The 57671-nt window shown below is 73.8% G+C and carries 52 protein-coding genes and 1 other RNA gene (2 of these 53 running past the window's edge); 15 read left to right on the forward strand and 38 right to left on the reverse strand.

Annotated features, from left to right (window positions below):
• The 8 genes from ssrA to pruA all read right to left on the reverse strand — a co-directional run.
• Positions 1 to 28, reverse strand: a transfer-messenger RNA (tmRNA) gene (gene ssrA, locus GA0070606_RS10920) (it extends 348 nt beyond the left edge of the window).
• Positions 29 to 134: 106 nt separating this feature from the next.
• Positions 135 to 614 carry an SsrA-binding protein SmpB gene (gene smpB, locus GA0070606_RS10925; RefSeq protein ID WP_091107577.1) on the reverse strand — a complete coding sequence of 160 codons (480 nt, stop codon included), beginning with the start codon at positions 612 to 614 and terminating at the stop codon, positions 135 to 137.
• A gap of 137 nt (positions 615 to 751) precedes the next feature.
• Positions 752 to 1627: a permease-like cell division protein FtsX gene (gene ftsX / locus GA0070606_RS10930; RefSeq protein WP_091097360.1), complete on the reverse strand. Its 876-nt coding sequence runs from the start codon at positions 1625 to 1627 to the stop codon at positions 752 to 754.
• 66 nt (positions 1628 to 1693) lie between these two features.
• Positions 1694 to 2374: a cell division ATP-binding protein FtsE gene (gene ftsE / locus GA0070606_RS10935; RefSeq protein ID WP_091097362.1), complete on the reverse strand. Its 681-nt coding sequence runs from the start codon at positions 2372 to 2374 to the stop codon at positions 1694 to 1696.
• Positions 2375 to 2492: 118 nt separating this feature from the next.
• Positions 2493 to 3614: a peptide chain release factor 2 gene (prfB, locus tag GA0070606_RS10940; RefSeq protein ID WP_091097364.1), complete on the reverse strand. Its 1122-nt coding sequence runs from the start codon at positions 3612 to 3614 to the stop codon at positions 2493 to 2495.
• 274 nt (positions 3615 to 3888) lie between these two features.
• On the reverse strand, positions 3889 to 4404 hold the full coding sequence (locus GA0070606_RS10945; protein ID WP_091097366.1) for a PadR family transcriptional regulator: 516 nt from the start codon (positions 4402 to 4404) through the stop codon (positions 3889 to 3891).
• Positions 4405 to 4524: 120 nt separating this feature from the next.
• Positions 4525 to 5328 (reverse strand): tryptophan 2,3-dioxygenase, encoded by an 804-nt coding sequence (locus GA0070606_RS10950; protein WP_091097369.1) that lies wholly within the window; start codon positions 5326 to 5328, stop codon positions 4525 to 4527.
• 88 nt (positions 5329 to 5416) lie between these two features.
• Positions 5417 to 7045, reverse strand: coding sequence for an L-glutamate gamma-semialdehyde dehydrogenase (gene pruA / locus GA0070606_RS10955; protein ID WP_091097370.1), 1629 nt, complete (start codon positions 7043 to 7045; stop codon positions 5417 to 5419).
• Positions 7046 to 7324: 279 nt separating this feature from the next.
• On the opposite strand from pruA, the gene GA0070606_RS10960 reads away from it, so the two are divergent.
• Positions 7325 to 8464 (forward strand): hypothetical protein, encoded by a 1140-nt coding sequence (locus GA0070606_RS10960; RefSeq protein ID WP_091097373.1) that lies wholly within the window; start codon positions 7325 to 7327, stop codon positions 8462 to 8464.
• A 28-nt stretch (positions 8465 to 8492) separates the two neighbouring features.
• On the opposite strand, the gene GA0070606_RS10965 is transcribed toward GA0070606_RS10960, so the two are convergent.
• Positions 8493 to 9002: a DUF6912 family protein gene (locus GA0070606_RS10965; protein WP_091097374.1), complete on the reverse strand. Its 510-nt coding sequence runs from the start codon at positions 9000 to 9002 to the stop codon at positions 8493 to 8495.
• A 216-nt stretch (positions 9003 to 9218) separates the two neighbouring features.
• Here GA0070606_RS10965 and GA0070606_RS10970 point away from each other — a divergent pair, with 216 nt between their 5' ends.
• Together GA0070606_RS10970 and GA0070606_RS10975 are read left to right on the forward strand one after the other, a co-directional pair.
• On the forward strand, positions 9219 to 9446 hold the full coding sequence (locus GA0070606_RS10970) for a helix-turn-helix domain-containing protein (RefSeq protein ID WP_091097378.1): 228 nt from the start codon (positions 9219 to 9221) through the stop codon (positions 9444 to 9446).
• Between the two features lie 103 nt (positions 9447 to 9549).
• On the forward strand, positions 9550 to 10152 hold the full coding sequence (locus tag GA0070606_RS10975; protein WP_091097381.1) for an Rv3235 family protein: 603 nt from the start codon (positions 9550 to 9552) through the stop codon (positions 10150 to 10152).
• 98 nt (positions 10153 to 10250) lie between these two features.
• Here the strand turns inward: GA0070606_RS10975 and secA are convergent, their stop codons facing one another.
• Positions 10251 to 13172, reverse strand: coding sequence for a preprotein translocase subunit SecA (gene secA, locus GA0070606_RS10980; RefSeq protein ID WP_091097385.1), 2922 nt, complete (start codon positions 13170 to 13172; stop codon positions 10251 to 10253).
• A gap of 162 nt (positions 13173 to 13334) precedes the next feature.
• Here secA and GA0070606_RS10985 point away from each other — a divergent pair, with 162 nt between their 5' ends.
• Positions 13335 to 14501 (forward strand): GNAT family N-acetyltransferase, encoded by a 1167-nt coding sequence (locus tag GA0070606_RS10985; protein WP_245724647.1) that lies wholly within the window; start codon positions 13335 to 13337, stop codon positions 14499 to 14501.
• Positions 14498 to 15607, forward strand: a complete 1110-nt coding sequence (locus GA0070606_RS10990) for a GNAT family N-acetyltransferase (RefSeq protein ID WP_091097393.1) — start codon at positions 14498 to 14500, stop codon at positions 15605 to 15607. The genes GA0070606_RS10985 and GA0070606_RS10990 overlap by 4 nt, the downstream gene beginning before the upstream one ends.
• An 892-nt stretch (positions 15608 to 16499) precedes the next feature.
• On the opposite strand, the gene hpf is transcribed toward GA0070606_RS10990, so the two are convergent.
• The 5 genes from hpf to mtrA all read right to left on the reverse strand — a co-directional run bounded on the left by hpf (position 16500) and on the right by mtrA (position 22367).
• Positions 16500 to 17135: a ribosome hibernation-promoting factor, HPF/YfiA family gene (hpf, locus tag GA0070606_RS10995; RefSeq protein WP_091097398.1), complete on the reverse strand. Its 636-nt coding sequence runs from the start codon at positions 17133 to 17135 to the stop codon at positions 16500 to 16502.
• A gap of 248 nt (positions 17136 to 17383) precedes the next feature.
• A complete protein-coding gene (locus GA0070606_RS11000) occupies positions 17384 to 18088 on the reverse strand; it encodes a ComF family protein (protein WP_091097402.1) in 705 nt (234 codons plus the stop codon).
• Positions 18088 to 19881 carry an LpqB family beta-propeller domain-containing protein gene (locus GA0070606_RS11005; RefSeq protein WP_091097406.1) on the reverse strand — a complete coding sequence of 598 codons (1794 nt, stop codon included), beginning with the start codon at positions 19879 to 19881 and terminating at the stop codon, positions 18088 to 18090. The genes GA0070606_RS11000 and GA0070606_RS11005 overlap by 1 nt, the downstream gene beginning before the upstream one ends.
• Entirely contained in the window at positions 19878 to 21665 is a 1788-nt protein-coding gene (gene mtrB / locus GA0070606_RS11010) for an MtrAB system histidine kinase MtrB (protein WP_176737298.1), read from the reverse strand. Before mtrB ends, GA0070606_RS11005 begins: the two co-directional genes overlap by 4 nt.
• 12 nt (positions 21666 to 21677) lie before the next feature.
• Positions 21678 to 22367, reverse strand: a complete 690-nt coding sequence (gene mtrA / locus GA0070606_RS11015) for an MtrAB system response regulator MtrA (protein WP_089001893.1) — start codon at positions 22365 to 22367, stop codon at positions 21678 to 21680.
• Between the two features lie 198 nt (positions 22368 to 22565).
• On the opposite strand from mtrA, the gene GA0070606_RS11020 reads away from it, so the two are divergent.
• The 5 genes from GA0070606_RS11020 to GA0070606_RS11040 are packed head-to-tail and all read left to right on the forward strand — an operon-like array spanning position 22566 to position 27850.
• Entirely contained in the window at positions 22566 to 23408 is an 843-nt protein-coding gene (locus tag GA0070606_RS11020) for a hypothetical protein (protein ID WP_091097409.1), read from the forward strand.
• Positions 23405 to 23986 (forward strand): DUF4129 domain-containing protein, encoded by a 582-nt coding sequence (locus GA0070606_RS11025; RefSeq protein ID WP_091097413.1) that lies wholly within the window; start codon positions 23405 to 23407, stop codon positions 23984 to 23986. The genes GA0070606_RS11020 and GA0070606_RS11025 overlap by 4 nt, the downstream gene beginning before the upstream one ends.
• Positions 23983 to 25554: a DUF4350 domain-containing protein gene (locus tag GA0070606_RS11030; RefSeq protein ID WP_245724648.1), complete on the forward strand. Its 1572-nt coding sequence runs from the start codon at positions 23983 to 23985 to the stop codon at positions 25552 to 25554. The genes GA0070606_RS11025 and GA0070606_RS11030 overlap by 4 nt, the downstream gene beginning before the upstream one ends.
• Before the next feature lie 26 nt (positions 25555 to 25580).
• Positions 25581 to 26543: an AAA family ATPase gene (locus tag GA0070606_RS11035; protein WP_091107581.1), complete on the forward strand. Its 963-nt coding sequence runs from the start codon at positions 25581 to 25583 to the stop codon at positions 26541 to 26543.
• A complete protein-coding gene (locus tag GA0070606_RS11040; protein ID WP_091097416.1) occupies positions 26540 to 27850 on the forward strand; it encodes a DUF58 domain-containing protein in 1311 nt (436 codons plus the stop codon). The genes GA0070606_RS11035 and GA0070606_RS11040 overlap by 4 nt, the downstream gene beginning before the upstream one ends.
• Positions 27851 to 27924: 74 nt before the next feature.
• On the opposite strand, the gene GA0070606_RS11045 is transcribed toward GA0070606_RS11040, so the two are convergent.
• A complete protein-coding gene (locus GA0070606_RS11045) occupies positions 27925 to 28875 on the reverse strand; it encodes a stage II sporulation protein M (RefSeq protein ID WP_091107583.1) in 951 nt (316 codons plus the stop codon).
• A 39-nt stretch (positions 28876 to 28914) separates the two neighbouring features.
• Between GA0070606_RS11045 and GA0070606_RS11050 the strand changes: the two genes are divergently transcribed.
• From GA0070606_RS11050 to GA0070606_RS32465, 4 genes are all read left to right on the forward strand, one after another.
• Positions 28915 to 30042, forward strand: a complete 1128-nt coding sequence (locus GA0070606_RS11050; RefSeq protein ID WP_245724650.1) for an RDD family protein — start codon at positions 28915 to 28917, stop codon at positions 30040 to 30042.
• Between the two features lie 75 nt (positions 30043 to 30117).
• Entirely contained in the window at positions 30118 to 30564 is a 447-nt protein-coding gene (locus GA0070606_RS11055) for a hypothetical protein (RefSeq protein ID WP_091097419.1), read from the forward strand.
• A complete protein-coding gene (locus GA0070606_RS11060; protein ID WP_091097423.1) occupies positions 30561 to 31433 on the forward strand; it encodes a tetratricopeptide repeat protein in 873 nt (290 codons plus the stop codon). The genes GA0070606_RS11055 and GA0070606_RS11060 overlap by 4 nt, the downstream gene beginning before the upstream one ends.
• A 40-nt stretch (positions 31434 to 31473) precedes the next feature.
• Positions 31474 to 31632, forward strand: a complete 159-nt coding sequence (locus GA0070606_RS32465) for a hypothetical protein (protein ID WP_176737299.1) — start codon at positions 31474 to 31476, stop codon at positions 31630 to 31632.
• Positions 31633 to 31811: 179 nt separating this feature from the next.
• On the opposite strand, the gene ahcY is transcribed toward GA0070606_RS32465, so the two are convergent.
• The 12 genes from ahcY to GA0070606_RS11115 form a co-directional block, all read right to left on the reverse strand.
• On the reverse strand, positions 31812 to 33311 hold the full coding sequence (ahcY, locus tag GA0070606_RS11065) for an adenosylhomocysteinase (protein WP_091097425.1): 1500 nt from the start codon (positions 33309 to 33311) through the stop codon (positions 31812 to 31814).
• A gap of 292 nt (positions 33312 to 33603) precedes the next feature.
• Positions 33604 to 34767: a mannose-6-phosphate isomerase, class I gene (gene manA / locus GA0070606_RS11070; protein WP_091097428.1), complete on the reverse strand. Its 1164-nt coding sequence runs from the start codon at positions 34765 to 34767 to the stop codon at positions 33604 to 33606.
• A 3-nt stretch (positions 34768 to 34770) separates the two neighbouring features.
• The gene (locus GA0070606_RS11075; protein ID WP_091097432.1) at positions 34771 to 35772 is read right to left on the reverse strand and encodes a cation diffusion facilitator family transporter; all 1002 of its coding nucleotides are present in this window, start codon (positions 35770 to 35772) and stop codon (positions 34771 to 34773) included.
• 76 nt (positions 35773 to 35848) lie between these two features.
• Complete coding sequence (locus GA0070606_RS11080; RefSeq protein ID WP_091097436.1) at positions 35849 to 37045, reverse strand: SIS domain-containing protein; 1197 nt, start codon at positions 37043 to 37045, stop codon at positions 35849 to 35851.
• Positions 37042 to 37224, reverse strand: a complete 183-nt coding sequence (locus tag GA0070606_RS11085; protein ID WP_091097439.1) for a Trm112 family protein — start codon at positions 37222 to 37224, stop codon at positions 37042 to 37044. The genes GA0070606_RS11080 and GA0070606_RS11085 overlap by 4 nt, the downstream gene beginning before the upstream one ends.
• Before the next feature lie 62 nt (positions 37225 to 37286).
• Positions 37287 to 38672, reverse strand: coding sequence for a phosphomannomutase/phosphoglucomutase (locus tag GA0070606_RS11090; RefSeq protein ID WP_091097443.1), 1386 nt, complete (start codon positions 38670 to 38672; stop codon positions 37287 to 37289).
• Between the two features lie 69 nt (positions 38673 to 38741).
• Complete coding sequence (locus GA0070606_RS11095; protein WP_176737300.1) at positions 38742 to 39884, reverse strand: hypothetical protein; 1143 nt, start codon at positions 39882 to 39884, stop codon at positions 38742 to 38744.
• A 372-nt stretch (positions 39885 to 40256) separates the two neighbouring features.
• Positions 40257 to 40940 carry a deoxyribonuclease V gene (gene nfi / locus GA0070606_RS11100; protein ID WP_245724651.1) on the reverse strand — a complete coding sequence of 228 codons (684 nt, stop codon included), beginning with the start codon at positions 40938 to 40940 and terminating at the stop codon, positions 40257 to 40259.
• Positions 40941 to 41036: 96 nt separating this feature from the next.
• Entirely contained in the window at positions 41037 to 41327 is a 291-nt protein-coding gene (locus GA0070606_RS31900; protein WP_218106006.1) for a hypothetical protein, read from the reverse strand.
• Positions 41305 to 45261 carry a toxin glutamine deamidase domain-containing protein gene (locus tag GA0070606_RS11105; protein WP_091097451.1) on the reverse strand — a complete coding sequence of 1319 codons (3957 nt, stop codon included), beginning with the start codon at positions 45259 to 45261 and terminating at the stop codon, positions 41305 to 41307. The genes GA0070606_RS31900 and GA0070606_RS11105 overlap by 23 nt, the downstream gene beginning before the upstream one ends.
• Positions 45262 to 45279: 18 nt before the next feature.
• Positions 45280 to 45618: a hypothetical protein gene (locus GA0070606_RS11110; RefSeq protein ID WP_245724652.1), complete on the reverse strand. Its 339-nt coding sequence runs from the start codon at positions 45616 to 45618 to the stop codon at positions 45280 to 45282.
• Positions 45618 to 46037: a YbaB/EbfC family nucleoid-associated protein gene (locus GA0070606_RS11115; RefSeq protein ID WP_245724653.1), complete on the reverse strand. Its 420-nt coding sequence runs from the start codon at positions 46035 to 46037 to the stop codon at positions 45618 to 45620. Before GA0070606_RS11115 ends, GA0070606_RS11110 begins: the two co-directional genes overlap by 1 nt.
• Positions 46038 to 46111: 74 nt before the next feature.
• Here GA0070606_RS11115 and GA0070606_RS11120 point away from each other — a divergent pair, with 74 nt between their 5' ends.
• Positions 46112 to 47344: an SUKH-3 domain-containing protein gene (locus GA0070606_RS11120; protein ID WP_091097458.1), complete on the forward strand. Its 1233-nt coding sequence runs from the start codon at positions 46112 to 46114 to the stop codon at positions 47342 to 47344.
• A gap of 1 nt (position 47345) precedes the next feature.
• Here GA0070606_RS11120 and GA0070606_RS11125 read toward each other — a convergent pair whose 3' ends face one another.
• From GA0070606_RS11125 to GA0070606_RS11170, 10 genes are all read right to left on the reverse strand, one after another.
• On the reverse strand, positions 47346 to 48785 hold the full coding sequence (locus GA0070606_RS11125) for an aldehyde dehydrogenase family protein (protein WP_091107589.1): 1440 nt from the start codon (positions 48783 to 48785) through the stop codon (positions 47346 to 47348).
• 145 nt (positions 48786 to 48930) lie between these two features.
• Entirely contained in the window at positions 48931 to 49566 is a 636-nt protein-coding gene (locus GA0070606_RS11130) for a M15 family metallopeptidase (RefSeq protein WP_091097461.1), read from the reverse strand.
• Positions 49563 to 50702, reverse strand: coding sequence for a D-alanine--D-alanine ligase family protein (locus tag GA0070606_RS11135; RefSeq protein ID WP_091097465.1), 1140 nt, complete (start codon positions 50700 to 50702; stop codon positions 49563 to 49565). The genes GA0070606_RS11130 and GA0070606_RS11135 overlap by 4 nt, the downstream gene beginning before the upstream one ends.
• On the reverse strand, positions 50699 to 51721 hold the full coding sequence (locus GA0070606_RS11140; RefSeq protein WP_091097469.1) for a threonine ammonia-lyase: 1023 nt from the start codon (positions 51719 to 51721) through the stop codon (positions 50699 to 50701). Before GA0070606_RS11140 ends, GA0070606_RS11135 begins: the two co-directional genes overlap by 4 nt.
• A 165-nt stretch (positions 51722 to 51886) precedes the next feature.
• Complete coding sequence (locus GA0070606_RS11145; protein ID WP_091097472.1) at positions 51887 to 52939, reverse strand: sensor histidine kinase; 1053 nt, start codon at positions 52937 to 52939, stop codon at positions 51887 to 51889.
• A complete protein-coding gene (locus GA0070606_RS11150) occupies positions 52936 to 53601 on the reverse strand; it encodes a response regulator transcription factor (protein WP_091097476.1) in 666 nt (221 codons plus the stop codon). The genes GA0070606_RS11145 and GA0070606_RS11150 overlap by 4 nt, the downstream gene beginning before the upstream one ends.
• 298 nt (positions 53602 to 53899) lie before the next feature.
• Positions 53900 to 54913, reverse strand: a complete 1014-nt coding sequence (speB, locus tag GA0070606_RS11155) for an agmatinase (RefSeq protein ID WP_091097479.1) — start codon at positions 54911 to 54913, stop codon at positions 53900 to 53902.
• The gene (locus GA0070606_RS11160; protein WP_091097482.1) at positions 54910 to 55734 is read right to left on the reverse strand and encodes an ABC transporter permease; all 825 of its coding nucleotides are present in this window, start codon (positions 55732 to 55734) and stop codon (positions 54910 to 54912) included. Before GA0070606_RS11160 ends, speB begins: the two co-directional genes overlap by 4 nt.
• Positions 55734 to 56633 carry an ABC transporter permease gene (locus tag GA0070606_RS11165; RefSeq protein WP_091097486.1) on the reverse strand — a complete coding sequence of 300 codons (900 nt, stop codon included), beginning with the start codon at positions 56631 to 56633 and terminating at the stop codon, positions 55734 to 55736. The genes GA0070606_RS11160 and GA0070606_RS11165 overlap by 1 nt, the downstream gene beginning before the upstream one ends.
• Positions 56630 to 57671, reverse strand: the 3' portion of a protein-coding gene (locus GA0070606_RS11170) for an ABC transporter ATP-binding protein (protein ID WP_091107591.1). 122 nt of this gene lie beyond the right edge of the window; only the last 1042 of its 1164 coding nucleotides appear in the window; its start codon lies beyond the right edge, outside the window — the gene reads right to left on this strand; its stop codon occupies positions 56630 to 56632. Before GA0070606_RS11170 ends, GA0070606_RS11165 begins: the two co-directional genes overlap by 4 nt.

Genomic DNA, 57671 nt, shown 5'->3' on the forward strand with positions numbered 1-57671 from the left:
ACGTACGAAGTCGAAACCAGTCACCCCCTCGACAGGCCGCCGGTTGTGGCGGCACTGACAAGCGTAACGCCTGCCGCAACGGGTTTCATCCCGAGCCCCGGCTCGACGCGCCGACCCGGACACAGGCGGACAGATCAGTCATCCATCCCCTTGCCGCGCCGGCCGGCGATCCGGGCGATCTCCCGGTCCGCGTCCCGCTTGGCGAGGTCCTGCCGCTTGTCGTACGACTTCTTGCCCTTGGCCAGGGCGATCTCCACCTTCGCCCAGCCGTCGGAGAAGTAGACCTGCAACGGGACCATGGTCAGGCCGCCCTCGCGGGTCTTGCCGATCAGCCGGTCGATCTCCAGCCGCTTGAGCAGCAGCTTGCGGGTCCGCCGGGGCTCGTGGTTGGTCCAGGTGCCCTGCGTGTACTCCGGGATGTGCATGCCGTGCAGGTAGAGCTCGCCGTTGCGCTCCTGCGCGAACGCGTCGACCAGCGACGCGCGCCCGGCCCGCAGCGACTTGACCTCGGTGCCCGTCAGCGCCATGCCCGCCTCGTAGGTGTCGAGGATCGAGTAGTCGTGCCGGGCCTTCTTGTTGGAGGCGACGACCTTGCGTCCCTTTTCCCGTGGCATCGGCGCCACCCCCTCTTCCGTGTGATCCGCGCCCGGGCGACCGGCCGCGGAGCGGAGATCATGCTACCCGAACGACAAGGACCCTCCCGCGCCGTTTATTCCGCCGGCGTGGGAGGGTCCGTCGAGCCGTACGGAGACTAGACCCGCAGGTAGAAGCGGAGGGTGACCCAGGCGGTGACCGCGCTGACCAGGCCGCCGACGCCGGCCATCAGCGGGAACATCACCAGGATGTCGCCCCAGCCCACCGGGGACAGCAGGCCCTGCAACGCCTGGAGCGAACCGTCGAAGAGCAGATACTTCGCCGCGATCAGGGCCACCAGGCCGAGCAGCGAGCCGATCAGGCCGGCGACCACGGCCTCCAGCACGAACGGCGCCTGGATGAACCAGTTCGACGCGCCGACGAGCTTCATGACCGCGACCTCGCGCCGCTTGCTGTACGCCGCGACCTGGATCGTGTTGGCGACCAGGAGCAGCGCGGCGACGGCCATCACGATCGCGGCGGCCAGGGCGATGTTCTGGATCGAGGTGAGGATGTCGAAGATCTTGTCCAGCAGCCGGGACTGGTCGACGATCTCGTCGACGCCCTCGGCGTCCTTGTACTGGTCGTAGATGCTCTTGTACTGCTCGGGATTGTTGAGCGTGAGCCGGAACGACTCGGGCAGGCTGTCGGCCTTGACCGCGCTGAGCAGGTCCGGAGCGTCCTGGAACATCTCCTGGAAGCGCTTGTAGGCCTCGTCCTTGTTGACGTAGATGGTCTCCTTGACCAGCGGGTCGCCCTCCAGCTTGGCGGCCAGCGCGTCACGCTGCTCGGGGGTCACCTCCTGGTTCAGGAAGATCGAGACCTGGATGTTCTTGTAGTACAGGTCCTTCATGTCGTCGACCTGGCGGTACATGAGACCGCTGGCGCCGAGCATGGTCAGCGAGACCGCCATCGTGATGATCATCGCGATGGTCATGGTCACGTTGCGCCACAGTCCGACCAGTACCTCGGACAGGACGTATTTCACGCGCATCGGGATTTCCTCCGGGTCTCCGGCATGAGGTGTTCGTCGTCAGGCTGCGCAGGGGGTGGCGTCGGCTCAGCCGTAGACGCCGCGGGCCTGGTCGCGCACGATGCGGCCGCTCTCGATCTCGATGACCCGACGGCGCATCTGGTTCACGATGTTGGAGTCGTGCGTGACCATCACGACGGTCGTGCCGGTGCGGTTGATCCGGTCCAGCAGGCGCATGATCTCGATCGAGGTGTCCGGGTCCAGGTTTCCGGTCGGCTCGTCCGCGAGCAGGATCAGCGGGCGGTTCACGAACGCCCGGGCGACGGCCACCCGCTGCTGCTCACCACCGGAGAGCTCGTGCGGGTAGCGGTGCTCCTTGCCACCGAGCCCGACCAGCTCCAGCACCTCCGGCACGACCCGGCGGGCGACCGCCTTGGTCTTGCCGATCACCTCGAGGGCGAACGCCACGTTCTCGTACGCGGTGCGGTTCGGCAGCAGCCGGAAGTCCTGGAACACGCAGCCGATGGAACGCCGGAAGTGGGGTCGCTTCCACGAGCGCATCGACGTGACGTCCTTGCTGTTGACGATGACCCGGCCCTTGTTGGGCGAGACCTCGTGCAGCAGCAGCTTGATGATGGTGGACTTGCCGGAGCCGGATGGACCGATGAAGAAGACGAACTCGCCCTTCTCGATCGAGACGGACACGTTGTCGAGCGAAGGCCGGGACGCCTTCGGGTACGTCTTCGTCACTTGCTCAAGCTGAATCACGGGTGGTGAGTCTACGCGGTGTAACCGGGGAGCCAAGCCCCACGCCCCGCCGTTGCGAGTCGAGTCATCTATTTGGTGCGGATCGCGGAGATCGACGACGCGCTCCGCCCGCGATCGATCACGCTGCGTCGCCGGCGATCTGCTGCTGCTTGCGCCACCGGATACCGGCCTCGATGAAGCTGTCCAGGTCGCCGTCGAAGACCGAGGACGGGTTGCCGGTCTCCTGCTCGGTCCGCAGGTCCTTGACCATCTGGTAGGGGTGCAGGACGTACGAGCGCATCTGGTCGCCCCACGAGCCGGCGGCGTCGGTCTTCAGGCCCTGGAGCTTGGCCTGCTCCTCCTGGCGCTTGCGCTCCAGCAGCCGGGCCTGGAGCACCCGCAGCGCGGACGCCTTGTTCTGCAGCTGGGACTTCTCGTTCTGGCAGGTGACCACGATGCCGGTCGGGATGTGCGTGATCCGCACGGCGGAGTCGGTGGTGTTGACGCTCTGCCCGCCCGGGCCGGACGAGCGGTAGACGTCGATCCGCATCTCGTTCTCGGGGATGTCGATGTGGTCGGTCTGCTCCACCACCGGCAGCACCTCGACGCCGGCGAAGCTGGTCTGCCGGCGGCCCTGGTTGTCGAACGGGCTGATCCGGACCAGCCGGTGGGTGCCCGACTCGACGCTGAGCGTGCCGTAGGCGTAGGGGACCTTGACCGTGAAGGTGGCGGACTTGAGGCCCGCCTCCTCGGCGTAGGAGGTCTCGTAGACCTCCGTCGGGTAGCCGTGCCGCTCGGCCCAGCGCAGGTACATCCGCAGGAGCATCTCGGCGAAGTCCGCCGCGTCCACGCCGCCGGCGCCCGCCCGGATGGCGACCAGCGCCTCCCGGGAGTCGTACTCGCCGGAGAGCAGGGTGCGGACCTCCATCTCCTGGATGGCCTTGGTCAGCCCGGCGATCTCCGTCTCGACCTCGGTGAGGACCCCGGGGTCGGACTCGGCCTCGGCCAGCTCCAGCAGCACGGAGGCGTCGTCGAGGCGGGAGCGGAGGCTGCCGAGCTTGCTGATCTCACCGTTGACGTACGACAGCTGCGAGGTCACCTGCTGCGCCTTGGCCTGGTCGTCCCACAGGTCGGGCGCGGAGGCCTCCTGCTCCAGGCGGGCCTTGTCCTGCCGCAGCCGGTCGATGTCGAGCACCGACTCGATGTTGCGCAGGGTGGCGTCGAGGTCCTTGAGCTGTTCGGCGTAATCGGCAGCGGTCACGACAGACAAGGGTACTGCGCGTGCGAGGAGTGAGCTTGCGAGCCCCGCAGTCACGAGCGAAAGAGTTCGCCGCGCGTGCGAGGAGTGAGCTTGCGAGCCCCGCAGTCACGAGCGAAAGAGTTCGCCGCGCGTGCGAGGAGTGAGCTTGCGAGCCCCGCAGTCACGAGCGAAAGAGTTCGCCGCGCGTGCGAGGAGTGAGCTTGCGAGCCCCGCAGTCACGAGCGAAAGAGTTCGCCGCGCGTGCGAGGAGGTGGGGCGGACCGGGGCGGGTGGGTCAGCCGACCGGGGCGCTCTTCAGCCAGGACAGGGCCGCCTTGTGGTAGGCGACGGCGAACTCCAGCGCGCTGGCGTCGTACGTCTCGCCTTCCTTCTTGGCGTTCTTGACCTGCTCGCGGACCTTGGCGAGCGCCTCGGTGTGGTATTCGTTGGCCGCGGCCTGGAGGTTCTTGAGCTGGCTGGCCGAGTGCAGGTTGCCGAAGGCGATCCGCAGGGCGATCGGGTTGCGGATGGTGTCCCGGCCCGGGTCCTCCGCCAGCCAGCGGGAAAATGTCCGTTTCCCGGCCGCGGTGATCGCGTACGGCTGACTGGAGCGCGGCCCGGGCTTGCCCATCCGGACGAGGCCCCGCTCGGCCAGCACCGGCAGCTCGCGGTAGACCTGGCTACGGGTCATCGACCAGTACGGCGCCAGCCGTCGCTCGGCGGCGGCCATCAACTGGCCACCTGTCATGGGGCCCTCGTGGAGCAGCCCGAGCAGGGCCGCCGCCGTGGGGTTGACTCCGGAATCCGCCATGCCCCTCACGCTGCCACTTTGCCGTCGTGGCGTCCAGGATTTCACGGTTTCGCCACCCGGTAGGGCTTCCTATGTGCACTGTCGGCGCGAGACAGTCCGCGCCGGAGCCCCGCGCGGCACTCAGAGTCGGCTGCGCAGCTCCCACAGCTCGGGGTAGAACCGGGTCTCCACCCGGGAGCGCAGGTAGGCCCCGCCGGCCGAGCCACCGGTGCCCGGTTTGGTGCCGATCTGCCGTTCCGCCATCAGCACGTGCCGGGCCCGCCACAGCGAGAACGCCTGGTCGTGCGCGACCAGCGCCTCGGCGAGGTCCCACAGCGGCCCGAAGCGCTCCCGGTCCGCCGCGATCGTGGCGTACGCCGAGAATCGGGCCTCCGCCTCGGAGACGTCGAAACCGGCCCCGCCGAGCACGGCCAGGAAGCCGTCCCAGAGGCTCGGCTCGGCCAGCCGCCGTTCCAGCCGCTCCCGCTCCGCGTCGGGCAGCCCACGGAAGCGGCGCAGGTAGCCCGGGTCCTTGAGGCCGGAGAGGAACTCGATCTCCCGGAACTGGGCCGACTGGAAGCCCGAGGCCGGGGCGAGTTTGGTGCGGAAGGCCAGGAAGTCCTGCGGGGTCATCGTGTCGATCACGTCGACCTGGCCGACCAGCACCCGCTCCACGACGTGGCAGCGCTCCAGCCGCACCCGGGGGAGGTAGGTCTCGCCGTCCAGCATCCGGTCCCGGGCGTCGGTCAGCTCGGAGAGCAGCAGCTTGAACCACAGCTCGTAGACCTGGTGGATGGTGATGAAGAGCAGCTCGTCGTGGGAGGCCGGGTCGGACTCGGGCACCTGGGCCGCCAGCAGGTCGGCCAGCCGCAGGTAGTCGCTGTAGGTGAGCAGGCCACCCTGCTCACCGAAGTGGGGATCGCGCGCGGGGGTGGGGTGGGTCACAGCGGCCACGGTACCGCCGCCGCCCCAACCCCGCCCGCCGGCGGGAAGGGGCCCCTTCCCGTACGCGGAAGGGGCCCGTCCGCACGCCTCAGCCCATGTGGGGGTAGGTGTGGTCGGTCGGCGCGACGAAGGTCTCCTTGATCGTCCGGGGCGACATCCACCGGATCAGGTTGTGCCAGGAGCCGGCCTTGTCGTTGGTGCCGCTGGCCCGGGCGCCGCCGAAGGGCTGCTGCCCGACCACCGCGCCGGTCGGCTTGTCGTTGATGTAGAAGTTGCCGGCGGCGTACCGCATCTTCTCGGCCACCGCGTCGACCACCCGACGGTCGGTCGCGAAGATCGACCCGGTCAGCGCGTACGGCGCGATCGACTCCGCCTGCGCGACCACGTCGTCGAAGCGGGCGTCGTCGAAGACGTGCACGCCGAGGATCGGCCCGAAGTACTCGGTCGTGAACGTCTCGTGCGCCGCGTCCGTGCACTCGAACAGCGTCGGCCGGACGAAGTATCCGACGGAGTCGTCGGCGGTGCCGCCCGCGACGACCCGGCAGGCGTCGTCACCGGCGATCAGCTCCAGCGCGGCGGTGTGCCTGTCGAACGCCTTGGCGTCGATCACCGCGCCGCCGAAGTTGGCGAAGTCGGCCACGTCGCCGTAGGTGAGGGACTCCGTGGTGGCGGCCAGCCGGTCGCGCAGCCCGCCCTCCCAGAGCGACCGCGGCACGTACGCCCGGGACGCCGCGGAGCACTTCTGGCCCTGGTATTCGAAGGCGCCCCGGATCAGCGCGGTGTGCAGGGCGTCGACGTCCGCGCTGGTGTGCGCGACGACGAAGTCCTTGCCGCCGGTCTCGCCGACCAGTCGCGGGTAGCCCCGGTAGCGGGAGATGTTCTCCCCGACGGTCTTCCACAGGTGCTGGAAGACCTTGGTGGAGCCGGTGAAGTGGATGCCCGCCAGGTCGGGGTCGGCGAGCACGACGTCGGAGACCTCCTCGCCGCGCCCGGTGACCATGTTGATCACGCCGGGGGGCAGGCCGGCCGCCTCGAACAGCCGCATGGTGAAGTGCGCGGCGAACTGCTGGGTCGGGCCCGGCTTCCAGACCACCGTGTTGCCCAGCAGGGCCGGCGCCGAGGGCAGGTTGCCGGCGATCGCGGTGAAGTTGAACGGGGTGATCGCGTAGACGAAGCCCTCCAGCGGGCGGTGGTCGAAGCGGTTCCACACGCCCGGGGAGGACATCGGCTGCTCCTCCAGCAGCTTCCGCGCGAAGTGCACGTTGAAGCGGAGGAAGTCGACGAACTCGCAGGCCGAGTCGATCTCGGCCTGGATGGCGGTCTTCGACTGGCCGAGCATGGTGGCCGCGTTCAGGGTGTCGCGCCAGGGGCCGGCGAGCAGCTCGGCGGCGCGCAGGAAGATCGCCGCCCGTTCCTCGAACGGCAGCGCCCGCCACATCGGGGCGGCGTCCTTGGCGGCCTTGACCGCCGCGCGGGCGTCGTCGTGGGTGGCGTGGGCGGTGACGCCGAGCACGTGCGCGTGCTTGTGCGGCTGCACCACGTCGATCGACTCGCCGGCGGCCATCCGCCGCTCGCCGGCGATGGTCATCGGCAGGTCGATCCGCTCGGCGGCCAGCTCGGCCAGCCGCCGCTGGAGCCGTTCCCGGTCGGCACTGCCCGGCTCGTAGTTGCGCACCGGCTCGTTGCGCGGCTCGGGTACGGAGAACACGGCGTCCATCAGGGCTCCTGGCGATCTCGACGGCGATGGCGAAATCGGACCCGCGGGCACCGACCGGACGGCCGGGGCCGGACGCCGCGGGGGTGGACCGGTCGCGGCGGCGGGACCTCGCCCGATTCTTCCACGACCCGCCGCCCGCCCCACCACCACCGACCGCCGCCCGCGGGGCGGGCGGCTGCGCTCCGTGGGCCGGGAGTCCGGGCCCGACGGGCGCGTACGCTGGGTGGCCGGTGAACTGCCGGCCCCGCCGAGGGCCGGGCGTCCGTCGGAGGGAAGAGGATGACCAAGCAGCCCGGCAGCTCCGCCGCCGCGGAGTCCGACCAGCCGGTTCCGGTGGCCGACGAGACCGCCGCCGAGCCGGGCCCGGCCGACGCCGCCGGGTCGGACCTGCCGGCCGACGGTACGGGGACCGGGCCGGCCGACGGTACGGGGACCGGGCCGGCCGACGGTACGGGGACCGGGCCGGCCGACGGTACGGGGACCGGGCCGGCGCTCGCGCCCGGCGCGCCGGCGCTCGCGCTGCTGGCCCTCGGCTGGCTGGCCGCGATGCTCTGGTCGACGCGCGAGGTGATCCACTCGGCGGCCGCCGGCCTCACCGCCATCAGCCTCTCCGCCTTCGCCCTGCCGGGGGTGATCTCGGCCGCGCTGGTCGCCGGCGCCGCCTTCGCCCTCTTCGGCGTCGACCTGCTCGCCCGCCGGGGCAGCGACCGGGTCACCCTGCGCTTCGTGGCGGCGATCGGCACCGGCCTGCTCGTCGCGCTCGCCGCCGCGTTCGCGATCAACCTGACGTACGCCGACAACGCGACCACCAGCGTCATCGCCGGCACCACCGCCGCAGCCGCGACCATCGGCGGGGCCGTCGCCGGCGCCCGCACCGCGCCCGTGGTCGGGGCGGTGGTCGCCGCCGCCCTCGGCACGCTGATCTTCGTGGTGGCCTTCAGCCGGGCCCGCGACCCGCTCTTCGACCTCTTCGGCGCCGGCGACAGCCAGGAGTCGCTGCTCACCGCCGCCAAGTGGGTGTCGCGCACGGAGTCGCTGCTCGCCGGCCTGGTGGCGGGGCTGCTCGCCTTCGGCTACCTGACCTGGGCGCGCCGCCGGGCCGCCCGGCTGGACGCGACGGCGCCCGCGCCGCGCTGGCCCGCGTACCTGCTGGCCGGGGCCGGCCCGGGCCTGCTCCTGCTCCTCACCGAGGTGATCATTCGGATCGGCGGGCGCTCCCTGCTCGACCTGGCCGGCGCGCTGAGCGAGGCGGACGCGGTGGCGCAGACCTCGTTGGGCACCTCGCGCGTGGACAACGGCATCTGGGTGCTCTTCGTCGGCGCGCTGACCGCGATGATCGCCTTCGGCCGCACCCTGGGGCCGGCCCGCGCCGACGACGAGGACGAGGACGAGCCGGGCGAGGTCGGCACCGCCCGCTGAGGCCCTCGCCGGGCGGCGACCGGCGGAGTCAGGAGGCGGCGCGGAGCAGGACGTCCAGCTCCGAGACGTCGTACCACTCCAGCTCGTGGTCCTCGGCCCCGTCGACGGTGAACTGCGCGTCCGGGTCACCCGCGAGCGCCTCGGTGACCACCTCCGCCGCCGCGGCGACGTCCCCCACCGCGTCGGCGCCGTCCACGTGGATCGCGGCCACGGCGGCGACGGGCACGGGCGCGCCCAGCTCGATGGCGCTGGAGCCGAGCTCCCCGTCACCCCGACCGACCGCCGAGGCGGGCAAGTCCACCGAGACCACCACCCGGCGGCGGGGCGCGTCGGCGTCGGCCCGGAGCAGTTGGAGCGCGTCCTGGGCGGCCCGGGTGAAGGCGACGTACTCCAGCTCCTCCTCGTCGCCCTCGGCGTACCACTCCCGCAGGGTGGGGGTGACGGCGTGCGCGGCGGCCACGGGCAGGCCCGGCCCGCGCAGGAGGGTCAGCATCGGGACGGTCGCCGGCACGTACACCCGGACAAGCTCCTCGGTCACCGGTCGTCTCCCCCGCTCAGTTCCTCCGCCGGCCCCCGCCGGTCCGGCGCAGATCATGCCGTACGCCGTGACCGTCATACACCTCGCACCCGCCCGGCGGAAGCTTCCGGCCGGCCTGTTCCCCGGTCGTGTCGCCGCCGGGACCCGGCCGCCGGGTGGGCCGTGTCAGCCATCGGTGGCAAACTGAGCCAAACGACGCCGACCCCGGGAGTTTCCGTGGAGCCGAGGTTCCTGCTGCTCTCCGACGTGGCCGCCGAGCTCAACGTGTCGGATTCGCAGGTCTACCACATGGTCCGCAGCGGCGAACTGCCCGCGATCAAGATCGGCGGGCGGGGTCAGTGGCGCGTCGAGCGCGCCCGGCTGGAGGAGTACATCGAGCGCAAGTACGCCGAGACCGCCGAGTGGGTGCGGAGCAACCCGCTGGCGGAGCGCGACCCGGAGTAGCCGCGCGGATCCGCAGAGGCATTGACCGTCGGCTCTGCCATGCCCGAGAATGAGGGCAACCGAAGGCAAACGCAGGCAAACGCAAGATCATGGGAGGGTCAGGATGACCGACTCGCGCCGCCCCGGGCCGACCCGCCCTCCCGTGCGGCTGCGCCCCGCGCCCTCGTTCGAGCCGCCGTTCGCCGACGACGACGCCGCTCACTGGCCCGCCCCCGCCCACGCCCAGCTCGCCCTCGACCTGTTCGAGCCGGCCCGCCGCGACGCCGACCGACCGCCCGGCCGCCGGGCGCGGGTGTCGCCCGCCCCGGCGGGACCGGGGCGCGGCCCGGCCGCCCCGCTGCCTCCCGGCGCGCTGGTGACCGCCACGCCCGAGGCCACCCGGGCCGCCCACCGCTTCGTCGGCACCTGCCTGGAGGTGCTCAACGGCTACCGCCCGCCCGGGCAGCTCCGGCCGCTGCTCGACCCGTCCCGCGCGGCCGGCCTGCTGCCGGAGCTCGCCCGCGCCACCGCCCGGTCCGGCCCGGTGCGGCGCCGGGCCACCCGCCCCGCCGTACGGCTGCGTCGGCTGCGGGTCTGCGAGCCCCGGGCCGCGGCCGTGGAGGCCGCCGCGGTGCTCGCCGGCACGGGCGGGCGCACCTGGGCGATGGCGCTGCGCCTGGAACACCGCCGCGGCGCCTGGCTCTGCACCGCCCTCCAGGTGCTCTGAAACGCGGTCGAGGTGCTCTGAAACGCGGTCGAGCCGCGGTCGGCGAGGACCGCGGCTCGATTCGCTCCAGCGGGGCGCAGACCCCGCTCACCTGTTGCTCAGGCGCCGCCGTTGGGCGAGCCGTGGCAGCGCTTGTACTTGCGGCCGGAACCGCACGGGCACGGCGCGTTGCGGGACGGCCCGTTGCCGGCCTCCGCCTGGCCCGGCGCGGTACGCCGGCCGGCGTTGGCCGCGACGGCCGGGCCGCGCAGGCCCGTCGCCGGGCGCTGCGGAGCCGCCGGGGCGGTCGTCCCCGGTGCCGCCGGGGCGGCCGGAGCCGGCCGGTTCACGCCGAGCGCCGGCGCCTGCTCGTCGGGGCGCTCGACGGCCACCGCGCCCGCCCCGGCCTCGCCGTCGATGGTCGGCGCGGAATACTGCAGGCCCTGCTGCTGCGGCGCCCGGCCCAGGCCCTTGGCCCGGATCTCGACCGGCTTGTCGAGCAGCTGGACCTCCTCGGCCTCGGGCTCCGGCTCGTTGACCTGGACCTCGAGGTTGTAGAGGAAGCCGACCGTCTCCTCCTTGATGCCGTCCATCATGGTGGCGAACATGTCGAAGCCCTCGCGCTGGTATTCCACCACCGGGTCGCGCTGGGCGTACGCCCGCAGGCTGATGCCCTCCTGGAGGTAGTCCATCTCGTAGAGGTGCTCACGCCACTTGCGGTCGATCACCTGGAGCAGCACCATCCGCTCCAGCTCGCGGGTGCCCTCCTCGCCGAGCTGCTCCTCACGCCGGTCGTACGCGGCGTGCGCGTCCTCCTTGAGGCGGCTGAGCAGGAAGTCCGCGTCGAGGCTGGCCCGGGAACCGCCGGCCTCCTCCTCCAGCTCCTCGATCGTGACGCCGACCGGGTAGAGCTGCTTGAGGCTGGACCAGAGCTGCTCCAGGTCCCAGTCCTCGCCGTAGCCCTCGGAGGTGGCCCCCCGCACGTACGCCTCGACGACGTCGTCGATCATGTTGCGGACCTGGTCGGAGAGATCCTCGCCGTTGAGCACGCGCAGCCGCTCGGCGTAGATCACCTGGCGCTGCTTGTTCATGACCTCGTCGTACTTGAGGACGTTCTTGCGGATCTCGGCGTTCTGGCCCTCGATCTGGGCCTGCGCGCTCTTGATCTGCTTGGTGACCATCTTCGACTCGATGGGCACGTCCTCCGGGATGTTGAAGCGGTCCATGACCGCCTCGACCGCGCCGGAGCGGAAGCGCTTCATCAGCTCGTCCTGCAGCGACAGGTAGAACCGGGACTCGCCCGGGTCGCCCTGCCGGCCCGAACGGCCGCGCAGCTGGTTGTCGATCCGGCGGGACTCGTGCCGCTCGGTGCCCAGCACGTAGAGGCCGCCTACGGCGGCGACCTCCTCCGCCTCGGCGTCGCAGGCCTGCTTCCACTTGGGCAGGACCTCCTCCATCGCCTTGGCGTACTCCTCCTCGTGCTCGATCGGGTCGAGGCCACGCTGACGGAGCTCGTTGGCGGCGAGGAACTCGGCGTTGCCGCCGAGCAGGATGTCGGTGCCCCGGCCGGCCATGTTGGTCGCGACCGTGACCGCGCCCTTGCGGCCGGCCTGGGCGACGATCTCGGCCTCGCGGGCGTGGAACTTGGCGTTCAGCACGGAGTGCGGGATGCCCCGGCGGCGCAGCAGCTGGGAGAGGATCTCGGAATTCTCCACCGAGACCGTGCCGACCAGCACCGGCTGGCCGACCGCGTGCCGCTCGGCGATGTCCTCCACCACGGCGTTGAACTTGGCCTTCTCGGTCTTGTAGATCACGTCCGGCCGGTCCTGCCGGACCATCGGCCGGTGGGTCGGGATGGTCACCACGCCGACCTTGTAGACCTTGTTGAACTCCCCCGCCTCCGTCTGGGCGGTACCGGTCATGCCGGAGAGCTTCTCGTAGAGGCGGAAGTAGTTCTGGAGGGTGATGGTGGCCAGGGTCTGGTTCTCCTGCTTGATCTCCACCCCCTCCTTGGCCTCGATCGCCTGGTGCATGCCCTCGTTGTAGCGGCGGCCGTGCAGGATGCGGCCGGTGAACTCGTCGACGATCAGGACCTCGCCGTCGCTGACGATGTAGTCCTTGTCGCGCTTGAAGAGCTCCTTGGCCTTGATGGCGTTGTTGAGGTAGCCCACCAGCGGGGTGTTCACCGACTCGTAGAGGTTGTCGATGCCCAGCCGGTCCTCGACCTTGGCGACGCCGCGCTCGGTGACCGCGATGGTCCGCTTGGCGTGGTCGACCTCGTAGTCGCCCTCGCCGTCCTTGCCGGGCTGGAGCCGGGCCACGACGCCCGCGAACTCCGAGTACCAGCGGGCGGAGTGCTCGGCCGGGCCGGAGATGATCAGCGGCGTGCGGGCCTCGTCGATGAGGATCGAGTCGACCTCGTCGACCACTGCGAAGTTGTGGCCGCGCTGGACCAGGTCGTCCCGCGACCAGGCCATGTTGTCGCGCAGGTAGTCGAAGCCGAACTCGTTGTTGGTGCCGTAGGTGATGTCGCACTCGTAGGCGGCCCGGTGCTCGGCGGCCGGCCGGTTGGGCAGGACCACGCCGACGGTCAGGCCGAGGAACTCGTGCACCCGGCCCATCCAGGCGGCGTCGCGCTGGGCCAGGTAGTCGTTGACCGTGATGACGTGCACGCCCTTGCCGGAGAGCGCGTTGAGATAGACCGGCATGACCGAGGTCAGGGTCTTGCCCTCACCGGTCTTCATCTCGGCGATGTTGCCGAAGTGCAGCGCCGCGCCGCCCATCACCTGGACGTCGTAGGGGCGCTGGCCGAGCACCCGGGCGGCCGCCTCGCGGCACACCGCGAACGCCTCCGGCAGCAGGTCGTCGAGGGTCTCGCCGTCGGCCAGCCGCTCCTTGAACTGCTCGGTCATGCCCCGCAGCTCGTCGTCGGTGAGGTTGACGTAGTCGTCCTCGATCGAGTTGACGGCGGCGGCGATGGCCTTGAGCCGGCGCACCATACGGCCCTCGCCCGCGCGGAGGACCTTTTCCAGAATCGACACGGATCAACGCTCCCCTAGACAGTCTCGAACCATCGTAGGCGCTCCATCGGCGCGATGGTCACTGGTGGCGGCCCTCCGACCCGGCGAAACCGACATAACTCGCTCGGTGCCCGCCGCTTCCCGCCGATATCCGGTTACGCCGTACGCGAACGATCCGGCACGATGGCTCGGGTGGAACCTGTGGAGATCACCGAGGACGGCCTGCTGCTGCGCCCCTGGCGGGCGACCGACGCCGACGCGGTGCTCCGGGCGTGCCAGGACCCGGACATCCAGCGCTGGACCACCGTACCCCGCCCGTACCTGCCCGAACACGCCCGCGGCTTCGTCACCGAGGTGGCACCGGGCGACTGGGCCGCCGGCACCGGGGCGCCGTTCGCGGCCTGCGACGCCGCCACCGGCGCGCTGCTCGGCTCCTGCGGGCTGGTGTCGATCGACCCCGTTCTGCGCTCCGGCGAGATCGGCTACTGGGCCGCGCCCTGGGCCCGCGGCAACGGCGTCACCGTCCGGGCCGCCCGGGCCGTCGCCCGCTGGGCCTTCGACGCCTTGAAGCTGCGCCGGCTGATCTGGCAGGCCGAGGTCGGCAACCACGCCTCCCGCCTCGTCGCGCTCCGGACGGGCTTCCGCGTCGAGGGCCGGCTGCGGCTGGCCGACCCCGCGCCCGGCGGGAGCGCCGAGGGCTGGATCGGCTCGCTGCTGCCCGGGGAGGTGCCCGCCCCCGGCGAGACCGGGCCGGCCGGGCCCGGCACGCTGGAGGCCCGCCGGGCCGCCGTCTTCGGCCGGCCCCAGCCCGTCCTGTTCGCCACCACCGCGGGCGGCGGCGAGCTGCGGCTGCGCCCGATGGAGGGGCGCGACCTCGACGCGGTCGTGGAGACCTGCCGGGACCCGGAGACCATCCGGTGGACCACCGTGCCCGACCCGTACGCACCCGCCGACGCCGAGTCCTACCTGACCTACTCGCGCGGCGCCTGGGCGGGCGGCACCAGCGCCTGCTTCGTGGTCGCCGACGCCGACGACCGGTACGCCGGAACGATCGACCTGCGCCTCTCCGCCCTCGACCCGCTGCTGGCCGACGTCGGCTTCATGACCGCGCCGGCGAGCCGGGGGCGGGGCTTCATGCCGGCCGCGCTGGCCGTGCTCGCCACCTGGGGCTTCACCACGCTGGGCCTGGCCCGCATCGAGTGGCGGGCCAACGTCGGCAACACCGCCTCCCGCCGGGCCGCCGAGAAGGCCGGCTTCACGGTCGAGGGCACCATCCGGGGCGGGCTCACCCACCGGGGCAGGCGGGTGGACGCCTGGCTCGGCGCGCTCCTCCCCGAGGACCTGACGTGACGCCCGAGGTGATCGAAGGCGACGGGGTGCGGCTGCGGCCGTTCCGCCCCGACGACGTCGCGGACCTCGCCGCCGGCTGCGCCGACCCGCTCAACCTGCGGTTCAACCCCGGCATGCCGCAGCCGTACACCGAGGCCGACGCCCGCTGGTGGGTGACCGAGGGCGCCCCGGCGGCCTGGGCCGACGGCGGGGCCGCGTACGCCATCGCCGACCGCGCCACCGACCGGCTGGTCGGCGGGGCGGGCATCGGCCAGGTCGTGACGCCGCGCCGGCAGGCGGAGGTGGGCTACTGGGTCGCGCCGTGGGCGCGGCGGCGCGGGGTCGCCAGCGACGCGACGCGGGCCCTGGCCGACTCCGCGCTCCGGCACGGGTTCGACCGGCTGGAGCTGATGACCCACGCCGAGAACCCGGCCAGCCAACGGGTGGCGCTCGCCGCCGGCTTCCGTCACGAGGGGGTACGCCGGTCGGCCGGCCAGCTCCGCGGCGGCGGCCGGTCGGACCTGCTGGCGTGGGTACGCCTCGCCGACGACCCGCCCGGTCCGGCCCCCCGGCTGCTGCCGGACCTGCCCGACGGCCGGCTCACCGACGGCGTGGTGACGCTGCGGCCGCTCGGCCCGGAGGACGTCGACCTGATGTACCGCCTCCACACGCTGCCGGAGGTGGTGGCGAACCAGGCCCCGCCGGTCCCGCCCGCGCGCTCGGCGATCGAGCGGCGCTGCCGGCTGGCGGAGAGCGGATGGCTGACGGGCGACATCGCCCGGCTGCTCATCCTCGACGCGGTCACCGGCGAACCGGCCGGCAGCTGCGGGCTGTCCTACACCGACGTGGCCGCCGGCGAGGCGAGCCTCGGCTACGCGCTGCTGCCCGCTGCGCGGGGTCGCGGGCTCGCCACCCGGGCGGTGCGGCTCCTCGCCGGCTGGGCGTTCGGGCCGGCCGGCGTCGCCCGGCTGGTCGCCGGCACCCTGCCCGACAACGTCGCGTCGCACCGGGTGCTGGAGAAGGTCGGCTTCCGCCGCGAAGGGCTGCTGCGCGGCCGGCTGCCCGGGCTGGCCGGCACCCGGATCGACGACCTGGTCTTCGGGCTGCTCCCCACCGAACTCCGCTGACGCGCGACCCGGGCGGGCCTGCCGGCGCCGGGGGTGGGCGGCGCCCAGGGTGGGCGGCGGCCGGGCCGGCGGCAAGGACGGACGACAGCCGGGCCGCCGTTGAGGACGACCCCGCCATCTCCGCCACCGGCGCTTGGTCCGCAACGGCTTGTTACGCAACGGCTGGTACGCAACGGGCTCTCCCCCCTCGTGCGGGCTCCGGCGGCCGAACTGCCCGTCACGTTCGGTAGCTTCCCCTCGACCTCCGGCGTAGACCCTTTCCACGCTTTGCTCTGCACCCACCGGCGCACCAGTTACGTTGAGTAAGCCACCCAGATGATCTACCGGACAGAGAGCCGCAGGTGAAACCTGCGGTGCGGTGATGGGTGCAGAGCAAAGGGGCGACAGATGGACGCCCTCTCCTCGCTGCCTGGTGACGCTGCGCGACGGGTGGAGTGCGTGGCAGAGGGTGATGGCCGCGCGGGTGGGAGGCGCGCGAGCCGGGCAGACGTCGGTGACCGGTCGGGCCGGGCCGGGATGCGGAGTCCGCAACACCGTGATCCGGGCCGCCATGCTGCTGCTCGGCTGCCCACCCGAGCGTGGTGGGGCATGGGGCGCGCGAGCCGCTGCTGCACCGACGCCACCTGCGCCTCACCGCGGCTCGGACCGAACGGCTCGCCGCCGCGCTCAGCGACCTGGCCGCCGCCGCACAGGACGCGGGCGAGGACGGGCGGCGCCAGAGCCGGCGCCAGCGCCAGCGCCAGCGCCCACGGGCAGAGCGGCGGCCTGGCCCGCGCCGAGGGGTGGCGGCGGCCTGGCCCGCGCCGAGGGGTGGCGGCGGCCTGGCCCGCGCCGAGGGGTGGCGGCGGCCCGTGCCGGGGTGACGGCGTGGGCCGCCACCCCGGCACCGAGATCAGATGGCGAGGGAGATGATGCCGTAGTCGTAGGCGTGCCGCCGGTAGACGACGCTCGGCCGACCGGACTCCTTGTCCTGGAACAGGTAGAAGTCGTGGCCGACCAGTTCCATCTGGAACAGGGCGTCGTCGACGGTCATCGGCTCGGCGGGGTGCACCTTCTCCCGCGCGATGTGCCAGGGCTGGTCGTGCTCCTCCTCCACGCGTTCCGCCACGGCGGTGGCCGTGCCGGCACGGGCGCCGTCGGCGGATGCCCCCAGCGGCGCGTCGAGATCGGCGACCGGCAGGCCGGCGGTGGCGGCGGCGACGGAGAGCGGGGCGTGTCGGCCCCGGTGGACACGGCGGCGGTCGGCCGCCCGGCGCAACCGGGTGTCGAGCTTGGCGATGGCCGCGTCGAGCGCGCTGTAGAAGTCGTTCGTGCAGGCTTCCGCCCGGATCACCGGGCCGCGGGAAACGCAGGTGATTTCGACGCGCTGACAGTGGTCCGCCTGGCGCGGATTGCGCTCGTGGAAAAGCTCGACATCGACACGAATAAGTTTGTGGTCGTAGCGTTCGATCTTCGCGAGTTTCTCCGCCACGTGCACCCGGTAATGGTCCGGCACTTCGACGTTACGGCCCTTGACCACGATGTCCATGTGACCTCCCTGGTCGGATGGTCGTTCGATCCGGCATCCGGTCGCGCGCCCCTGGGGGAGGTCCCACTCGGCGTCGACCGGTCAGTGCGGCTACGCCTCCTTTCACCGCCGGGGGCGGGTGGGAAGACCTCCTACCCCCGACACGAAAACGCTAACTCCTGTTCGCTCGGCAGTCACCCCCGGTCGCGGAGGAGGCCAGAAATTTTTCACACGTCATACACCAACGGGTGAAACGGAAACACGATCGGTTACGACCGGTGCCGTTTCTCGGTCGCGGCGAGCACCGCCGCCACCGTCGGTGGCTGCCCGGTCGCGGTCAGCGCGCGCGCCACGGCGGCGAGGGTGGCGCCGGTGGTGAGGATGTCGTCGAGCACAACGACCGCCGTACCGGCCGGGGCCGGCGCGACCCGGGAACGGGCCCGGAAGGCCGACTCGGCCGCCGCCGCCCGCCCGGCACTGTCCAGCGTCACCGAGTCGGGCCGGGGCAGGGCCCGCAGGGGCCGCCGCACCAGCACCGGCCAGCCCGCCCGGCGCAGCCGGGCCGCGCAGTGCCGGGTCAGCCGGTCGAGGTGGTCGCCGTAGCGGGCGCGGGCCGCCGCCGCCGTGTCGGGCACGGGCACCAGCGTCACCGGCCGCGCCCCGCCGACCGCCGCCGCCACGACCTCGGCCAGCAACGCCCCCAGCGGCCGGGCCAGCCCGTGCCGGCCGTGGTCCTTGTACGCGAGCAGCGCCTCCCGCAGCGGGCCCGCGTACGGGCCGAGGGCGAAGCAGGGCGGCAGGCCGGGCGGGGCGGGGGTGGGGCGTACCGCCCCGGGAGGCAGCCCGCCCAGCGCTGCCGCGCACTCCGGACAGACGCCGTGCCGCAGCCCGGGCCGGCGTTCCCGGCAGCCGGCGCACTCGACGGGCAGCACCAGGTCGGTGAGGTCCGCCCAGAGCGCGCCGAGGCCCGACATCAGTAGAGGAAGAAGGGGGCGGTCGGGTTGCCGGCGCGCGCACCGGTCGAGGGCGGCGACACCTGCACCTGCTCCGGCTGGATCCGCTCGAACGGGCCGCTGCGGTAGGCCACCCCGTTCGCCTCGTACATCGCCGCGCCCGACCGCAGCGTCGGGTTGGCCGGGTAGGCGGCGAGGTGGGTCACCCGGGCGCCGATCTTGTCCTCCAACCGGCTGCCCCAGGCGCCGTCCACGCTGACCTCGTAGACCGCCGGCCGGCCGGCCTCCCCGGCGAGGAGCAGCCTGTCCTCGCCGTACCAGTCGACGGCCGACAGGCCGGTCAACCGGGTGGGCAGCCGGCGGGGCGGACCGAGGGTGACCCCGCCCTCGTCGGCGCTCAGGGCGGCGACGTAGAGCGCGCCGCCGGCGATGACGGCGATCCGGTGCCCGTCGAGCGAGGCGGCCACCGCGGTCACCCTGCCGGGTACGCCGAGCGGCACCGCGGTGAGCTGCGCCCGGGCGTCGAAGCGGTAGAGGGCGCCGTCGGCGACCACCAGCCCGGCCGGCTCGCCCCGGCCCGTCGACCGCAGCCAGACCGGCCGGCCGACCGCGCCGAACGTCCTGGCGCCGCGGGTGAAGACGGCGACCGGGTCGAGGCCGGTGCCGACGGAGAGCCGCTGCCGGTCGCCGTCGGTTACCACCAGCGCCGCCAGGATCTGGTCGTCGGCGCGGCTCAGCCCGGCCGTCACGACGTTCCTGTTCGCCTCGGGCACCACCGGCACCGTGGCGACCGGTCCGCCGGCGTCGGCCAGCGGGTGGACGGCGCCCTCGTACACGCAGAACCGCTGGAAGCCGTCGCCGAGCCGGTACGCCGGGTGCGACCGCCGGTGCGCCTCGAGGTCCGGGATGTCCTTGCGGGACTGGGTGCGAATCTTGATCTCCAGCGGCCCGTCGAGGTCGTTCAGCGACCAGGCGAGCTGCGTGGCGAACTGCTCCAGCCGGACCTTCTCGTCCGGCATCTCCAGGTCGACCTCCCAGCGGCCGTCCGTCCGGGTGGCGTTGTTGATCAACCGGGTGCCGTCGGGCAGCTTGCTGGCCCCGGTACGCAGCCAGTCCGAGGGGCCGGCGGTCAACCACTTGACCACCTCGCTCACCCGCCGCTCGTCGGGCACGGCGAGCGGCAGGTAACGCCGGTCGGGCACCAACTGGCTGCGGTCGCTGTTCCAGAAGTAGATCGTCCGGCTCTGGTAATAGGTCTCCAGCGCCTCGACGCTGAGCAGCAGCGCGTTCGGCGGGTTGGCCACGAACAGCCCCGCGTCGGCCCGGCCCTCCTGCCCCGGCGGGCTGCGCAGCTCGAACGAGTACGACGTGGTGCTCGTCTCCGGCGGGGCCAGCGTGCCGTCGGCGCGGAGCAGGCCGATCTGCTGCACGTTGATGGTCACCCGGGTCTTGTCCGGGTCGTTGACGATGACCGGATCCTCGGTGAGCCGGACGACGGTCAGCGCGACCTCGCTGCCCTGCTTCTCCTGGAGGCGGCCCACGTCCTCCTTGGCGATGAACTGCCGGACCCGCTGGTAGGCCCGGTCCGGCTCGCCGGCCGCGGCGGAGAGGAAGTGCGTGACGAACTGCTCCGGGTCGCTGCCGCTGGCGCTGCGGTTCGGGGGCTCGCCCCGGACGCCGCTGGTGGAGCCGGACTCCGCCGCCGGCCCGGACCCCTCGACCCGCACCTCCGTGCCCGCCGGGATGCCGCAGCCGGCCGCGCCACCCAACAGCAGCGCGCCGCCGAGCACAGCGGCGAGCAGGCGACGCCTCACGATCCCACCTCCGCGCGTCCCCCGCTCCCCTGCCGTCCTGGCGCGGTCGCCACCGCCCCGTCGGCGGCCGGGCCGATCGCGAGCACGCCGCCGCTGCCGGGGCCGATGGCCAGCAGCCCGCCGTCGCGGGGGCCGCCGAAGGGCAGGGTGGCGTCGGCCGGCACCAGTCGCAGCGGGGAGGTGGTCAACCGGTCGCCGGCCCGGGCCGGCAGGGTGAGCCGGAACTGGGCGCCCTGGCCGGGCGCTCCCCACGCCTCCAGCCAGCCGCCGTGCAGCCGGGCGTCCTCCAGGCTGATCGACAGCCCGAGCCCGGTGCCGCCGGTCTGCCGCGCCCGGGACGGGTCGGCCCGCCAGAAGCGGTTGAACACCAGCTTCTCCTCGCCCGGCTTGAGCCCCACTCCGTGGTCGCGGACGGTGATCGCGACGGCGGTGTCGTCCATCCCCAGGGTGATCAGCACCGGTTTGGCCTCACCGTGCTCGACGGCGTTGCCGACCAGGTTGCGCAGCACCCGCTCGACCCGGCGCGGGTCCACCTCGGCGATCACCGGCGTGGTGGGGACGTCCAGCTCGATGGGCACGCCGACGCGTTCGGCCAGGCCGGCCAGCCGGTCGGCCACCCGGTGCACGACCGGCACCAGGTCGGTCGGCTCGGAGTCGAGCATCGCGAAGCCGGCGTCGAAGCGGCTGATCTCCAGCAGGTCGGTGAGCAGCTCCTCGAAGCGGTCCAGCTCGGCCTGGAGCAGCTCGGCGCTGCGCGCCACCGCCGGGTCGAACTCGTCCCGCTCGGCGAAGATCAGGTCGGCGGCCATCCGGACCGTGGTGAGCGGCGTACGCAGCTCGTGCGACACGTCGGAGGTGAAGCGGCGTTGCAGCCGGGACATCTCCTCCAGCCGCAGGATCTGCCGTTGCAGGTTGGTCGCCATCTGGTTGAACGACGCGGCGAGCAGGGCCAGGTCGTCCTCGCCGTTGACCGCCATCCGCTGGTCGAGCAGGCCGGCGGAGAGCCGCTGGGCCGTCCGGGCCGCCACCCGCACCGGCGTCACCACCAGCCGGGTGACCAGACCGGCGAGCAGGCCCAGCAGGATCACCAGGGCCGCCCCCGTGGCGATCACCGTGTCGCGGGCGTCGGCGGCCGTGGCGTCCTGCCGGGTCAGCGGCACAAGGTAGTAGAGCTCCACCTGGCCGAACTTGGTGGGCACGGGCGAGCCGTAGACCAGGTATTTCGTGCGCTCCCCGGCCAGCCGGCCGGTGCGGATCTGGCTGGCGACCTTGCCCCCGGCGACGGCGGCGCGCAGCTCGCGGCTGATCAGCGGCCGGACGTTCACCGCGGGCGAGGAGCGCGGCTGGATGAGCCCGGTGTGGTTGTCGGCGGTGAGCGCCACGATCACGCCGGTCGTCTGCTGCGGGTCACCCCCGGCCAGGTAGTTGACCGTGCCGTCGACGGTCTCCTGGAACTGCGTCTCGTGCGGCTGGTTGTAGAGGCCGAACTGCCTCCGCGCGTACTCCGCGCCGCTGTCCAGCCGCACCCGCACGTCGGTCTCGGCGTTCTCGACCAGGATGCTGGTGATCTTGTCGGCGATCAGGTAGGCGAACCCGCCCACCAGCAGGCTGGACGCGACCAGTGTGATGGTCACCACCCGCAGCTGGAGCGACCGCCGCCAGAGCTGGTGCAGCCCGGCGAACAGCTCCGTGACCCGCCCGCTCACGCCGCGCCACAGCTCCCGCGCGGCGGCACGCCGGCGCGGAGCTGTCGGTCGGGGGTCCGGAATCGGGGAGGTGGCCACAGTGCGACCAGGCTATCCGGTGCCCGCCTTGTAGCCCACGCCCCGAACGGTGAGGATGATTTCCGGCCGCTCCGGATCCGGCTCGATCTTGGCGCGCAGCCGCTGCACGTGCACGTTGACCAGGCGGGTGTCCGCCGCGTGCCGGTAGCCCCACACCTGCTCCAGCAGCACCTCGCGGGTGAAGACCTGACGCGGCTTGCGGGCGAGCGCGACCAGGAGGTCGAACTCCAGCGGCGTCAGCTTCACCTCCTCGCCGTTGCGGCTGACGGTGTGCGCCGGCACGTCGATGGTGATCTGGTTGCCGGGCGGCCCGATGGTCAGCATCTCGGGGGCGACGTCCTCGCCGCGGCGCAGCCGCGCCCGCATCCGGGCGACCAGCTCCTTGGGCTTGAACGGCTTGACCACGTAGTCGTCGGCCCCGGACTCCAGGCCGAGGACCACGTCGACGGTGTCGCTCTTCGCCGTGAGCATGACGATCGGCACGCCCGACTCGGCCCGGATCGACCGCGCCACGTCGATGCCGCTCATGCCGGGGAGCATGAGGTCGAGCAGGACGATGTCGGGCCGATTCTCGCGGAACGCGGCCAGGGCCCGCTCCCCGTCGGCGACGAAGGAGGGCAGGAACCCCTCGCTGCGCAGGACGATGCCGAGCATCTCGGCGAGCGCGGGGTCGTCGTCGACCACCAGTACCCGGGCTCTCATGGGGTTAATGTTTCCATCCCGTTCAGTTCGGTGGGATCCGCGTCACCCGGCACGGTACTGCCATGGGACGTCGCCGCCCAGCAACCGACGCCGGCGTCGCCGCCCCGGCGTGCGGGTCCACCCGATCGGACCCCGCGTGTCACCATGATCCCCGCGTGCGCCGTCACGCGCCACCGCCGCCCGTCCCCAGGAGTACGCGTGCCCGACGCCGGCCCGACCGCCGTGCTCCCGTGCCGCCCGCTCACGGTCGGCGAGTTGCTGGACTCCGCTGTCCTGCTGCTGCGCGGGCAGGCCCGGGTGCTGGTTCCGCTCGCCCTCGTCCTGGCCGTCGGCGAGCAGCTCCTGCTCTACCCGCTGCGGCTCGCCGCCGACGTCACGCCCCCGGTCTGGTTCGTGGAGTTCGACCGGTTCGGCGCGTACTGGCTGCTGCTGGCGGTCGGCGCCGCGACCGAGGCGATGATCATTACGCTGCTCGGCAACCCGGCCGCCCGGGCCGCCGGCGGAGCGCTGTTCGGTCGTACGGCCGGCGCGCGGGAGGTGCTCCGCCCCGCCGGCGCCCGCTGGGGGGCCACCGTGCTGCTGACCGCCCTGGTCGGGGTGGTGATGTGCGCGGCGGCGCTGTTCGGGCCGGCCTGGTTCGTCGGCTTCGCCCTGCTCGGCGCCGTGGCGCCCGCGCTGGTCGTCGACCGGGTGCACCCGCTGCGCGCCCCGCTGCGGGCCGCCGCCCTGGCCGTACGCGGCGGTGGCCGGGCCGGCTGGGTCCGGCTGCTCGGCTACCTGTCCTGGTGGATCGTCCGCCTCGGCCTCGGCATCGGGGTCTACCACGGGCTGGACGCGCTCGACCTGGTCGCACCGGGCTGGGCAGCCTGGCTGTCGCTGGCCGTGTGGGCGGGCGTCAACAGCGTCGCCTACCCGGCCCTGGCCTGCCTCGACGCGGTGCTGCACCTGGAGACCCGGATGCGCACCGAGGGGCTGGACATCCGGCTCTCCCGGGCGCGGGCGGGCACCCCGGAGACCCTCCTGCTGGCGGCCGAGCGATGAGCTTCAGCCGGTGGTGGACCGAGACCACGGCCGCGCTCGGCGACCGGGTGCCGCTGTGGCTGGCCACGCTGCTGCTGGTGCTCGGCGCGGTGCTGGCGGCGGTCGGCTGGTACACGTTCCCCGCCTGGATCCCCCGCCGGCTGCCCCGACTGCCCCGGTTGCGCCGGCGCCGCCGTGCGCCCCGACCGGCGGACGCCCCCGCGCCGCTCGTACCCGCGCCGCGCGAGCCGGAGCCGGAGCTGCCGGCGGCCGCGTACGTCTCCCTCGCGGACCGGCTCGCCGCCGAGGGCCGGTACGCCGAGGCCGTCCGGGAGCGGCTTCGCGCGATGATCCGGGGGCTGGTCGCGCGGCGGCTGCTGGAGCAGCGGCCCGGCATGACCGTCCTGGAGGTGGTGGGGGCCGCGACCGAGAGCCACCCTGAGGTCGGCCCGCCGCTGAGCGCCGCCGGAGCGATCTTCTCGGAGCTCTGGTACGGCCAGCGCCCCGCCTCCGCCGAGCACGACCGGCGGATGCGGGAGCATGGCGCCGAGCTGGACCGGCTGCTGACCGGCCGACCCGAGGACGGGCCACGACCATGAGCGCACAGGTCACCGCCGCCCCACCGGCCCCCGGGGCCGGCGCCGCACCCCGGCGGCGCCGCCGCCGGCACCGGCTGCTGATCCCGCTGGGGCTGGCCGCCGCGCTGCTGACCACCACACTCGTCACCCGCGCGGTCGACCAGCCCGACCCCGACGACCACGGGTTCCTCTCCCCCGTCGCGACCGGGGACGACGGCGGCAGCCGGCTCGCCGAGGCGCTGCGCGAGCGCGGGGTGACGGTACAACGGGAGACGGACACGCTGGCCGCGCTGCTGGCCGCCCGCGACGCCCCCGCCACGCTCTTCGTGCCCGCGCCGGCGCTGCTGCACCCGGACACGGTCGGCGCGTTGGACTCGCTGCCCTCGGCCACCCGGCTGGTGCTGGTGGACCCGCCGCGGCGGGTGCTCGACGCGATCCCGCTGCCGGTGGAGCCGGCCGGCCGCCGGTGGGCCGCGCAGGCGGTGGAGCCCGACGCGCGGGGCCTGCCCTGCCCGATGCCCGAGCTGCGCCAGCTCGGGCGGACGGCGGTCGGGTTGCAGCGCTACGCGGTCAGCCCGGGCGGGTCGGCGCCGGTGCAGTTCTGCTTCGACGGCGGGCTCGCCCGGCTGCTCCGGATCCCCGAGAGCGTGGTGGTGGTCGGCGCCAGCGACCCGTTCCGCAACGACCGGATCGACGAGTGGGACAACCGGGCGTTCGCCACCGCGCTGCTCGGCGGGACGGGCCGGGTGGTGTGGCTCGACCTGGACGGCCCGGCGCCGCCGCCGACCTTCGGCTCCGGCGACAGCGGCAGCCCGGCCTGGTCACCCACCCCGGGCGGCTCCACCGGGCACGACGGGCCGGGCGACGGCCGCCCCGACGGCCGCCCCGGGAGCAGGGACGGCGACGTGAGGCAGGGCGACCCGGGCGGCGGCACCGACGACGACGGTGACGACTCCAGCGCCGGCGGCTCCGACCCGCCGAACCCGCTCTGGTCCGCCTTCCCCGGCTGGTTCTGGGCGCTGCTGCTCCAGCTCGCCCTCGCCGCCCTGCTGGCCGCCGCCTGGCGGGCCCGCCGGCTCGGCCCGCCGACGCCGGAGCCGCTGCCGGTGACGGTCCGCTCGGCGGAGACGGTGCTCGGCCGGGCCCGGCTCTACCAGAAGGCCGGCGCCCGGGACGCCGCCGCGCGGACGCTGCGTACCGCGGCACTGGACCGCCTGGCGTCCCGGCTGAACCTGCCGCCGACCGCCCCACCCGCCGAGGTGGCCGCCGCGGTCGCGGCCCGCACCGGCGACGACCCCGGGCGGATCGCCGACCTGCTCCACGGCGACGGGCCCGAGACCGACCAGGACCTGCTGGAGCTGGCCCGCGAGCTCGACCGGGTGACCCGCACCGTCGCCCCGCCACCCGCGCTCCCGCCCGACGCGCCGCCACCCGCGCTCCCATCCGACGCGCCGCCACCCGCGCTCCCACCCGACGCGCCGCCACCCGCGCTCCCACCCGACGCGCCGCCACCTGCCGGGTCCCACCCCTACCCCGCGCCGCCGGCCGCCGGACCGCACCCGCACCGATCCGAAGGAGACCACCGGTGACCCGACCCGCCGGAACCGCCGAGCCGCTGACCGCCGGCGCCGCCGACCCCCGCGCCGCCCTGCACCGGCTGCGCGCCGAGGTCGCCAAGGCGGTCGTCGGCCAGGACGCGGTCGTCACCGGCCTGGTGATCGCCCTGCTCTGCCGCGGGCACGTGCTGCTGGAGGGCGTGCCGGGCGTGGCCAAGACCCTGTTGATCCGCACCGTCGCCACCGCGCTCGACCTACGCTCCAAGCGGGTGCAGTTCACGCCGGACCTGATGCCGGGCGACGTGACCGGCTCGCTGATCTTCGACCCGCACACCGCCGCCTTCACCTTCCGCGAGGGGCCGGTGTTCACCAACCTGCTGCTCGCCGACGAGATCAACCGGACGCCGCCGAAGACCCAGTCGGCGCTGCTGGAGGTCATGGAGGAGCGGCAGGTCTCGGTCGAGGGCGACCGACGGCCGCTGCCGGACCCGTTCATCGTCGCCGCCACCCAGAATCCCATCGAGTACGAGGGCACCTATCCCCTGCCGGAGGCGCAGCTCGACAGGTTCCTGCTCAAGCTCACCGTGCCGCTGCCCACCCGGGACGAGGAGCTGGGGGTGCTCCGCGCGCACCACGCCGGCTTCGACCCGCGCGACCTGACCGCTGCCGGCGTACGGCCGGTGGCCACGGCGGCGGACCTGGCGGCGGCGCGGGCTGCGGTCGGCCGCGTACACATGGCCGAGCCCCTGTTCGGCTACATCGTCGACCTCTGCCGGGCCACCCGCAGCACCCCGGCGCTGGAGCTGGGCGCCTCGCCCCGGGGCGCGACCGCGCTGCTCACCACCGCCAAGGCGTGGGCCTGGCTGGCCGGCCGGGACCACGTCGTCCCCGACGACGTGAAGGCTGTCGCCCGGCCGACGCTGCGGCACCGGCTGCGCCTGCGGCCCGAGGTCGAGCTGGAGGGCGTCAGCGTGGACGCGGTGCTGGACACGGTGCTCGCCACCGTGCCGACGCCGCGATGACCTGGCGGGCGGCGCTCCTGCTGGCGGTCGGCGCGCTGACCCTGCCGGCGTGGCCGGCGCCGTTCGTCGGCCTGCTGGTGATGACCGGCGCGGTGCTGCTGCTCGTGCTGGTCGACCGGGCGCTGGCCGTGCCGCCGGGGACGCTCACGGCGGCCCGGGAGGGCGACCGCGCGGTCCGCCTCGGCGGCACCGCCACCGTCGCGCTGCTGCTGCACAATCCCACCCCCCGTACGCTGCGCGCCCGGGTCCGCGACGCCTGGGTGCCCTCGGCCGGCGCCCGCCCGGACGTGCCGCCGTCCCGGACCGTGCACGTCGAGCCGGGCGCAACGGTGACGCTGCCCAGCCGGCTGACCCCACTGCGGCGCGGCGACCGGCCGGCGGTGGCGCTGACCGTGCGCTCGTACGGGCCGTTGGGGCTGGGCTTCCGCCAGCGTTCCGGCCGCCCCGCCACGCCACCGTGGACGCTGCGCGTGCTGCCCCGCTTCGACTCCCGCCGGCACCTGCCGGAGAAACTGGCGCGGCTGCGCGTCATCGACGGCACGCAGGTCAGCCGCGGCCGGGGCCAGGGCACCGAGTTCGACACCCTCCGCGAGTACGTGGTGGGCGACGACGTGCGGTCGATCGACTGGCGGGCGAGCGCGCGCCGGGCCGACGTGCTGGTCCGCACCTGGCGGCCCGAGCGGGACCGCCGGCTGGTGTGCGTGCTGGACACGGGCCGGACGTCGGCGGTGCGGGTCGGCGACGAGCCCCGGCTGGACACCGCGATCGACGCCGCGCTGCTGCTCACCGCCCTGGCCGCCCGTGCCGGTGACCGGGTCGACCTGCTCGCCGCCGACGCGGCGGTCCGGGCGACGGTGACCGGCACCGGCCGGCCCGCCCTGCTCTCCCGGCTGGTGCACGCCCTCGCCCCGCTCCAACCCGCGCTGGTCGAGACCGACTTCGACCTGATCGCCGGCGAGTTGCTGCGCCGGCGGAGCCAGCGGAGCCTGGTGGTGCTCTTCACCGCCCTGGAGGCCGGGGCCCTCGGCGAAGGGCTGCTGCCCGTGCTCCCCCGGCTCGCCGCCCGGCACAAGGTGGTGATCGCCGCGACGCACGACCCGGTGCTGACCGCGCTCACCACCACCGTCCCGCAGCGTCCCGGGGACGCCTACGCGGCGGCGGCGGCCTGGCGGGCGCTGGCCGAACGCGACCGGGTCCGCGCCGCCCTGGCCCGGCACGGCGTGACGGTCGTCGACGCCCCGGCGGGCCACCTGGCCCCCACCCTCGCCGACACCTACCTACGCCTCAAGTCCCTCGGCCAACTCTGACAAACCGACCTCCCGAAACCCCCCACTCCGTCGATCATGAGGTCATCGCCCGCCCGGCGTGTCACGGCAACAACTTAATGATCGACAGGGACGGGAGCGCGGCGGCCGAGGAGGACGACGTACGCCAGGAAGGCGAGCCAGACGGCGGCGCCCAGCGCGACGCGGAGCGGGACCGGCACGGGCGCGGGTGTCACGAACGCCTCGATGAGCGCGGAGACCGCGAAGAGCCCCACCAGACCGACGGCGACGACGATTCCCTCGCGGCCCGCCCGGGCGACCGCCTGCCCCCGGGTGAGCTGCGCGGGCGGCGCGATCCACGCCCAGCCGGTACGCAGGCCCAGCCCGGCGGCCACGAAGACGCCGGTCAGCTCCAGCAGCCCGTGCGGGGTGATCAGTCCGAAGAAGACGTCCGCCCGGCCGTAGGCGACCATCACCCCGCCGACCACGCCGATGTTGAGCGCGTTCTGCCAGAGCAGGTAGAAGACGGGGACGATCAGCACCCCGGCGGCGAGGCACTGGGCGGCGAGCCAGGCGTTGTGCGTCCACAGGTGGAACGCGAAGGTCGGCGCGGCGAACTCGGTGTAGTAGCCGGCGAAGCCGGACTCGACGAGGTCGCCGGCGGCCTCGTCGCCGATGAAGGCGCCGGCCGTCTCGGGATTGCCCGCCACGAACCAGATGAGGAAGAAGCTGAGCAGCGTGAAGCCGGTCGCCACCCCGCACCACCAGGGCCAGGCGCGGTAGACCGCGCCGGGGAAGTTGACCAGCAGGAATCGGCCGACCGCCGCCCAGGACGGCCGCGGGCGGTCGGTGAGCCGGGCACGGGCGCGCAGCACCACCTGGGAGAGCTGGCTGACCAGTGCCGGGTCGGGTGAGCGGCTGCGCAGCACCGAGAGCTGGGTGGCCGCCCGCTGGTAGAGAGTGACCAGCTCGTCGACCTCGGCGGCGTCGAGCCGACCGCGCCGGGAGAGCTCCTCCAGCCGCCGCCACTCCCCGCCGTGTTCCGCGACGTACGCGTCGAGATCCACCGTCACCCCCGTCCGGCGATCATAGTGTTCACTGTCGGGGTGAGAGCGCAACCACGACCGCCGGCCCGACTTGCCCCGTGGGCCGACGCCGGGCTGGTCAGCGGGGAGGCCGTGGAGCTGGACGTCCGGGCCGCCCGGATCGGCTCCCGGGTGCTCGCGCTGATGATCGACATCCTGGTCCAGCTGGCGCTGGCGCTGGTGCTGTCCCTGACCGCCGCCGTCGTGTTCGCCAATCTGCCGACCGGGCTGGTCGACGACGCCCTCGCCGGTGGCGCCGCGACGGTGGGCCTCATCCTGGTGCTGGTCGGCTACCCGGTGCTCTGTGAGCGGCTCAACCACGGCCGGACGCTGGGCAAGATGGCGGTCGGGCTGCGCGTGGTCAGCGCCGACGGCGCCCCCGTCGGGCTGCGGCAGTCGCTGACCCGGGCGCTGGTCGGCGTGGCGGTGGAGTGGCCCGGCCTGGTGCTGCCGCTGCTGAGCTGGGTGGCCGGGGTCGCGGTGATGCTGAGCGACCGACGCGGGCGCCGGCTGGGCGACCTGGTGGCGGGCACGCTCGTCGTGCACACCCGGACGGCGACCGCCTGGCGGCCGGTCCCGACGGCGGTGCCGATGCTGGTCGGCTGGGCGTACACGCTGGACCTGAGCCGGCTCGACGACGGCCTGGCGCTGGCGGCCCGGCAGTACCTCGCCCGGGTGCACCACCTCGCGGAGCCGGCCCGGGGGCGGCTCGGCCGCGGCCTGTGGGCCGAGGTCTCGGCGGTGACGACGCCGCCCCCGCCGCCGGGCATGCCGGAGTCGGTCTACCTGGCGGCGGTCCTCGGCGAGCGGCACCGGCGGGCGTGGCACCGGCTGGGTCGGGGCCGCGCGGTCGCCGCGACGCTCTGGCCGGAGCTGACGCCCACCCCGGCCGCGTCCGGCGCGCCCCTGCCCGCCGCCACGGCCGCGATCGCCGCACCGCCCGGCACCATCCGCTCGGCGACGCCCGGCGCGGACCTCACCGGGAACACCCCGGCCACGGCGCCGACGCAGGCCCCACCGGCGGTCGCCGCACAGGCTCCTCCGACGGTACGGCCCGCGGTCGCCGCACAGGCCCCGGCGGCGGTACGGCCCGCGGTCGCCGCACAGGCCCCGGCGGGCGGTGCGCCCGCGTCCGGCCCCGACGCCTGAGCGTCAGCGGGGTGCCGACCGTCGACCGGCTGTGGCAGGATCCGGCTCGCTCGCCCCTACCGAGACGGGAAGACCGTGGCCGACGACCTGTTCACCCCCACCATCGCGCCGGCGGCGTACGAGGCCCGACGCCCGCCGTGGCGCCCGCAGTCGCTGATCTTCCCCGCCGTGTTCGGCGGGCCCACGGCGGCCACCGTGCTGGCCCTGGTCAACGGGCACCGGCTGGGCCTGCCCCGCCGGGCGAACCTGGCGGTGCTCGGCGTCGGGCTGGCCGCGCTGGCGGCCCGGCTGGTGGTCACGCTGACGATCTTCGACGACGAGGCCGACCGTCCGGCCCGGCTGGTCGGGGCGCTGGCGGGCGCGCTGGTCTGGCTGGCGGCCTCCACCGCCCAGAAGCGCCGGTTCCGGGCGTACGAGCTGCGCGGGGGCGAGCCGGCGTCGCTGTGGCTGGCCGGCGTCGGGGCGGTGTTCCTGCTGGGCTTCGCCGAGGCCCTGCTCCTCGTGCTGGTGACCGCCGCGTGACCGCCCCGGAGATCGCGCTCGCCCGGGTGGCCCACCTGCTGGAGCTGAACCGGCTGGACCAGGCGCTGGACGAGTTGAACCGGCTCCCCGCCGCGCTGGCCGTCGACCCGGCCGCGTTCCGGCTGCGGGCGGCGGCGCTGACCGGGCTGGACCGCTGGGACGACGTCGTCGCGGTCGCCCGCCAGGGGCTGGCCGAGACGGGCCCGGACGCGGAGCTGCTCGGCCGGCTGGGTCTCGCCCTGCGCCACCGCCGCGAGTTCGCCCCGGCCGAGCGGGCACTGCTCGACGCGCTCGCCATCGAGCCGGAGAACCCGTGGCTGCTCTGCCAGTACGCCGACCTCTGCTCGGCGGTGGGCCAGACCGACAAGGCGGAACGCCTGGTCGCCCGCGCCGCCGCGATCGTCCCGGACGCGCCGGCCGTCTTCGCCTCCCGCTTCCAGCTCGCGTACGCCCGGGGCGACGACCGGGCCGCCGAGCGGATCGCCCGGGAGTTCCTCGGGGCGTGGCCGGGCAGTCCGGCGGCGCTCGCCCTGCACGGCGTCGCCGCCGCCCGGCGTGGCCGGGTGGGCGCCGCGCACCGCGCCTTCGGTGAGGCGGTGGCGCAGGACCCCACCGACGCGGACTACGCGGAGGCGGCCTGGGAGACCCGGGTGTACGCCCACCCGCTGCTGGTGCCGCTGCGGCCCCTCTACCGGCTGGGGATCCTCCGCACCTGGCTGCTCGCGATCGGCGTGGTCGTGCTGCTCAACCTCGTCGGGCTGGACCTGCTCGCCGGCCTGTTCGGCCTGGCGTGGATGCTCTTCTGCGTCTGGTCGTGGATCGCCCCGGCGCTGGTCCGCCGGCTGGTCCTCGGCCGGTGGCGGTCGTGAACGGGCCCGGGCACGCGATGGCGCAACGGCGGCGGCGGTCGTGAGGGGGTTCGGGCCGTGGCTGGCCGTCCTGGCGCTGGTGCTGCTGCTCAGCGCCCTGCGCCTGCGCGCCCTGGCGGCGGTGGTCTCGCTGGCCTGGCTGGCCTGGTGCGTGTGGACCTGGGTACGCCCCGCCCGCCGCCGCTCACGTCACGACTGACGACCCCACCCGCCACGACGCGCGCCACGACCGGCCACCGCCGGATCGCGTCACGACCGGCCACCGCCGGATCGCGTCCAGGGTCGGAGCCCGGCCGGGCCGGGACCACGCGGGGCGGTCCCGGCAGACGCCGACGGGCCGGCCCGCTGACGCGGGCCGGCCCGTCCGGTGCGGTCGGTTCAGTACCGGTAGTGCTCCGGCTTGAACGGGCCCTCCACGGGGATGCCGAGGTAGGCGGCCTGCTCCTTGGTCAGGGTGCTCAGCTTGGCGCCGAGCGCGTCCAGGTGCAGCCGCGCGACCTTCTCGTCCAGGTGCTTCGGCAGCACGTAGACGCCGGTCGGGTAGTCCTCGGTCTTCGTGTACAGCTCGATCTGGGCGATCGTCTGGTTGGCGAACGAGTTCGACATCACGAAGCTCGGGTGGCCGGTGGCGTTGCCCAGGTTCAGCAGGCGGCCCTCGGACAGCACGATGATCGCGTGCCCGTCGGCGAACTTCCAGAGGTCGACCTGCGGCTTGATGTTGACCCGCTCCACGTCGGAGCGCTTCGCCAGGCCGGCCATGTCGATCTCGTTGTCGAAGTGGCCGATGTTGCCGACGATGGCCTGGTGCTTCATCCGGGCCATGTGCTCGTTGGTGATGACGTTGAAGCAGCCGGTGGCGGTGATGAAGATGTCCGCCTGCTCGACCACGTCGTCCAGGGTGGCGACCTGGTAGCCGTCCATCGCCGCCTGGAGGGCGCAGATCGGGTCGACCTCGGTCACCACGACCCGGGCGCCCTGGCCGCGCAGCGACTCGGCGCAGCCCTTGCCGACGTCGCCGTAGCCGAGCACGACCGCCATCTTGCCGCCGATCAGCACGTCGGTGGCCCGGTTGATGCCGTCGATCAGCGAGTGGCGGCAGCCGTACTTGTTGTCGAACTTGCTCTTCGTCACCGAGTCGTTGACGTTGATGGCCGGGAAGAGCAGGGTGCCGGCGCGGTGCATCTCGTAGAGCCGGTGCACGCCGGTGGTGGTCTCCTCGGTCACGCCCTTGATGCCGGAGGCGATGCGGGTCCACCGCTGACCGTCGGCCGCGAGCGAGCGGTGCAGCACGCCGAGGATGACCGCGTACTCCTCGGAGTCGGCGGACTCGACCGGCGGGACGACCCCGGCCTTCTCGAACTCGACGCCCTTGTGCACCAGCAGGGTGGCGTCGCCGCCGTCGTCGAGGATCATGTTCGGGCCCTGCCCGTCGGGCCAGGTGAGCACCTGCTCGGTGCACCACCAGTACTCCTCGAGGCTCTCGCCCTTCCAGGCGTAGACCGGGACGCCGGCCGGGGCCTCGGGGGTGCCGTCCGGGCCGACCACGATCGCGGCGGCGGCGTGGTCCTGGGTGGAGAAGATGTTGCAGGACGCCCAGCGGACCTGCGCGCCGAGCGCGACCAGGGTCTCGATCAGGACGGCGGTCTGGATGGTCATGTGCAGCGACCCGGTGATCCGGGCGCCGGCGAGCGGCTGGGCGTCGGCGAACTCACGACGGATCGCCATCAGGCCGGGCATCTCGTGCTCGGCGAGCTGGATCTCCTTGCGCCCGAACTCGGCGAGCGACAGATCCGCCACCTTGTAGTCGCCCTCGGCGAGAGTGCTCGGCCGGGCCTCGGACGGCGTGCCGCTGGCGGACGCCGGGAGGGTGCTGGTCATGGAATCTCCTGTCGGACGATGTGCTGCGCGACCCTCCACCTTACGCGCGCGCGCCGCCCTCGAAGGGACCGGCCGGTGAAGAGCGCAGGAAGACAGAAGCGGACAGCGCACGGGGCGGTCGGTCGGGAACGGAGTTACCGTCCACCTGCCGCCCGCCCCGTGCATCCCCCCGGTTTGGATCCCTCGCGCGCGTTCTCGGACCGTCGTCGCGATAACGCTGCGTACCCATAGAGTCACACTCCGCTGACGCCGCGTCAAGCTATTCCGGGAAAGTCGGACTTGCCCGGCCGGCTCAGCGCAGGCCGCAGCTCGCGACGTACGCCTCGCCCGTGCCCGCCACGCGCAGCGGCCCGGCAGCCGCCGTCCCGACCGCTGCCCGCCCCGACCCCAGCGTCACCGCGCCGCCGCCGTCGTCGACCGAGACCTCCCCGGAGCAGCACAGCACCACCCGGGGCCCGGGCACCGGCAGCGTCACCTCCGGCAGCGCCGCGCCCACCGTCACCCGGTGCAGCGCGAAATCCTCCACCGGCACCGGCCAGGCGACCACCCCGGGAGCGACCTCCAGCGGCGGCACCACCGGGTCGCGCAGCACCTCGAAGCGCAGCACCCGCAGCAACTCGTCGACGTCGACCCGCTTCGGGGTCAGCCCGCCGCGCAGCACGTTGTCGCTGGCCGCCATGATCTCCACGCCGGTGCCCCGCAGGTAGGCGTGCAGGTTGCCGGCCGGCATCCAGATCGCCTCCCCGGGGGCGAGCCGCACCCGGTTGAGCAGCATCGCCACCAGCACCCCCGGGTCACCCGGGTAGGCGGCGGCCAACTCCCGCGCCAGGTCCCCTTCGGGCCCCGCGACCGGGGCCGCCACCACTGCCGCCACCAGCGCGTCCCGCTCGTCGGCGGGCCAGGTCAGCAGCAGCCGTACGGCGTCCCGCAGCCCCGCCGGGCCGGTGCGCAGCGCCGCCAGCACCGGCTCCAGCCCGGGTACGCCGAAGCGGGTGAGCGCCTCCGCCGACTCGACCGGGTCGCGGAACCCGCAGAGCGCCTCCATCGGCGAGAGCGCGACCAGCAGTTCGGGCTTGTGGTACGGGTCGACGTAGTTGCGCTGCCCGTCGGGGCGGTCGGCGTCGGCGGCGTGCCCGGCGCGGGCCTGCTCGGCGTCCGGGTGCGCCTGGAGGCTCAGCGGGGCGTCCGCGGCGAGCACCTTGAGCAGGAACGGCAGCCGGGTGCCGAACCGGCCGACGACCCGCTCGCCGAGCCAGTGGTCCGGCTCGGCGAGCAGCAGGTCGGTCAGACTGACCCGGTGACCGTCGCGGTCGACCATGGCCGGGGCGCCCGGGTGGGCGCCCAGCCACAGTTCGGCCTCCGGTCCGTCGCTCGGCACCGGCCTGCCCTGCAACCGGGCGATCGCCGAGCGGGACCCCCAGGCGTAGTCCCGGATCGGTCCGTACAGCAGTTCCACCGGTCAGCTCCCGGGCCGCCCGGCGGCCTCACCCGGCTCGGACCCCGGCACGGCGGTGTGCGCCGCGCTTCCCGTGCCGGCGCGCTCGGCGGCGGCGCTGTAGATGTCCGGCTCCAGGTAGATCACCCGGGCGGTCGGCACGGCGGCGCGGATCCGGGCCTCGACGGTGTTGATGCTCCGGGCCAGCACCTCGGCGCTCTCGCAGGCCGGCGCGGCGACCTTCGCGGCAACCATCAGCTCCTCCGGGCCGAGGTAGAGCGTCTTCATGTGGATGATCCGCTCGAACTCAGGCCCGTCGGTGACCGCCTTCTCGATGGCGGCGACGTCGTGCGCCTCGGCGCCCTCGCCGAGCAGCAGGCTCTTGGTCTCGATGGCGAGGATGATCGCGATGGCCACCAGCAGCACGCCGATCATCGCGGTGCCGATCGCGTCCCACTCGCCGTTACCGGTGATCAGCGTCATGCCGACGCCGAAGAGCGCGAAGACCAGACCGACCAGCGCGCCCAGGTCCTCCAGCAGCACCACCGGCAGCTCGGGGGCCTTGGCCCGCCGCACGAACTTCACCCAGGACTGGTTGCCCCGGACGAGGTTGGACTCCTTGATGGCGGTGCGGAAGGAGAACGACTCCATGATGATCGCGACCACCAGCACGGTGACCGGCACCCACTGCCATTCGTCGATCGGCTCGGGGTGGGAGAACTTGTGGTAGGCCTCGTAGAGGGCGAACAGGCCACCGACGCTGAACAGCACGATCGACACGATGAACGCGTAGATGTAGCGCTCGCGGCCGTAGCCGAAGGGGTGCTGCGGGGTGGCCGCGCGCTTGGCCCGCCGCCCACCGAGGAGCAGCAGCCCCTGGTTGCCGGAGTCGGCCACCGAGTGGATCGACTCCGCCAGCATCGACGACGACCCGGTCAGCAGGAACGCGACGAACTTGGTGACGGCGATGCCGGCGTTGGCCAGCAGGGCGGCGACGATCGCCTTCGTACCACCGTTGGCGCTCACGCGGTCGCTCCGACGCGTCGCGCGGCCCCGCCGGGCGTCGGCGCGGTGCGCCGCTCGGCCCGTTCCCTGCTATCGCTCACTGGTTTGCCAGCTCCTTCATCTCGGTGATGGCCGGTACGGCCATCGGGTCCAGTCCGTGTGCCAGGGCGAGGTAGACCGAGGCGAAGTCCGGCACGGCGACCAGCGAGGCGAGCCGCTCCAGCGCGGAGCCGCCCTCGGCGGTCACCACGTCGCAACGGACGCCGCGCCGCTCGGCGAGGGTCTGCACCGCGTCGGCGCGGCGCTCCTCGACGTCGAGCGGCTCGTCGGCGTCGTCCTCCGGGTTCAGCCCGCCGTCGCGCAGCAGCACCAGCCGCAGCCGGGTGCCGGCCGGCGCCTCGTCGTCGGGGTCGGCGAAGATGTCCCGCTCCCCCTCGGCGAGGCCACCGAAGACGCCGTCGAGCAGGCCGACCCGCCCACGCCCCGCCTCGCCCAGCGCCCCGCTGACCACGGGATAGCGGGCGTTGGCGGACAGGGTGTCGCCGAACCGGCGGGCCGCGACGGTGGCCAGCGGCGACGAGCCCCAGACGATCGGCACCGAGCCGGCCAGGCCCAGGGCGAGCGACTTCGCCGGGTTGACGAAGGACTCCGCCGTCGGGCGGCACCGGTCGGCGTCGGCGTCGAGCCGGGCCGCGGTCTCCGCCAGATCCGCCTCGTTGACCTTCACCAGGCCGAGCGTACGGGCGGCGAGCAGGACCGGCACGGTGAGCGCCCACAGGCTGGCCCGGGCCGGGGCGCGCCGGGGCACCGGGATGAACGGCGCCCGGGCGCGTTCGGCCACCGACTGCAGCTGCGAGTCGGGCGCGCCGACGGCGACGAGCCGGGCACCCCGCCGGTGCGCGGCCTCGGCGGCGCCCAGCGCCTCGGGGCTGCGGCCGGAGGCGCTGACGGCGATGACCACGTCGGCGGCGCCCACCCAGCCCGGCACGCCGGCGCTGCGGTGCGGGATGACCGGCACCGGGCAGCGCGGCCCGGCGACGGTCGCCAGCACGTCGCCCGTACGCCCGGCGGTGCCGATGCCGGCGATGACCACGGCGCGGGGCCGGCCCTCGTCGGCGAGCACCTGGAGGTTGGCCTCGGCGGCCAGGGCGGCCGACTCGCGGACCTGCGCGCCGGCGGAGGCGGTGTGACGCAGCATGTCGCCCGGGTCGTGCGCGACGAGCGCGTCCTGGTCGTCGAGCAGTGCCTCGTCGGGCTCCCGCCGGCCGCTGACTCCGGCCGTACCGTCGATCACGACCGCTCCGCGGGGCCGCGTGCCTCGTCCAGCAGCAGCACCGGCACGTCGTCGCGGACCTCGAAGATCCGGCCGCACTCGGTGCAGGTCAGCGTCTGCGCCTCCGCGTCGTAGTCGAGCGGGGCGTGATGCGTGTCCGGACAGGCGAGGATTTCCAGCAACTGCGGGTCCAGGGCCACGGCGCGGCTCCTTCCACGTATGCGGTTTCACCGATCGACGGTGCCGACCGGCGCAGGCGATCTTATCGGCGAACCCGGTCGAGCACCTCGTCGCGGAGGGCGGTCATCCGCTCCCGCGTCGGCGCCTCGACGTTGAGTCGCAGCAGCGGCTCGGTGTTGGAGGCGCGCAGGTTGAACCACGCGCCGTCCGGGAAGCGCAGCGTGAGGCCGTCCAACTCGTCGGCCTCGGCCTGCGGGTACGCGGCCCGCACCTCGGCCACCTTCGCGGCCTGGTCGGCCACCGTCGAGTTGATCTCGCCGGACGCGACGTACCGCTCGTACTCGCCGGCCAGCACGGACAGCGGCAGCGACTGCTCGCCGAGGGCCGCCAGGGTGTGCATCGCGGCGAGCATGCCGGTGTCGGCGAACCAGAAGTCCCGGAAGTAGTAGTGGGCGGAGTGCTCGCCGCCGAAGATGGCGTTGGTCCGGGCCATCTCCGCCTTGATGAAGGAGTGCCCCACCCGGGCGACGACCGGCTCGCCGCCGTGCTCGCGGATGATCTCCGGCACGGCGGTGGAGGTGATCAGGTTGTGGATCACCGTCGAGCCGGGGTGCTTCGCCAGCTCGCGGGCGGCGACCAGGGCGGTGATCGCCGACGGCGAGACCGGCTCGCCCCGCTCGTCCACGACGAAGCAGCGGTCGGCGTCGCCGTCGAACGCCAGGCCGATCTCGGCCCCGTGCTCGACGACCGCGCGCTGCAGGTCGACCAGGTTGGCCGGGTCGAGCGGGTTGGCCTCGTGGTTGGGGAACGTGCCGTCCAGCTCGAAGTAGAGCGGCACGATCTCCAGCGGCAGCGCCGGCAGGGCGGCGTCGCCCAGCACCGTCGGGACCGTGTAGCCACCCATGCCGTTGCCGGCGTCCACGACCACCTTCAGCGGGCGGATGCCCGACAGGTCGACCAGCTCACGCAGGTACGCCGCGTAGTCGGCCAGCAGGTCACGCCGTTCGGCGGGCGCGGCCGGCCCGCCGGCCGGACGCGCCTCGCCCTTGTCCAGCAGGGCCTGCGCCCGGTCACGGATCTCGGCCAGGCCGCTGTCCTGCCCGATCGGGCGGGCGCCGGAGCGGCACATCTTGATGCCGTTGTACTGCGCCGGGTTGTGGCTCGCGGTGAACATCGCGCCGGGCAGGCCGAGCGAACCGGAGGCGTAGTAGAGCATGTCCGTCGAGGCGAGCCCCAGCTCGATCACCGAGCGCCCCTCGGCGCGCACGCCGGCGGCGAAGGCGGCGGCCAGGCCGGGGCCGGTGGCGCGCATGTCGTGCGCGACGAGCACCGCGTCGCCGGGCTCGTCGTACGCGTCCAGCACCTGCGTGAAGGCCGCGCCGAGCGCCTCGGCGGTGCGCTCGTCCCACTGGTCCGGCACCGTCCCACGGACGTCGTAGGCCTTCACGATCTGGGACAGATCAGACACCGGTCTCGCTCCTCGCGCCGCAGGTCGTCAACGGCCTGAGCGTATCGGAGGGGCGCCGGGCGGCCCGGCTCAGCCGGGGAGCCGGGGCATGAACACCGTGTGGTCGCCGCCGCCGGCCTCCGGGGGAGGGTCACCGGGCCGCCCCGAGGCGGGCGGAGACGAGGCGGGCGGAGCCGACGTCGGCCGGCCGTACTGGCCAGGGGCGGGCGGCGCCGACATCGGGGCCCCGGGCGGGGCGGGCGCCGGCGGCGGGGTGGCCGGGCCGGGCGCCTCCGGGCCGGGGCGGCTGCCGTACACGCCGCCGGCCGGACGCGGCGCGGGCGTTCCCCCGTACACGCCCGGGGCGGGCTGCTGGCCGTACACCTGGCCGGGCGGGGTGGGGGCGGCGGTCGGGCCCTGCGCGGAGCGGTAGGTGGTGCCGCCGGGGTTGCGCGGCAGCGGGAGGTGCGACAGGTCGTCGGCCGGCTCCTTGTCCGCCCGCGAACGGCGGAACAGCAGGACGATGAGCAGGATCCCGACGGCGACCATGGCGATGCCGAAGAACATGATCATCGAGCCGCCGCCGGACTCTTCCTCGGCGGCGTTGACGGTCGCACCGGCGCCCTGGCCGGCGAGGGCCGCCGCGGTAACGTCCGCATCGGCGCTCGCCGGTTCGGTGGTGACCGCGCTCGGGGTGGGCGACGGCTTCTTCGACGGCGTCGGCGAGGCCGAGGCCCGGCCGCCGACCACCCGGGAAGTCTCGGCGCCCCGGCCGAGCAGCCGCCCGAGGGCGCTGGTGGCCTCGCCGGCGACCGTCAGCCGACCGTCCGGCGCACCCGCCACGAACGCCACCCGGTAGCGCACCGTCGCGCTCTTGCCCTTGCACAGCCGCGGGTTCGCCGGCGAGGTCGCCGGGGTCGCCACGCTGCCGCCGCCGCCCGAGAGCGAGACGGGGAACCACCGGCCACCCACGTTGACCTGCGCCCGGACCTGGTCGGCGCGTAGGCCGCCCAGGCGCAGGCCAAGGGCGGTGCGCAGCAGCACGCAGCCGCCGCTGCGCTTGCGCACCTCGATCGAGACGCCCTCGGCCGAACCACCGGCCGTGAAGCTGCCGGCCGACCGCACCCGGACCGAGTCGTCATCGGCGAGCGCCGGCGTCGCGCCGAGCGCCACCAGGCCACCCAGCAGCGCACAGACCGTCGCGAGCCGCGCCACGTGCCGACGTACCGCCATGATCACCTCGCCGTTCCTCCCCCGACGGGGGTCCGCCGGTAGGCTACTACCGTGCCCGGGTGGGCCCGGGTCATCGAACGTTCCGGATGTGCTCCGGATTACCCCGACGGCCACCGCCCGGCACCCGTCCCGACCCGGCGCTCCTGGCCCCGCCCCCACGGCCCGGCACCCGTCCCGACCCGTCGATCCTGACCCCGCCCACGGCCCGGCACCCGTCCCGACCCGTCGATCCTGACCCCGCCCACGGCCCGGCACCCGTCCCGACCGAGGCGGCGGATCCGCTCCCGGCCTCGGCGCGGCGCCCGCCCCGGCTCGCCTCAGTCCGGTGCGGCGGCGGATCCGCCCCCATCCCCGGCGCAGGCGCCCGGCGCCTCAGCCCGGTGCGGCGGCGGCCAACGCGTCCCGGCAGAGCCGGTCGGCGGTGCGGGTGGTCTCCGGCAGCCGGTAGCGCGGCGTCAGGGCGAGCACCCGGGCGGTCGCGTTGTCGAGGCTCACCCGGTGGCCGACACTGACGAAGACCGGCTTCACACCGTCGCGGGTGCGCAGCACCCGACCGACGACCTCGTCCCCGTCGCGCAGCGGCGTCCACGCACCGCGCCGGTCGGCCGGCGGCGCCCACGCCCCGAGCAACGGCGTCTTGCCGACCCCGATCGCCGGCAGGCCGGTCACCACGCCCAGGTGGCAGGCCAGCCCGAACCGGCGCGGATGGGCCAGCCCGTGCCCGTCGCAGACCAGCACCTCCGGGCGTACGGTCAGCCGGTCGAGCGCGTCGAGCAACGCGGGCAGCTCCCGGAACGCGAAGAGCCCCGGGACGTAGTCGAAGGCAGGCCGGCCCACGCTGACCGCCGAGTCGACGACCGCGAGGGTCCGGGCGTCCAGCACCGTCACGGCCGCCGCGAGGCGGTCACCGCTCTCCGCGTACGCGACATCCAGGCCGGCCACCGTCGCGGGCTCGGCCGGCCCCGGCCCGACCAGGTCGACCAACGGACGCAACCGCTCCTGTACGGCCAACGCCTCCGCCACGCTGCCCGGCGGATCCACCCGCGCTCCCACCACGTCAGGCACCCTTTCCGGCCCGTCCGTCGTCATGGCTGTTCGGTGGCCTGCTCCCGAACACACGGCCGTCATCCTCACGTCGCGCATCTGGGCAGTTTATTGAGTTCGCCCTGACCCTCTTTCCAACATCGAGAGGAGCGCGGCCTCCTCAGGCAACTCCCTGCCGGTCACCAACACCGCCAGCCCTTCGACCGTCGACCTGTCGACATTCTCGTATCGATCAAGGTTCCGGTGGTCATCCAGAAATCGCGCAACCAGTTCAGAGTTGTAGGTCCAAGAACCTTGACGGTGATTCCAAAGCACAGCAGCCTCGCTGGCCGTATCCAGGACAAATATCCCTGCCGGCTTGGCCTTTTCTTCGTCTCTATAGATCACGTAATAGGTCAACATCGCCCTCGTCCAGCCTCGTTAGCAACTCAGGGGCAATCGGGAAATCGTCGACAGTCAGGCCAAACTCCCCGACCGCCTCGGAGAACGATCGCCCTTGGCGGCGCAGCCAATGCAAGTAATCCCCCCACACGCGACGGTTCGCGAGTATCCACTTGGCAAACGTACTGTCCTTGGTCGGAAAATCCTCGTGCAAGTCGCGCGGTACCTGACCTGGCATACCAAGCTCGCGGTTCGTCGCGAGCATCTTGAGAAGAGCTCGGACGCGCCGCTCCGGCGGCTCCGAGGAACGGCGAAGCACCTCGTATGATTGATGCGTGGACAGCCACGCGTTCCTCGACTGATCGCTGTGGAGTTGAAGCTCGAACGTCTGCCCTTGCGGCGAGACCACCGTGCAGTTAAATCCATAAAAACGATTTCCGGCGCGCCAGAAATTCTTGCACGCCTCAGGATGAACAGTATAACCCGCCTCGATCAACTCAGCAATTACAGCCCGCACAGCTTGCCCATATCGATCTTTAGAGGGCATAGAGAAGGTGAACCTGAGAACGTCGTTCACCTCGGCCGCGAAGTCCTCGATTGAAACCCCCACAGCTTGCGCTTCGTCGAGGTACTTCCGAACAAGGGAGTCAAGGCTCTTCAACCGGAATTCCCGGTCTCGTAGAGCTACCGAGCGGTCTAGTTGCAGAGTGTCTGTCACTCGCCTACCCACTTGCGTAAGCGCACTCTCAACCCCGTCAGCAGCAGCCGCCGCTTTGGCGTGCAGGTCGGTCAGGGCAGCCAATTCCTCGGAGGACAGTTGGCTAGCAAGACCAGCAGGCCCTCCTCGCCTGCCCTGATCGGGTCCATCCTCCGCCTGGGCGGCACCGGGACCTACTGATCCGGGACCGTCGAGCAGGTGCATGCGGTTCAGGTACGGCTCGCCGTACCCCTGATCTGTCTCGACAGGCGGGTGTTCCGGCAGGTCCGGTCGCTCGCTGAACCGGCCGCGCCGCAGCCCGCCCAGCGGCATGGGCCGTGCGTCCGGGCCCAGCACGAGCACCTCGGTGTCGACCGCGTTGTACGGGTGCGGGGTGCCCCGGTGCCGGTAGAGAGGCGCATCCGACAGGACCCTGGTCTGCGGATCGAGGTAGAGCACCGTGCCGTGCTGGTTGAGGGCGACCCAGATGTGCGACCCGCCGCCCTCCCAACTGTTGACGATGAACGCGAAGCTGCCGTGGCCGCCGATGCGGAGCTGATCGTGCAGGTTGCGGTAGCCGGCGTCGATGGCCCGCTGCCGTTCGGCACCCTGCACGTCGTCGGTCGGCTGGCAGAGTCGCTGGAAGCGCCCCCCGGTGACGTCCTCAACCCGCCCGATGCCGCCCTGTTCTCCGTTGATGGGGCGCGTGACGTCGCCGGCCAGGTAGGCGTCGAAGGTGCGGGGCGCGGCCACCCGGGGCCGGCCGTGCATCCACGTGTCGAACATCGACAGGGTGCAGTCGATGCAGTTGATGGCGCGGGTCGGATCGGCTTCCGGCCCACCGTCGTTCACCAGCCGGAACCAGCCGCCCAGTCGCGGGTCGGCGGTCCGCTTGACGCTCCCGTCGGGCTCGCGGGGCATCCGCCGTTCGATGTCGGTCTGGTGCAGTGCGAGCGGCGGACGCAGACCTCCGGGCTGGCCGTAGCTCCGCGACCGGTCCACGGGCGGCGGATGGTCGTCACCCGTCAACGCCGAACGGTCCCCGGTCTCCACCGCGCCGAGCGCCAGGTCGCCGACGTCGTCGTTGATCCGGCGGAAATCGGCGGGGTCGACGACGCCCACCACTGACGGCACGGCGCTGCCGGCCAGCACCGCTTCCGCGTAGTCGAGGCACTCCCCGTACGCCCGCATCTCGTCGTCCGCCGCCAACTGCCACCTGGCAGCCTGGCGCGCCTGACCTGTCTGGCGCAGGTAGGACGCGTGGGCCGCGAAATCCCGCGCTCTCTGGTCGTATTCCTCCGCGCGTGCCCTGAGCCGGGTGACCTCGTCGAAGCGGCGCTTGTCCTCGAACCACGCCCGTTGCGACTCGAAGTAGCCGCGATAGCGTCGTCTCTCGAACGCATCCCGGTCGACCGCCCACCTGGCCGCGTACCACTCCGGAGTCCTGATCTGGAGAACGGATGATCCGTCTTGGCCGGCCGCCGTCGAGTCGGAGCGGACGTGCGGGTTCGGCGTGGGTGCTGGCGCGTCGAGTGGAGGCAGTCGGGTGGGCGGTGCCTGCGGTGGATGCGCCGATCCCGCTCCGGCGGCTCCTCGTCCGGCGGTCTCGGGGCTGGGAACCGGCGGCGCGTGGCCGGCAACCGGGACGGACGCGCCCGCAGTTCTCGGCTCGGGGTGCGTGACGGGGGTCTGCCCGCCCGCCGGGGTCCCCACGGTCGCCCCGGCCCCGACTGCCGACGCCGCCACCGGCGCGGCCGGAACGCCAGCGCCGCCTGCGGCGTTTCCGGAGCCGACACTGCTCGGGACGCCTCCGGAGGCGGTCGTCTGAACGTCGGTACCGGTGGAGACGGCGGCGTTGGCAGCCACGGGCGTCGTCGTGACCGAGGAGAGCGTCGGGCTTGTGGCAGGTTCCGGTAGCGCGGACGGGACGGGAACCGTCGCACTGGCCCGTTCGACCCCGGCGGCAGTCACACCCTCGGTCGTGTCGCCAACCCGGACGGTGGGCGTCGTCGAGGGCTCGGGTGACGCCGTCTGGCTCTCTGGCGACTGCCGGGGCGGCGGCACCGCCTCGGCACCCCGGTGGCCCTCCCCTGTCCCGCCGGCCGATACCCCTGAGCCGTGCGCAGTCGACCCCGCTCCCGCCCCTGGCACGGCAACCGAGGCGGCGTCCGTCGGCGCGTCGGGAGGAACCGAAATCCCGCCAGTTCCCGCCGTCGACGGCAGCGAAATTCCGGCCAGGGCGCTGAGCTGACCGTCGAGCCGGGCCTGTAGCGCCGCGTCGGCCTGGGCGGTGGCCGAGCCCCGGGCGCCGGACACGGCCGCGCGAGCCGCGTCCTCCACGGAGGTCAGCCCCTGTCCGGTGGCGAGGCTGGCGGCCTGTTCGGCCATCACCTCACCGGTCATCTCGCGACCGACGTGCTCCCCGATCCGGGCACCCCGCCCGGTGGCGTGCCGGCCGAGGCCGGCGAGCGGCGCCACCGCCCCGCCGGCCAGGCCGCCGACCGCCGTCGTGCCCAGTTCCGTCAGGTCCAGCCCGTGTCGTCGGCCGGTCGAGTTCTGGTATGCCTGGGTGGCGAGGTTGACCCCGCTCTCCTCAGCCGCCTCGGAGAGGCCGCCGAGTGCGACCCGCCGGCCCATGCCCCGCACACCGCCCTTGGTGACCTCCTTCGCCGCTCGCTCGCCGGCCTCCTTGAGCCCTTGCTTGAGCGACTTGCGGGCCAGCTGCGCCATGAGTCGCTTGAAGATCTGTTGCACGATCAGCCGGGTGGCGGTGATCGCGGCCCCGGCGGCGGGCGAGGCCGCGCCGGCGGTGAGCACGGTGGCGACCGCCAGCGACAACAGTTCGATCACCAGGATGCCCAGCTCGATCCAGACCTCGAGCTTGGCGCCCTCGATGTCGCAGCCGCACTCCTCGACCAGCCTGCCCAGCTCGGTGCTGACGGCGAGCAGCACGGGCAGCGGCGCCTCGTCGCCCTCGGCGACCCGACGCCAGGCGGTGTCGAACGCCGCGGTGACCGCCCCGACGCCGCCGTACCCGCCGCGCACCTCACCGGCGGCGGCGACCGCGTCGGCGCGCGGCCCGGCCAGTGCGGTGGCCACCGAATACCACTGGTCGGCCAGCTCCCAGACCGCGCGCTCGTTGCCCTCCGGCCACTCGACGCCGATCACCCAGTCGAGGGCCTCGTAGACCCAGCCCGGCAGATCCCAGGGCGAATAGTCGAGCGGGTGCGGGATGGGGCTCGGCAACAGGCTCATCCGAGTCTCCTCCGCGGATCAGCGCTGCTGGTGCCGGTCGCCGGCGCGGTCGAACCGACCGGCGCTCGCGGCGTCGGTGCGCAGGTTGGCGTCGACGGAGCGGACCACGTCCGCGCCCAGCCCGTCGAGGTGCCGGCCGACGCCCTCCCACACGCGCAGCACCAACTCCTCTATGCCCCGGTACTTCTGCTCGAAGGCGGCCCCGATGTCGTCCTTCCCCCAGGGGCGGGACGCGCTCGCCGCCGCGATCGCGCCGCCCACCTCGCGGCGACGGGCGACGACGGCCTCGCCGGCGAGCGAGAGGTCGGCCCCGCCGCGCCGGGCACGCTGGGGGTCGAGCCAGAGCTGCCCGTCCATCACTCGCCCCGGCGCAGCGCCGAGTCCGCCCGGCCCAGCAACGACCCGAAGTCACCCGTACGCAGAAAGTCGACCGCACCGGAACCGGCGGGCAGATATCCGGCCACCAGCTCCTGCGTGGCGGACACCGCCGCCGCACCGGCCCTGTGCACCGTGGTGGTGATCTTCCGGCTCAACGCCTTCGCGTCCCGGTCGTGGTAGACGGAGGGGTGGATCTCCACCGAGATGAGGTCGCCCCGAGCCCCGACGGTGGCGGTCACCTGGCCGTCCTCGGAGCGCTCCGTCACCCGCAGCTCGGCGAGCCGGGCCTGCAACTCGTCCAGACCGGACCGTAGTCGCTGGTAGTTCCCGTACACCTCGTCGAACCGCGCCCGCAGCGCGCGATTGGCGTCCCGGTCCACGCTCTCGGCCAACGCCACCCTCCCCGGTCACCGTCGGTAGGGCGAACCATACCGGGCGCCACGATTCCGTGGGGTCCGGTAGTTTCAAGCCCGTGATCGATCGCCAGCAGGCCGAGCAGATCGCCGCCGTGTGGGCCCGCCGCGACTCGCAGCGCCTGGGTCACGAGTGCAGGCCGACGGTCGACGAGTTCGACCTCGGCTACGTGATCACGTCCACTGTGCCCGTGGAGGCGCGGGCGGTGCCGGGCGATCTGCCGACCACCGTGGTGGACAAGCGGACCGGCGAGGTGACCACCTGGCCGCGCGTGCCGGTCGAGGTCGTCGAGCAGATGTACCGCCGGAGTCGGCCGGAGGGCGTCGCCGCGCCACGCACGGTCGATCCCGCGGGCCAACTGCTCCGCGAGATCCACCGGCTGCCCACCCCCGGCACGGCGGCGCATCTGACCGTCGAGGGCCGGCTGTTCCGCGCGCGGGGAGCCAAGGGCGACATCGAGCTGCACCACCACCCGCTGGTGCGCGCCTATCTGGACGACCTGCCCACCGGGCACCTGGTGCGCGGCGGCGACCGGCACGCCGAGTTGATCGTCGTCTCCGACGTCCTGCACGACTACGACCAGCGTCGCGCCGCCGAGGGCGTCGCCCCGCTCAGCATGGCCGACGCGAAGGATCTTCTCCAGAGCGCGCGGTTCGAGGTCTTCCGCGTGCGCGAGCCGGGGGATCCGCATGGCGGCCCGGCCGACCGTCCGTGCGACTCGTGTGTGGACCTGCTCGTGGAGTTCAACCTGCTGCCCTGGTCCGACCGGGCCTTCACGTTGCCGTGGCAGCCGGATCCGCAGCCGGACCCCGATCCCGGCCGCTTCCCGCACGAGGTTGCGCAGGCGCTCGTCGCGGCCGGCTGGCGACCCCACTTCGGGGACGAGATCGTCGCAATCTCCGCCATCCGGGATGTGAGTGCGGTCCGGGGCAGGACGTCCACCCACACGGGCTTCCCGGCGGCCCTGGCGACGCTCACTGCCTTCCCCAGCCTGGTCGGCGCCCGACGCGGGCCCGGCGAGCAGGTGTGGATCTCGCGGTTCGACATCCGCCCACGTCAGGTCGCCCACAGCGCCGACACCCTGGCCGATTTCGCCAGTGTCCTCGGGACGCGCCTCTTTCCCATCGGCACAGAACGGCAGGAGAGCATCCTCGCCGTCGACGAGCGGGGGCGGGTGTTCGCGTTGGACCAGGCCGGCGAGTGGTTCCTCGGCGACGACATCGACGCCGCCCTGACCACCCTGCTGCTCGGCCGGGCCCCGGCCCGGGTCCGCGACGACGGCACCTGGTGACCTACAACGTCACCCCGGTCAGCACCATGACGCGCGGGTCGGTGTAGTCCTCCATGGCGCTGCGCAGGCCCTCGCGCCCGACCCCGCTGCCCTTCACCCCGCCGTACGGCATCTGGTCGGCCCGGTAGGACGGCACGTCCCCGACGACCACCCCGCCGACCTCCAAGGCGCGGTGCGCGGCGAAGGCGACGTCCAGCCGGTGCGTGAAGACGCCGGCCTGGAGCCCGTACGCCGAGTCGTTGACTGCGGCGAACGCGGCCCGGTCGTGCTCGACGCGGGCGACCACCAGCACCGGCCCGAAGACCTCCTCGGCGCTGACCCTCGCGTCGGCCGGCACCCCGGTGAGCACCGTCGGCGGGTAGGTGGCACCCTCGCGCCGGCCGCCCACCTCGATGGTGGCGCCGGCGGTGACCGCCTCGTCCACCCAGGCCTCGACCCGTCGGGCGGCCTCCTCCGACACCAGCGGGCCCACGTCGGTCAGCTCGTCGGACGGGTCGCCGGTGCGCAGCTCCTGCACGGCCGCGACCAGTCGGGGCAGGAACGCGTCGTAGAGCCATTCGTGCACGTAGACCCGCTGCACGGCGATGCAGGACTGCCCGGCCTGGTAGTTGGCGAACGTCGCGATGCGGTGCGCCGCGTACGTCAGGTCCTCGTCGGTGTTCCAGTCCTCGCAGATCACGGCGGCGGCGTTGCCGCCCAGCTCCAGGGTGACGTGCTTGTCGGGCACGGCGCGCCGGATCGCCGCGCCGACCGGGCCGGAGCCGGTGAACGACACCACCGGCAGCCGGGGGTCGGCGACCAGTTCGGCGGCGCGCTCGTTGGGCAGCGGCAGCACCGAGAACATTCCCTCCGGCAGGTCGGTCTCGGCGAGCAGTTCGCCGAGCAGCAGCGCCGACAGCGGGGTGGCCGGGGCGGGTTTCACGACGATCGGCGCGCCCACCGCGACGGCCGGGGCGACCTTGTGCGCGACCAGGTTGAGCGGGAAGTTGAACGGGGTGATGCCGAGCACCGGGCCCTTGGGCGCCCGCCGGACCAGCGCGATCCGCCCGGTGGCGGTCGGGTCGGTGTCGAGGCGTTGCAGTTCGCCGGAGAACCGCCGGGCCTCCTCGGCGGCCCAGCGAAAGGTGGAGATGGCCCGGCCTACCTCGGCCCGCGCCCACTTCAGCGGCTTGCCACCTTCGGCGGTGATGAGCAGTGCGACCTCGTCGGCCCGCTCGGCGAGCCGCCGGGACACGTGGTCGAGGGCCGCCGCGCGGGCGTGCGCGGGCAGGGCCGCGGCCTCCGCCGCCACCCCGGCGGCTGCCGCGACGGCCGCCTCGACCTGGTCGGTCGTGGCCAGGGTGGTACGCCCGACGGCGCGCCCGTCGTACGGGTGGTGGACGGTCAGCTCGCCCTCGCCGTGGGCGGGGCGGGAGGCGACGTAGAACGCTGCGGACTCCACGCGAAGCAGCCTAGACCCGGCCGCCTGTCCCGCCGCCGGCCCGCCGTCACCGACACCGTGCAGCGGCTGCTCGGCCGGCCGCCGCGTACCCTCGCCGACCGGGTCCGCGCACACGCCGACGCCTTCCGCTGAGCGCCCCGCCCGGTCACACCGGGCCGTAACGGGTGTGCGGGGCACCGGTCAGCAACGCCCAGTACCGGTCGCCGTAGGACCAGTGCCACCACTCGGTCGGGTAGTTCACCAGGCCCGCCCCGCGCAGGGCGGCACCCATGATCTGCCGGTGTCGCCGGGCGGTCGCCGAGACGGCCGCCGAGTCGGTGAAGCAGGCGTCGGCACTGGCCTCCGGGGTGGCGTCGATCTCGGTGCCGAGATCCAGCTCGACCCCGTCCTCGGTGCACAGGGTCAGGTCTACCGCCCCGCCGGTGCTGTGCGGCGCCACCTCGACCGGCGAGACGAACTTGGTGGTCTCCCGGTGCAGCCGATCCGGCGACCAGTCCGGGTGCGCCCGGCGCAGTTCCTCCCGGTAGCCGGTGAAGATCTCCAACTGGGCCCGGTACGGCCGGTAGCCCTCGACGACCAGCAGGCGCAGGCCGGCCGGCAGCGCGCGCTGCGCCGCCAACAGCCGGTCCGCGACCCCCCGCCGCACCCGGGCGTACGCGCCGGCCGGGTCCGCCGCCCGGGAGTCCAGCCGCAGCTCCGGCAGGTCGCGCAGGTCCACCAGCGGGTCGCCGTCGTCGGCGCTGGGCACGGCCGCCACCCGGGGATCGGCGAGCAGGATCATCGCGGCTCCCCGGTGGCGGCACTGGCGGTGGCCGCGCGTTCAGCGTGGCGAGCGAAGGCCAGCCGCACCAACCGGTCCACGATCTCCCGGTAGCCGACGCCGACCGCCGCCCACACCTTCGGATACATCGAGTGCGCGGTGAAGCCGGGCATGGTGTTCAGCTCGTTGACGTAGAGCTCGCCGGCCGCCTCGTCGTAGAGGAAGTCGACCCGGGCCAGCCCCCAGCCGCCGATCGCGGCGAACGCCCGCAGCGACAGCTCCTGGATCCGGTCGGTCACCTCCCTGGGCAGCACCGCCGGGACGACCATCGGGTCGGCGTCGCCGAAGTACTTCTGCCGGTAGTCGAACCAGCCGCCGGAGACCCGGACCTCGCCCACCGCCGACGCCTCGGGCCGCCACCCGCCGAGCACCGCGCACTCCAGTTCCCGGCCGGTGACGCCCTGCTCGACCACCACCACCTGGTCGTGGCGCAACGCCTCCTCGATCGCGGCCGCCAGGTCGTCGCCCTCGGCCACTTGGGAGATGCCGATCGACGAGCCCATGCTGGCCGGCTTGACGAACAGCGGCCGCCGCAGCCCCACCACCAGCTTCTCCGGGTCGTCGGCGGCCCGGTAGGCCTGCGCGTCGAACGCCACGTGCGGGGTGATCGGTACTCCCTCGGCGCGCAGTGCCCGCTTCATCGCCACCTTGTTCATGCCAACCGCGGCGGCGAGGATGCCGCACCCGACGTACGGCACGCCCAGCGACTCGAGCAGCCCCTGGACCACCCCGTCCTCGCCGAACGGGCCGTGCAGCACCGGGAAGACCACGTCCAGCTCGGCGTGCACCGCGCCGGACGCGTTCGCTGCGGTCACCACGGCCGTTCCGGGCCGGCGGCCCGCCCGCAGCTCGACCGGCGGCCCGGTGACCGTCAGCCGGTCGTCGATGGCCCGGTCCGTCCCGGCGCCGTCGCGCAACTCCGCAAGCACGACGTCCGGCACCAGCCGCAGGCCCCCGGTTCGGGTCACCCCGATGGCGACCGTGCGGTAGCCGCCGCCGGCCAGTGCCCGGGCCACCCCGAGGGCCGAAGCGCAGGACACTTCGTGCTCCGCGGACGGGCCGCCGAACAGGATTCCGATCCGAACCGGCGCACTCATGCCGCCGCCCCTTCCACACTCGTGACCTGGGCGAACCGGTCGGCCGCCAACCGGGCCACCAGTTCTGCCTCGACGTTTCCACCGGTCAGCACCACGCCGACGGTGTGGTGCCGGCCGTCCGCCGCAATCCGCAGCGCGCCGGCCAGGCCGGCCGCCCCGGACGGCTCGGCCAGCACCTTCAGCTCCAGCAGCAGCAGCCGGAACGCCGCAGCGATCTGCTCGTCGTCGACCCGGACCACCCCGCGCAGCGCGGTGCGCAGGATGGCGAACGGCAGCTTGCCCACACAGGCCGGCCGCAGCCCGTCGGCGATCGTCGGCGCCGGCGGGACCGGGGTCGGCCGGCCGGCGGCCAGGCTCCGGGCCAGCGAGTCGCAGCCGACCGGCTCCACGCCGTACACCTCAATCGGCCGGCCGGTGGCGGCGAGGCAGGCGCCGGCCGCCCCACCGCCGCCGCCGACCGGCAGCACCAGCGCGTCCAGCGGGGTGCCGGCCCGCTCGGCGTCCTCGATCAGCTCCAGGCTGGCGCTGCCCTGCCCGGCGATCACGTCCGGGTGGTCGTACGCGTCGACGACCGGGTGACCGGTGGCGGCGCTGAGTTCGCGGGTCAGCGCGAGCCGCTCCGCGGCGGTGTCGGCCAGCACGATCCGGGCCCCCGCCGCCCGCGCCCGGGCGACCTTGGTCGGCGCCGCGTCCGCCGGCAGCACCACGGTGGCGGCCAGCCCGCGCCAGCGCGCCGCCAGCGCCACCGCCACCGCGTGGTTGCCGGTGCTCTGCGCGACGACGCCGCCGTGCCCGCCGGCCGCGAGCCGGCCGACCGCCAGCGACGCGCCGCGCATCTTGTACGAGCCGCCGTGCTGGAGGTTCTCCGCCTTGATCAGCACCCGGACGCCGGCCAGCCGGTCGATCGCCGGTGAGCGCAACACCGGGGTGCGCACCACCTGGCCGGCCAGCCGGCGGGCGGCCTCCTCGACGTCGGCCCGGACCGGGCCGGCCGGGCCAGGCTCGTCGATGCGGGACATCTCGTCTCCTTTCGTCTTCGTGGTCGGCGGGCCCGGCTGGGCGCCGGACCGTACCGGGTCGTAGGTCGGGGCGGCGCCGGTTTCCGGGCACGCCGGAGGAAGGGGCGCCGCTCATGCGGCCCCCGCGCGGGGCGTCGCTGGTTGTGTGCCGGCCGGTCGGCCGGGTCAGTGCGGCAGTCGGACCTCGACCCGCAGGCCGCCGTACTCGGCGGGTCGGGCGGCGATGATGCCGTCGTGCGCCTGGGTGATCGAGCGGGCGATGGCCAGGCCGAGGCCCGCGCCGCCGCCGTGGCCGGTACGGTCCGCGGCCAGCCGCCGGAACGGCTCGAAGAGGCCGGCGACCGCCTCGGCCGGCACCACCTGGCCGGTGTTGACCACGGTCAGCGCCGGGGTGCCGCCGACCGCGACGGTGAGGGTGCCGCCGGGCCGGTTGTACTTGATCGCGTTCTCCACCAGGTTGCTGACCAGGCGCTCCAGCAGCACCCGCTCCCCGGCCGCTACCCGGGGCGTGAGGTGGCTGTCGATCGTCACGCCCGCCTCCCGGGCCCGGTCCTGGTAGCTGGCCAGCACCCCGGCAACGATCTCGTCGAGCCGCTGCGGCGTACGGGAGCGCAGGCCCTGGTCGCTCTCGCTGAGCGTGAGCAGCCCTTCGATCAGCCGCTCGTTGCGCTCGTTGGTCTGCAGCAGTTGGGCGGTCAGCAGTTCCATCTGCTCACCGGTGAGCGTCCGGGCCATCCCGATCTCGATCAGCGTCCGCTGCACCGCCAGCGGGGTGCGCAGTTCGTGTGAGGCGTTCGCGGCGAACCGCCGCTGCCCCTCGTACCCGGCGGAGATCCGCTCCATCATCTCGTCGATGGCCCCGGTCAGCCGGGCCAGCTCGTCCCGGCCCGGCCGGCGGATCCGGTGTCCGAGGTTCTGCGGGCCGACGTGGGCGATGGGCTCGGCGAGGTCGCGCACCGGGCGCAGGCACCACACCGCGCCGGCCCAGATCGCCACCACCGCGCCGACCAGCACCGCGAGCATGATCAGCGGGTACAGGGCCACGTCGAGGTCGCGCGCCGGCTGGCACACCAGCCCTGACCCGGGCAGCGGCGGGTCGCAGAACTCCCGGCCGCGCAGCCACGCCGTGGTCAGCAGCCACTTTTCCAGGCTGGGCCGGAGGTAGCCGACGAGCAGGGCGAGCACCCCCACCAGCAGGATGCGGCGGCGCGGGGTCACTCCGGGCCGCCGATCCGGTAGCCGGCCTTCGGCACGGTGTGGATGACGGCCGGCTGGCCGAGCTTCTTGCGCAGCGTCATCACGGTGACCCGGACGGCGTTGGTGAACGGGTCGGCGAACTCGTCCCAGGCCTGCTCCAGCAGTTCCTCCGCGCTGACCACCCGGCCGCCCGCGCGCATCAGCACGTGCAGCACGGCGAACTCCTTCGGGCTCAGGTTCAGCGGGTGGCCGTCCCGGGTGGCGACGTGCCGGGCCACGTCGAGCACCACCCCGTGCCGGGCCAGCACCGGCGGCAGCGCGGGGGCGGAGCGCCGGCCGAGCGCCTGCACCCGGGCGACCAGCTCGGCGAAGGCGAACGGCTTGGTCAGGTAGTCGTCGGCGCCCAGCCCGAGCCCCTCCACCCGGTCCCGAATGCCGGCCGCCGCGGTGAGCAGGAGCACCCGGGTGCCCGCGCCCGAGTCGGTGATGCTGCGGCACACCTCGTCGCCGGTGTGCCCGGGCATGTCCCGGTCCAGCACGGCCACGTCGTACCGGTTCACCCCGACCCGCTCCAGCGCGCCGTCGCCGTCGTAGCAGACGTCGACCGCCATCGAGAAGCGGCGCAGCCCCTCGGCGACCGTGTCCGCCAGCAACCGCTCGTCGTCCGCCACCAACACCCGCACGCCTGTTCTCCCCGTGGTTCCTCGCTGTCCGGGACACCGTCTCAGGCCGGAGTTAAGGGTTCTGTAAACACCGGCAGGAGCCATCCTCCACGGCGGCGTTCCTGGGACAAGCGATCCCGAGCCGGGCCAGGTCGGCGCCGCCCACGAGGCGTTCCTGACCGCTGGGCCGGAGGCGGCCCGGCGTACCGACCGGTGGCTGCGGGAGGTGGTGGCGCACCCCTGGCGCCGGAGAGCAGCGCGACACCGACCAACTGCAGCCCGGACTGAACCCGCCGAGGGCGGGCGACTCCAACTACGGTCAGCGGGCGTCGAGGACAGGTTGGCGGGGGTTCCAGGGTGGGCCGCCGGCGGCGTCGCGGCGGCGGCGGGCGATCGCCGACAACGCCTCCAGCACCACGCGGTTACCCAGGTACGCGGTGATGTCCGCGTGGTCGTACGGCGGGGCGACCTCGACCACGTCGACGCCGACGACGGGCAGCTCGTAGCAGCAGCGCCGGACCGCGTCGAGCAGCTGGCGGGAGGTCAGCCCGCCGGGCTCCGGGGTGCCGGTGCCGGGCGCCATGCCGGGGTCCACCACGTCCACGTCCACGGAGAGGAAGACGCCCTCGCACTCGTCCACCGCGATCCCGAACGCCTCCGTGAGGCACTCGTCCAGGCCGCGCGACACCAGCTCGGTCATCTCGTACGACCGCATCCGCTGCTCCGCCATCCACGACAGCGTCTCCGGGCCGGGCCAGTAGCCGCGCAGGCCGAGCTGGAGGAACCGGTCACCGCGTACGGCGCCGGACTCGATGAGCCGGCGCATCGGCTGGCCGTGCCCGTGCAGGCTGCCGAACTCGATGTCCCCCGTGTCGGCGTGCGCGTCGAAGTGCACCAGCGACACCCGGCCCGGCCCGTGGTGGCGGGCGACGCCGGTGGCGTCGGGCAGCGCGATGGAGTGGTCGCCGCCGAGCACCACCGGGATCGCGCCGGCGCGCGACACCGCGAAGACCGCCGACTCCAGGGCGGCCAGGGAGCGTTCGATGTCGCCGGAGAACATCTCGACGTCGCCGGCGTCGTACACCCGCAGGTCGCGCAGCGCGTCGACGCGCAGCGCGAGGGACGGGCGGGAGCCGTCGTGCGGAAGGTAGCAGGCCTGGCGGATGGCGGAGGGGCCGAACCGGGTGCCCGGCCGGTGCGAGGTGCCGCCGTCGAAGGGCGCGCCGACGATCACGACGTCGGCGTCGGCGAAGGACGACGGGTCGTCGAGCGCGCAGCGGTCGACGCCGAGGAAGGTGACGTCGGGGCCGAACATCGGGCCGTAGCGGGTCATCGCTGCCGTTCCTCCAGGGTGGGTCGGAGCCGGCGGCCCCGGCCGCCGCGCAGGGTGCTGGCGAGCACCAGCAGCAGGGCTACCACGAACATGGCCGTGCCGACGACGTTGACCTGCGGCGGGATGCCCCGCTGGGCGGCGCCCCAGACATACATCGGGAACGTGACGGTGGTGCCCGCGTTGAAGTTCGTGACGATGAAGTCGTCGAACGACAGCGAGAACGCCAGCAGCGCGGCGGCCACGATGCCGGGCCGCACCAACGGCAGCGTGACCAGCCGGAAGGTCTGCCACTCGCTGGCGTAGAGGTCCATCGCGGCCTCCTCCAGCCGGGAGTCCATCCCGGCCAGCCGCGCCCTGACGGTGACCACCACGAACGACAGGCAGAACATGACGTGCGCGATGACGACGGTCCAGAAGCCCTGCGGCACCCCGGCGGCGACGAAGAGGGCGAGCAGCGAGGTGCCCATCACCAGTTCGGGGGTGGCCATCGGCAGGAGGACCAGCACGTCGACCCCGGACCTGCCGCGGAACCGGTGCCGCACCAGCGCGAACGCCATCAGGGTGCCGAGCACCGTGGCGACCACGGTGGCGACGAAGCCGATCTGGACGCTGCGCACCACCGCGTCGCACATGTCGGAGGTGGCGCACGGGTTGCGCCAGTTGTCGAGCGTGAACTCGTGGAAGTCGTACGACAGGCGGCTGGACGGGCGGTTGAAGGACAGGGCGGCAACGACGGCGACCGGCAGGAGGAGGTAGCCGAGCACCAGCAGCGCCACGCCCGTCACCCAGCGGTCGGCCAGCCGGCGGAGGATCCGGGCCATCACGGCACCTCGTCCGTACCGGCCCGGCGCAGGCAGCCGAAGACGACCGCGAGGATCGCCGCCATCAGCAGGAACGACAGCGCCGCGCCCTGCGGATAGTCCAGCCGGACCAGGAACGCCGAGTCGATGACGTTGCCGATCATGTATTCGTTGGGGGTGCCGAGCAGTTCGGCGTTGATGTAGTCGCCGCTGGCCGGGATGAAGAAGAGCAGCGCGCCGGCGACCAGGCCCGGCATGGACAGCGGCAGCGTCACCCGGCGGAAGGCCCGCAGCGGGCTGGCGTAGAGGTCGCTCGCCGCCTCCAGCAGCCGGGGGTCGAGCCGCTCCAGGCTCGCGTACAGCGGCAGCACCAGGAAGGGCATGAAGTTGTACGTCAGGCCGAGCACCACCGCGACCGGGGTGGCCAGCAGCCGGCCGTCGGGGGCGAGCAGGTGCACGTCGCGCAGCAGCCCGACGACCCAGCCGTTGTCGGACAGGATGGTCTTCCAGGCCAGCGTGCGCACCAGGAAACTGGTGAACATCGGCGCGACCACGCAGACCAGCAGCAGGTTCTTCCACCGCCCGGCCTTCTGCGCGATCGCGTACGCCAGCGGGTAGCCCATCAGCAGCGCCAGCACCAGCGCGAGGCCGGCGTAGCCGAAGGACCGGGCGAACTGCGGCCAGTACGCCGCGAGCGCGTCCGGGTAGTTGCCGACCGCCCAGGTCAGCGCGTACCCGGTGGCGAGCGAGCCGGCGGGGTCGTAGAGGCTGGCGGCGGCGAGCTGCACCAGCGGCACCCCGAAGAAGAGGAGCAGCCACGCCGCGCCCGGCAGCAGGAGCAGGTACGGCCGCAGCCGGTGCGCGCGGCGGGGCGGCGGCGGGTGTCCCGACCCCGTGGCGGCGCGGGTGAGCACGCTCACGAGGGCACCCCGACCGGCTCGTCCCACACCGGCGTGCCCTCTCTCTCGCCGGGCTCCCGGGCCAGCAGGAAGGCGTGCCGGGGGTGCCAGTACGCCACGGCCGCCGCGCCCACCGCGCGCGGGCCGGTCGCGCCGCTGTTGGCCACGAAGACCGACAGCTCGCTGCCCCAGCCGGTACGCAGCAGGTACTGGGTGCTGGCTCCTGTGTAGGAGGCGTCGGTGACCACCCCGGTGACGTGCTGACAGCCGGCGGGAACCTGGTCGGCGGAGTCGACCAGGTGCAGCTTCTCCGGGCGTACGCCCAGGTGGACCGGCCCTCGGTCGGCGCGGGCCCGGTCGGCGGGCACCGAGAAGCGACCGCCGTGCACCGAGACCGCGACCTCGCCCCCGGCCGGGCCGGTGGCCTCGCCGGCGAGCAGGTTGGACTGGCCGAGGAAGTTTGCCACGAACCCGGTGGCCGGGAACTCGTAGAGGTCGGCGGGCGTGCCGAGTTGCTCGATCCTGCCGGCGTTCATCACCGCGACCGTGTCGGCCATCGTCATGGCCTCCTCCTGGTCGTGGGTGACGTGCACGAACGTGACGCCGACCTCGGTCTGGATCCGCTTCAGCTCGGCCTGCATCCGCCGGCGCAGCGTGAGGTCGAGGGCGCCGAGCGGCTCGTCCAGCAACAGCACCCGGGGGCGGTTGACCAGGGCGCGGGCCAGGGCGACCCGCTGTTGCTGGCCGCCGGAGAGCTGGGCTGGGCGGCGGTGGCCGAGGTCGTCGAGCCGCACCAGCGCGAGCATGGCCATGACCTGGTCGTCGACGGACCGGATGCCGCGCCGGCGCAGGCCGAAGGCCACGTTCTCGAAGACGTTCAGGTGCGGGAAGAGCGCGTAGCTCTGGAACACCGTGTTCACCGGCCGCTTGTACGGCCGCAGCCGGGTGACGTCCCGGTCGCCGAGCAGCACCCGCCCGCTGGTCGGCTCCTCCAGGCCGGCGATCATCCGCAGCGTGGTGGTCTTGCCGCAGCCGGACGGCCCGAGCAGGGCGAAGAAC

It is taken from the genome of Micromonospora citrea, from assembly GCF_900090315.1.
GTDB lineage: Bacteria > Actinomycetota > Actinomycetes > Mycobacteriales > Micromonosporaceae > Micromonospora > Micromonospora citrea.

Bases quoted from the DNA above. Each gene is read 5' to 3' on its own strand.
- ahcY (WP_091097425.1), bottom strand. From the start codon at position 33,311: ATGACCAGCACCCTCCCGGCGTCCGCCAGCGGCACGCCGTCCGAGGCC.
- ftsX (WP_091097360.1), bottom strand. From the start codon at position 1,627: ATGCGCGTGAAATACGTCCTGTCCGAGGTACTGGTCGGACTGTGGCGC.
- GA0070606_RS11140 (WP_091097469.1), bottom strand. From the start codon at position 51,721: ATGTCCCGCATCGACGAGCCTGGCCCGGCCGGCCCGGTCCGGGCCGAC.
- GA0070606_RS11160 (WP_091097482.1), bottom strand. From the start codon at position 55,734: ATGGCCCGGATCCTCCGCCGGCTGGCCGACCGCTGGGTGACGGGCGTG.
- speB (WP_091097479.1), bottom strand. From the start codon at position 54,913: ATGACCCGCTACGGCCCGATGTTCGGCCCCGACGTCACCTTCCTCGGC.
- hpf (WP_091097398.1), bottom strand. From the start codon at position 17,135: ATGGACATCGTGGTCAAGGGCCGTAACGTCGAAGTGCCGGACCATTAC.
- GA0070606_RS11130 (WP_091097461.1), bottom strand. From the start codon at position 49,566: ATGATCCTGCTCGCCGATCCCCGGGTGGCGGCCGTGCCCAGCGCCGAC.
- GA0070606_RS11105 (WP_091097451.1), bottom strand. From the start codon at position 45,261: ATGAGCCTGTTGCCGAGCCCCATCCCGCACCCGCTCGACTATTCGCCC.
- smpB (WP_091107577.1), bottom strand. From the start codon at position 614: ATGCCACGGGAAAAGGGACGCAAGGTCGTCGCCTCCAACAAGAAGGCC.
- GA0070606_RS11030 (WP_245724648.1), top strand. From the start codon at position 23,983: ATGAGCGCACAGGTCACCGCCGCCCCACCGGCCCCCGGGGCCGGCGCC.
- GA0070606_RS11040 (WP_091097416.1), top strand. From the start codon at position 26,540: ATGACCTGGCGGGCGGCGCTCCTGCTGGCGGTCGGCGCGCTGACCCTG.
- GA0070606_RS11095 (WP_176737300.1), bottom strand. From the start codon at position 39,884: ATGGCGGTACGTCGGCACGTGGCGCGGCTCGCGACGGTCTGTGCGCTG.
- GA0070606_RS10975 (WP_091097381.1), top strand. From the start codon at position 9,550: ATGACCGACTCGCGCCGCCCCGGGCCGACCCGCCCTCCCGTGCGGCTG.
- GA0070606_RS11025 (WP_091097413.1), top strand. From the start codon at position 23,405: ATGAGCTTCAGCCGGTGGTGGACCGAGACCACGGCCGCGCTCGGCGAC.
- GA0070606_RS11135 (WP_091097465.1), bottom strand. From the start codon at position 50,702: ATGAGTGCGCCGGTTCGGATCGGAATCCTGTTCGGCGGCCCGTCCGCG.
- GA0070606_RS11110 (WP_245724652.1), bottom strand. From the start codon at position 45,618: ATGGACGGGCAGCTCTGGCTCGACCCCCAGCGTGCCCGGCGCGGCGGG.
- pruA (WP_091097370.1), bottom strand. From the start codon at position 7,045: ATGGACGCCGTGTTCTCCGTACCCGAGCCGCGCAACGAGCCGGTGCGC.
- GA0070606_RS10960 (WP_091097373.1), top strand. From the start codon at position 7,325: ATGACCAAGCAGCCCGGCAGCTCCGCCGCCGCGGAGTCCGACCAGCCG.
- GA0070606_RS10945 (WP_091097366.1), bottom strand. From the start codon at position 4,404: ATGGCGGATTCCGGAGTCAACCCCACGGCGGCGGCCCTGCTCGGGCTG.
- mtrA (WP_089001893.1), bottom strand. From the start codon at position 22,367: ATGAGAGCCCGGGTACTGGTGGTCGACGACGACCCCGCGCTCGCCGAG.
- GA0070606_RS10985 (WP_245724647.1), top strand. From the start codon at position 13,335: ATGGCTCGGGTGGAACCTGTGGAGATCACCGAGGACGGCCTGCTGCTG.
- GA0070606_RS11000 (WP_091097402.1), bottom strand. From the start codon at position 18,088: ATGTCGGGCCTCGGCGCGCTCTGGGCGGACCTCACCGACCTGGTGCTG.